Here is a 56570-nt window from a genome sequence, read left to right on the forward strand (position 1 = left end):
ACCGGCCCGGACGCAAGGCCGGCGCCCTCGTGGTGCTCGTCGACGGCGCCCTGGCGCTCTACGTCGAACGGGGAGGCAAGACCCTCCTCGCCTTCACCGACGACCAGCCCGCGCTCGATGCCGCCGCCGGGGCACTCGTCGGCGTGATCCGGCGCGGAGCCGCCGACAAGATGGCCCTCGAGAAGGTTAACGGAGGCGAGATCCTCGACACCGGGGTGGGGTCGGCACTGGCCGCCGCCGGCTTCTACACGACGCCGAAGGGGCTCAGGATCCGTGCGTAAGGGAGACTACGTGCCTGAGGAAATACCCGTGCCTGAAGGAGACATCAGTGCCTGAAGGAGATACCGTCTGGCGGGCAGCCCGCGAGCTCCACGGCGCGCTCGCCGGCAAGGAGCTCACCCGCTGCGACATCCGCGTGCCGCGCTTCGCCACGGTGGATTTCACCGGCGACACCGTTCAGGAGGTCGTCTCCCGTGGCAAGCACCTGCTGATCCGCGGCGGGGGTGACGACGGCTGGGACATCCACACCCACCTGAAGATGGAAGGACTTTGGCACGTCTACGCCCACGGCCAGAAGTGGCGGCGGCCGGGCTTCAAGGCCCGGTGCGTCCTTGAAACCCGGGACAGCGTCGTCGTCGGATTCGAACTGGGCTTCCTGCGCGTCCTGCCGCGTTCCGGGGAGGAGGAGGCCGTGGGTTACCTCGGACCGGACCTCCTGGGCCCGGACTGGGACCCCGCCGAAGCCCTGCGGCGGCTGGCGAGCCAGCCCGAACGTCCGCTTGGGCTTGCGCTGCTCGACCAGCGGAACCTCGCGGGAATCGGGAACGTCTACCGCTGCGAGCTCTGCTTCCTCGTCGGCGTCCACCCCCTGACGCCGGTCGGGGAAGTGACGAACCTGCCGCGCATCGTTGACCTCGCGAAAAAACTTCTCGAGGCCAACAAGCACCGAAGCACCCGCGCCACCACCGGGAACCTCCGGGGGAACAACCTCTGGGTGTACGGCCGCTCGAACCGCGGCTGCCTGCGCTGCGGCACCCCCGTGGTCCTGGAACAGGTCGGCGACAGCGAGCTTGAACTTCGGGACCTCTACTATTGCCCGCACTGCCAGCCCCAGAGACGCCCGGGTCTGGTTTGATGGGCGAATGACCACCATCCGCACCGTCAGCGCCCCAGACCTCGCACCGGCTGAGGTTCTCAGCCTTTACGCGTCGGTGGGCTGGTCGGCCTACACCGACAACCCTGAAACCCTCACCGCTGCACTCGCGGGTTCCTCCCTGGTTGTCGAAGCGCGCGTCGGCCCGCGCCTGATTGGCCTGGCCCGCGTCATCTCCGACAACGCGACGATCTGCTACCTCCAGGACATCCTGGTGCACCCGGATTACCAACGGGAGGGCGTCGGGAGGGCCCTCGTAACCGAGGCCCTCGAGCGGTATGCGGACGTGCGCCAAAAGGTGCTGCTGACCGACGACGGGCCGGGCCAAAAGGCGTTTTACGAATCCCTCGGTTATACGGAGACAGCGCAGTTCCGCGGCGGTGCGGTGCGCGCGTTCGTGCGGTTCGACTGAGCGCCCCAAGCGATGCGCGGCCGGTGGCCGCGGCAGCCGAGGAGAAGGATCGCCGCGCGGCACCGTAACCTTGAACGGTGATGAAATCCCCGCTCCCCGTGCGCAACGGCGTCAATGCCACCCGGCTGCGCCTGCCGGAGGAGGGTCCGTGGGCAACAGCGCTCGAGTACATCCTCGACCGTTTCGACCACGTCGATCCCGAGGGCATCGCCGAGCGGTTCGACCGCGGCGAGGTGATGGCTCTGGGTGGCGAGGTGCTCACGCGGACGACCCCGCTGACCGACCACACGTTCGTCTGGTACTACCGGGAACTTCCTGTTGAGGAACGGATCCCCGTCGACATCGGCATCCTCCACCAGGACGAAAACCTGCTGGTCATTGACAAGCCCCATTTCCTGCCCACAACCCCCGGCGGGCGGTACGTGGCCGAGTCCGCCCTGGTGCGCCTGCGCGTGCAGCTTGATCTGCCGGATCTGATCCCCATGCACCGGCTGGACCGGATGACCGCCGGGATCCTGATGTTTTCGGTCAACCCGGAAACCAGGGGAAAGTATCAGCTGCTCTTCGAGAACCGGCAGATCCGCAAGGAGTATGAGGCGCTCGCGCCGGTCCGACCCGGACTCGGGCTGGACCGGGTGCCTGTGACTGTGCGCAGCAGGATCGTGAAATCGCGGACGTACCTGCTGGCCCAGGAGGTCGAGGGCGAGCCGAACGCGCAGACGACCATCAGCCTCACCGAGGAAAAAGCCGGGGTGGGGCGGTACCGGCTCCAGCCGCACACGGGCAAGACGCACCAGCTCCGCCTGCACATGGCCGGGCTCGGCCTCGGGATCATCAATGACCCGTTCTACCCGGTGCTCCAGCCCCAGGGACCCGACGATTACTCGAAGCCGCTGCAGCTGCTGGCGAAAAGCATCCAGTTCACCGACCCCCTTACCGGCGCCGAAAGCTCCTTCACCTCAGCACTGAAGCTCTCGGAGTTCGCCCAACGTTAACGAATCTTCCCACCCCCGTCCAAGGGCATCCCAACCTCGGACCGGTAGGTTGGAGGGGTGGATATCCCGGGCCCGGATGTGACGATGCCCGTCTACTTCCTGATCATGTTCGGTGTGATCTTTGTGGACGTGGCGGTACCCGTGGTGCCCTCCGAGCTGATGGTCATCGGTGCCGGGACAATGGCATCGCACCGTGCCGCGATCCTGCCTCCCGCGGTTTTCGTCGCGGTGGCGGCCAGCTGGCTGGGCGACCTCGCCCTGTTCCTGCTGTTGAGGAACAAGCTCACCCACTGGCTTGACCGGTTCCGCTGGGGGAAGAAGGTCCACCGCGGTCTTCGGAACGCGGTGGCGAAGGCCGGGAAGTCACCGACCTACGCAGGCCTCGTCGCCGTGCGGTTCCTCCCCGGCGGCCGGACGGCGAGCATCGCTGCGGCGGGTATCGCGGAGGTACCCCTGCGGCCCTTCGTGCTCGCGACCGCCGTCGGCGCGGTCCTCTGGGCGGGGTGGCTTCTCGGATTGGGCTACGCCACCGGAGCGAACACCGGCCTTCCCCCGTGGGGCAGTGCCCTGCTCGGAATGATGGTCGGTACTCTTGTGGGAATTCTGACTGCGGCGTTCCTCGCGGTCAAACGACGTCGAAAGGCCGGACCAGCCGATGAACCCGACGAACGAACGGGCTCCGAGACTTCCTAAGGCCCCTTCCACCCCGCCCACCATCAGCGCCGCCGCGTCCGCTGCGGGAGGCGACGGCGCCACTGACGCCGTTGACCCTCAGGAGGGCGAGGGAGCGCGCGGCTCGGCCGCCCAGCGCCCCGCAGGCCATCGTTGGGAGGCATCCTTCAATCCCGACATCGTGCGCCCCATCGTGGTGACCCTCACCGCCGCCGCCTGCATCGCCGGCTCAGCCGCAGGCGTCGGTGCCTTCGGCGGTCCCTCGATCCGCGACGCTGCCGGCGGATTGTTCCAGCCGGATGCGACACTGCTTGCTCCGTCCACCAGGGCGTTTTCGATCTGGAGCCTGATCTACGCGGGGCTTGTCGCGTATACCCTCTATCAGTGGCTGCCGAGCCAGCGCAGAAGCCAACGCCAACGGCGCCTCGGCTGGAGCGTTGCGGCGTCCATGGTGCTCAACCTCGCCTGGATCCTCAGCGCCCGCGAATCGCTGCCCGTGCTGAGCGTGGTCGTCATCGTGCTCCTGCTCGCGGTGCTGCTTTCCGCGCTCGCCACCCTCAACCGGTTCCCTGCGGAAAGCCGGTGGAGCGGTGCCTTCGTCGACGCACCGCTGGGGCTGTATCTCGGGTGGGTCCTGGTTGCGACGGCGGCCAATATCGCCGCGGTCACGACCGCGGAAGGCATCGACGTGTTCGGCCTCGGCGGGCAGACCTGGGCATTGATTGGGATCGCAGTGGTCACGCTCGGTGCCGCAGTCATCTGCATGACCGACAGGGGCAGGATTGCCGTGGCACTCGCCGTGTGCTGGGGCTTGGCCTGGATCCTCGTCGAGCGGCTGCTCGGGGAGCCGTCGTCAATGCCCGTGGCGTTCTCGGCCGGGCTCGCCGCCTTTCTGCTGCTGATCTCGGCCGGATCCCGCAGGCACCAGGTGGACCACAACCGCAGGCGGCGCCTGCGGGCCCTGCAGGATGCGCAGCGGGAGCCGCTCATCCTTGACGAGGGCGGAAACTAGCCCGCGGACCGGGTGTTCATCCGGTCCCCTCGCGCGTGGAAAGGCCCTCGGACAGCCACCGGATCGCGTCGGTGCGGGAGGTGAAGAAGTTCGTCGGACAGGGCGGTGTGTGAAGGCCAAGGAAAAAGTTGGCAATCAGCCGGTCAACGGGCGACTTGCCGAGCAGCGCGATGCGCGATGCGGCACACGGGATCGAGAAGGTGCTGCGTGCGTCCCTGCTGACCGACCCAATGGCTTCCATATCGACAAGCATCGGATGAGAGACTTCCCCGCAGAGGTTATTCACCTCACGCATTGCCGCCCGGGCGTCGTCACCGGAGATTGCGGTACCGGGAGTCCACCGGAGGTGGAGGATGCCGTCCGGCCGCAGGCCGATCGATCCCTTGCCGCCTTCGATGGGAGTGGGGCGGGCGCTGCTCACGGCCCGTCCCATCCGCTGCCCGCGCGCGCTTCGAGGACTGCATAGTATCCGGGGATGCCGATGCTTCCCTCGGCGGTCATGGGCACCGCTTCGATGGTCGCGGCTCCGTCTTTGATGAGCCGCCAGGAGTGTTCCGGAAAGGCGGCCTTGCGTTCGGGCGCGCCGAAATGGCCCGGCATGGGCAGGTTGCCGATCGCTCGCTGCAGCGGGGCGGGTATTTTCCGGGGAGTTGCTCCGAGGCTCTCCACGTACTGGAGGGGGTTGCCCTGGAAGTTGGTTTCGGTGAGGAAGACCCGGCCGGAGCCGCCGGTGATCGACCGCAGGTTCTCGGCCATCAAGGTGCGCTGCGGCCGGCTCAGCACGTGAAGCACCCCGCGCACGAACACGTTGCACGGGCCAAGGCGGGAGAACAGCTCGGCCCCCGCACCCGGTGCCGTCGCATCGACGACGTCGAAGGAGATATTCGAGATTCCGGCGGCCTCGAGTTCCGCCCTGCGCACAGCGCTTTCGGAGACGTCGACCCCCAGCGCATGCGGGAAGATCCCGGCAAGCCAGCGCGTGTAGGTTCCGTTGCCGCACCCCACGTCAATGACCGGCAACGACACGTCGAAGTGTTCGTGGATGACGTCGAAGTACTGCCGGTGCTCATCCTCCGAGGTTGAATCCCACAACACGTCTCCCCCGGAGCCGGTGCTGCGGATGCCGTTCCAGTACCCCTCCCAGGCCACGTGCGGGTTGCGTGGCGCCTTGGAGGCTACCCAGGCAAGCCGGGGGATCATCTGCACCCTGTTCCAGAAAGTCGGCATTGACCCACTGTACTGATCCCCCACGGCCCCTCCCCGCATCAGCCCTGAGCGTCGCCGTTTCCGTCAACGAGCACAACTTCGGATGAGCCGCCCAGGTGGGCCCGGGAGTCCACCCGCGCCCCGGTATCGACGATCACCCGGCGCAGCTGGGCGTCCTGTCCAACCACCACGTTCTCCAACAGCACCGAGTCGACAACCAGCGCGCCGGGCTCGATGACCGTCCCGGGGCCGATGATGCTGCGCACCACCTGGCCGCGCACCGTCGATCCCGGCGCAAGCATGGAGTCCTCCACCTGAGCGCCCGCTGCGACAAACGCCGGAAGGCGGCGGGGCACATCGGTCTGAATGGGCCACTTCGGGTCATCGAACGCGAGCCCGCTGCCCTCGAGGAGTTCCATGTGCGCCTTGTGGTAGTTCTCCGGCGTCCCGAGGTCGCGCCAGTAACCCTCAAGCCGGTGCTCAACGACCAGCGCGTTCTTTACGAGGTAGGGCACCAGTTGATGGCCGTAGTCCTCGAGCTTGCCTTCCTCCTCCTGCAGCCTTTCGAGCGTTTCAAGCAGGTCGGAGGCGTTGTAGAGGAAAATTTCGGCAGCCACCAGATCGGTCTTGGGACTTTCGGGCTTGTACTCGAAGCCTGTGACGACGCCGTCCGAAACTTCGGCGACGCCGTGCTGGGAGGCGTCGCCGTCGAACCGGGTGGTCACCATCGTCAGGACGGCGCCGGCGTCGAGATGGGTCTGCACCACGTCGCGGTAGTCGAGGCGGTAGAGGTGGTCGGCGCTCAGGACCAGCACCAGGTCCGGGGCGAACTCCCGGATGAATTCAGCCTGGCGCGCGATGCCGTCCGCATTGCCCTCGGCGAACCCTTCGCCGTCCTTGCCTTGGAAGGGCGGGAGCACCCTGAGACCGCCCTGCGTCCGGTCGAGGTCCCAGGGCCTTCCGCTTGAAAGGTGGTCGTTGATCGACTTGGGCTGGTACTGCTCGACGATCCAGACATCCGAGTAGCCGCTGTGCTGCAGGTTCGACAGGGGGATGTCGATCAGCCGGTACGTTCCGCCGACCGGCAGCGCAGGCTTCGCGCGGGTGTCGGTGAGGACACCCATCCTCCCTCCGGTTCCGCCCGCAAGAATGAGGGCCAACACTCTGGGCCGTTCCATGGATCAACCCTAAAAGCGCGAAGCCGGGCCCGACAAGCCAAACGTCACAATGGGCAGCCGCCCTCGATGGTCTTCTCTCATGGCAACGGAGGACACCGTGCTCGAGCTCCTCGGCATCGACGCGGCGAGCGAGCGCATCTATCACCTGGCACTGCCGCAGGGCGCAGCGGGCGTCGCGGAACTGATCCGGGCGGCCGACTGACGGAACCCGCGGCGGCACCTTCCCCATTGAGGTGCCGCCGCGGGTTCATCCACTTGGGTCAGGGAATTGCCTACTGCTATACGATCGCCGAAATCCCGGTGATCGCCCGCCCCACGATCAGGCTGTTGATTTCGTATGACCCCTCGTAGGTGTAGACGGCTTCGGCATCGGCGAACACCTTCGCCATTCCGTAGTCGGTGACGATTCCGTTCCCGCCGAGGATGTTGCGGCCGAGGGCAACGGTTTCCCTCATGCGGGCGGTAGTGAAGGACTTCGCGAGGGCCGCCTGCGGCATTTCAGCACCCTCCTGGCCTGCCCGGCGCCCCTGCCGCGAGGCGCTGTGCTCGTCCTGGAGCTGGGCGATCCTCACCATCATGGCCATGCTGGCTGTGACGTTTCCGAGCATCGTCACGAGCTGGTCCTGAACCAGCTGGAACCCCGCAATCGGCCGGCCAAACTGATGGCGCTCGAGCGCATACTTGCGGGCGATGTCGAAGGCGGCCAGCTGCTGCCCCACCGCCTGCCAGCCGACGAGGATCCGCGACCCGCGCAGCAGGTGGCGGGTGTCGGAAAAGTTCTCGATGCCCGCGAACCGGTCGGCCTCGGAGACCCGAACATTGTCCAGGCCGATGTCGGCGTTCTGCACCGTCCGCAGGGCGATCTTGTTCTCGATGACTGTGCGGGTGACACCGGGCAGCGAAGCATCGAGGATGAATCCGCGCACCATTGAGGTCTCGGCCTCGCGCGCCCACAGGAGCATGTAGTCGCAGAACGTTCCATTGCCGATCCAGCGCTTCGCCCCGTTCAGGATCCAGGAGTCACCGTCGCGCGTGGCGGTCGTCGTCATTCCGCCCGCCACATCCGAACCGTGCTGCGGCTCGGTCAGGGCGAAAGCGCCGGTGATGCGCAGATCCATTGCGTCCTGGAGGAGCCGCTGCTTCTGCTCGGCGGAGCCGAACTGGTGCAGTGCCTCGACAAAGAGGTCGTGGTGGACCATGAAGAAGGTGGCGAGGGAGGTATCGGCACGGGTCATCTCGGCGATGACCATGCCGCCAAACAGGTGGCTGTAGCCCTGCTGGACCGGGGTGCTGAGGCCGAGCGCCGCGAGGCTGGGCAGGATCTCGTGCGGGAACTCCGCCCGGTTCCACCATTCCACGGCACTGGGCGCCACCTCCTTGGCGAGGAAGTCGCGCACGTCCTGGAGCTTGGCGCGCTCGTTCGCGCTGAGCTGGGATTCAAAACCGAGGAAGTCCGCGGCGGGGAGCTGGCTCACCGTTGAGCCGTCCTTTCGTTGGAGGAGCGGGGTGGTGCGGTGCTGCTATTTCGCGGCCATCCGGATGGCCCCGTCGAGCCTTATCGTTTCGCCGTTGAGCATCTGGTTCGCGATGATCGATGAAACGAGGGCGGCGTATTCGGAGGGCTTGCCGAGGCGTGACGGGTGCGGGACCTGGCGGCCCAGCGAATCCTGGGCCTCCTGGGGCAGCCCCGCCATCATCGGGGTTTCGAAAATGCCTGGCGCAATCGTGACAACCCGGATGAGGTGCCGGGCAAGTTCGCGGGCCAGCGGGAGAGTCATTGCTGCAACACCGCCCTTCGAGGCCGCGTAGGCGGGCTGGCCGATCTGCCCGTCGAACGCCGCCACGGAGGCGGTATTGACGATCACTCCGCGCTCCGGGGATTCCCCGGGCCCTGAGACGGGCTCCGAGGCCGCCATCGCCTCGGCCGCGAGCCTGACGACGTTGAAAGTGCCGATCAGGTTGACGCTGATGACGCGCGTGAACTGCTCAAGGGGAAGCACCCCGTCGCGGCCCAGCACCTTTCCCGGGGTTGCGACTCCCGCGCAGTTGACGACGACGCGCAGCGGCGCCAGCTCAGCGGCGGCAGTGACGGCGGCGAGCACCTGGTCCGGATCGACGACGTCGGCCGCCACGAAGCGGGCGCGGGATCCGAGGCGAGACGCGGCGTCGTCCCCGGCCGAGCCGGGGAGGTCGACAAGCACGACGTTCGCGCCGCCGGCGAGGAGCCGTTCAGCCGTCGCCAGGCCCAGCCCCGAGGCTCCGCCGGTGACCAGCGCTGTCGAGTTCGCGAGATTCATGAAGGGCCCCCTGGAGAATATGCAACCTGCCAACATCAGCGTACTGTGGCGCACCCCACACCGCACTCGCCGTACCCTCGACTGTGCACTCTGCTCAGTCGAACGGCTCGCGCCGTTGGTTAGGGTGGAATTATGCTCACCCCGCAGGAGACCTCCGGTCCGGATCCCCTCGCCGCACGCGCCCAGACCGCGGCCGACAGCGTCGAGGCACTCTTCGCCCGGCGGTTCTGGCTGCCCGGCTCGCGCCTGGGCCGGGTCGCCGCACCGGGAATCGGGGGCAGGTCGCCGTGGCACTACTGGTGGCAGGCGCACTATCTCGATCACCTGATCGATGTGCACCTGCGCCTGGTGAAGCAGGGAAGCCCGGAGGCCGCGGCGGTCCTGTCCAGGGCGGGCGCGCTCGCCCGCGGCATCTGGGCCCGCAACGGACTGCGGTGGACCAACTCCTACTTCGACGACATGGCCTGGCTCGCCCTGGCCCTCCAGCGCCTCGACGCTGCCGCCGCGGCAGCGGGCATGCGGCGCAGCCACCGGCGCGGGCTCACAGCGCTCGGTTCGGCGCTCCGCTCGGCAGCCACCGATGACTTCGGAGGGGGCGTGTTCTGGAATGTCAAGCGCGATTTCAAAAACACCCCGGCCACCGCGCCGGCAGCGCTCTACTTCGTCAGGGCCGGCGATCCCGCCCGGGCCGAGCAACTGCTCCAGTGGCTGCGTTCCCGCCTGTGGGACAGCGGCTCGGGCCTTTACCTCGACGGGCTTCGGAACGGCCCTGCCGGTGAAAAGGTGGTGAGGACGCTCTACACCTACAACCAGGGCCCAACGCTCGGAGCGCTTGTGGAGGTGGGCGGCGCCGCCCATCTGGAACAGGCCGCGTCGCTCATCGAGGCGGTTGCCAACGGGCTCACCACGCCGGAAGGGGCGCTGCGCGCGCACGGGTCCGGGGACGGAGGACTGTTCACCGGGATCCTTGCCCGCTACCTTGCCGATGCCGCACTGGCGCCCGGCCTGGCCCCCGGGGCGGCGCGTACAGCCCACCGGCTCATCACGGCGACTGCGGATTCCCTGTGGGAAGGACGCGCTGAGGCCCGGTACCAGGGCAACGGGGCTTCCGCGCTCATCTTTCCGGCGCACCCCAGGGAATCCGCGGAACTGCCGGTCGACCTCTCGACCCAGCTGCAGGCCGGCATGGTGTTCGAGGCGGCGGCAAGGCTGCCCGGAAGCCCCTGAAGCGGCGGCCCGCGGCAATTACGTCACAGCAATGTGACCAAAAGGCTGTGAAATGTGACACGTTACTCGCAGAATGGGAATAGGTTAGGACATGCTTACCTATGTGCACGGCGGGGTTCACCGCCGGCACGCGCACCCGTCCTGCCGGCCCAGCTCTGAGGCTGTTGACCGGCGTTCTTTTTGAAAGGCTCAAATGAATCTCCGTTTCCGGCAGGCCCAGCCAGCCGCCCTCACCGCCGCACTCCTCCTTGCGCTTACCGCCTGCGGTTCAAGCGGCTCGGCCGAGCCCGCCGCCCAGGGCTCCAGTGCTCCCGCCAGCCAGGCCGCAGAGGTTGAAGGCGAGATCACCGTCTACAACGCCCAGCACGAGACGATGACCCAGGCCTGGGTCGACGAGTTCACCGAAAAGACCGGCGTGAAGGTGACCCTGCGCCAGGGCAAAGACTCAGAGATGAGCAACCAGATTCTGCAGGAGGGCGAGAAGTCGCCCGCCGATGTCTTCATCACCGAGAACTCCCCCGCGATGACGCAGGTTGAGAACGCCGGACTGTTCGCCGACATCTCCGACGAGGTCAAGCAGAACGTGCCCGACGAGTACCGCCCGTCGACGGACAAGTGGACCGGCGTCGCTGCCCGTTCAACCCTGTTCGTCTACAACCCCGACAAGGTTTCGGAAGCCGAACTTCCCAAGTCGATCATGGACCTCTCCGATCCCGAGTGGGCCGGACGCTGGGGTGCCGCGGCCGGTGGCGCCGACTTCCAGGCCATCGTTTCGGCGATGCTTGAGCTCGAGGGCGAAGAGGCAACGGCGGACTGGCTCGCCGCAATGAAGGACGGCGCCAAGATCTACCCGAAGAACGGCGCCGCAATGAAGGCAGTCAATGCCGGTGAAGTCGATGCGGCAGTGATCTACCACTACTACTACACCGCCGACCAGGCCGACACCGGCGAAAACTCGAGCGACCTCGAGCCCTACTACTTCAAGGGCTCCGACCCGGGCGCCTTCGTCTCGGTGTCGGGTGCGGGAGTGCTTGAGTCCTCCGACAACAAGGCAGCAGCCGACGCCTTCCTCGAATTCATCACGAGCAAGGAAGGCCAGGAGACCCTCAGCACGGGCGAGGACTTCGAATACCCGGTCAGCGCCGATGTGACACCGCGCGAGGGCCTGGTTCCGCTCGAAGAGCTCGAAGCCCCGGTCGTCGATCCCGCCAAGCTGAACGGCGAGAAGGTTGCGGAACTGATGACCGCAGCCGGGCTTCTCTAAACAGCAGGAAGGCACGACCGGCCCTTCATGGCCAATAATTCCGGAATGCACCGAACGGCGGGCAGGAGCAGACGCTCCCGTCCGCCGTTCGGCGTGGCGGCGGCAGCCGTCTTCATCACCCTGGGCACGCTGATCCCCCTCGGATTCGTGCTCACCATCACCGTCGCAACCGGGTGGGACACCGCCGTCGGGCTGATCGTGCGCCCGCGGGTCGCCGAACTGCTGTTCAACACCATTGCCCTGGTCCTGCTCACCGTCCCGCTGTGCATCGTGCTGGGCGTCGCTGCGGCGTGGCTCGTTGAACGCACCGACCTGCCCGCCGCCCGCCCGCTCGCGCTCCTGCTTGCCGCGCCGCTTGCCGTGCCGGCTTTCGTGAACAGCTATGCCTGGGCGAGCACCATCCCCTCGCTGTCGGGCATCAGCGGTGGAGTCCTGATCTCGGTGCTCAGCTACTACCCGCTCGTCTACATTCCCGTAGCCGCGGTCCTGCGGCGGCTGGATCCCGGCCTGGAGCAGTCGGCCGCCTCACTGGGCATCGGCCCGAGGCGGGTGTTCCTGCGGGTGGTCCTCCCCCAGCTCCGCCTCGCCGTCGGAGGGGGTTCCCTGCTTGTGGGGCTCCACCTGCTCGCCGAATACGGCGCCTACTCGATGATCCGCTTCGACACTTTCACGACGGCGATCCTCCAGCAGTTCGAGTCGACCTTCAACAGCGCGGCCGCGAACATGCTCGCGAGCGTGCTTGTGGTTCTCTGCCTCCTGCTGCTGCTCGCCGAGACCCGTGCCCGGGGATCGGCCCGGTACGCGCGGATCGGCCCCGGGGTCGCTTCAGCGCCGGGGATCCGGACACTGGGCAGGTGGCGGAGCGGTTCGCTGGTGTTCGTGCTGGCGCTGACGCTGCTTGCCCTGGGCGTGCCCCTGTGGAACGTCACACGGTGGCTTGTCGCCGGCGGCAGCGAGGTATGGCAGGCGGCAGACCTCCTCACCGCCCTGCTGCAGACCCTCGCCTACGGGCTCACGGGGGCGGTCGTCACAGTTGCGGCGGCGTTCCCCATCGCCTGGCTCGCGGTGCGTCACCCGGGCAGGTTTACGCGTTTCCTTGAGAGCAGCAACTACATCGCCAGCGCCATGCCCGGCATCGTCGTCGCGCTCGCCTTCGTGACGGTGACAATCAACATCGCCTTCCCGTTCTACCAGACCACGCCCGTCGTCATTGCCGCCTACGTCCTGCTGTTCCTGCCCCGCGCCCTTGTCAGCCTTCGCGCGGGCCTGGCGCAGGCGCCGCGCGAGCTGGAGGAGGCGGCCCAGGCGCTGGGCACCGCGCCGCTGATGTCGTTCATCAAGGTCACGCTCCGGCTGGTCGCCCCCGCCGCGGCGGGAGGAGCGGCCCTTGTCTTCCTCGCCGCCTCAACCGAGCTGACCGCCACACTGGTTCTGGCGCCGTCGGGCGTCACAACCCTCGCCACCCGCTTCTGGGCGCTGAGTTCGGAAATCGACTATGCAGGAGCCGCGCCCTATGCCCTCCTGCTGATCCTGCTTTCCCTCCCCACGACGTATCTGCTGTACCGGCAGTCCCAGAAGGCGGCAGGCCAATGAGCGCAGAAGGACAAGCATGACCACGAACCCGCTGATCCCCGCAGTGAACCACCTTGAGCTGCTGAACGTTCGAAAGTCCTTCGGCGCCACCGAAGTGCTGCGCGGCCTCACCCTGTCGGTGCAGAAAGGCATCACGACGGCGATCGTTGGGCCCTCCGGCTCGGGGAAGACCACCCTCCTGCGCATCATCGCCGGGTTCGAGGCGCCCGACGCCGGCACCGTAAGTTTCGAGGGCTCGTTCGTCGCGGGCTCCGGGCGCCCGGTGCCCGCGCACAAGCGCAATATCGGCTACGTGGCCCAGGACGGCGCCTTGTTCCCGCACCTGTCCGTCGGTGAAAACGTTGCGTTCGGGCTTGAGCGGAAGGCACTGGGCCGTGCCGCGGCACGCAGCCGTGTGGGCGAACTCCTCGGGATGGTTTCCCTCGATGCCGGGTACGCGGACCGCCGCCCCGACGAGCTTTCCGGCGGGCAGCAGCAGCGGGTCGCCCTCGCGCGGGCGCTCGCCCGCGGGCCGTCGCTGATGCTGCTCGACGAACCGTTCTCGGCCCTCGACGCGGGGCTGCGGGTTGCGACGCGCAAGACCGTGGCGAAGACGCTTGCGGCAACCGGCGTCACAACGATCCTGGTCACCCACGACCAGTCCGAAGCGCTTTCCTTTGCCGACCAGGTGGCCGTGATGCGCAGCGGCGTCCTGGCCCAGGTCGGCAATCCGTTCGTCGTCTACACCCGCCCGGCGGACCGCGCGACGGCGGAGTTCCTCGGCGACGCAGTGCTCCTCGAGGCGCACCTCCAGGGTTCCCTGGCGATGTGCGCTCTCGGCGGGATCCCTGTGCGCCGGCCGACCTGCCAGGGCCGGGTGCAGCTGATGCTGCGGCCGGAGCAGATCCGCATCGCCGAAGACGGCAACATCCGCGGAACTGTCCTGGAGACGGATTTCTTCGGCCCGGAGGTCACCGTGCGGATTCGGCTCGAAGGAACGATCGACAGCCACGGGGCGGTTGTCGAAGGGCAGACAGTCACGATCCGCCACTGGAACGCGATGATGGCACGGGTCGGGACGGAGCTCCGGCTGCGGGTGGTGGGCGAGGGCGTCGCCTTCCCCCTCGACACGTAGCCGCGTCCAAATCGGGTCCTAGCCGCGGGGCCGGTCCTTTTGGGGATAGGGCGTCTCCCCGCGTTCAAGCATGGCAACGAAACGCTCGACGGCGCGGCTGCGCCCCGCCGGAGTCTTGAGCTGGGCCAGGCGAAAAATCAGGGCGTAGCGGTTCTGGGAGGACAACCCCTCGAAGGCCGCCTGCGCGAGCGGGTTCGCGGCAACGGCGGCGGCAAGGTCTTCGGGGACCTCCGCCGTTGCCGGTCCCGCATACGCGCGCTCCCACCGGCCGTCGGCCTGTGCCGCACGCACTGCGGCAAGCCCCGCCTCGTGCATCCGGCCCGCGGCGGTAAGGCGCTCGATGTAGGTGCGGTTCCGCACTGACCAGATGCTCCGCGGGGTGCGCGGGGTGAAGCGTTGAAGGTAGCTTTCGGCGTCCTTCGACTTCCGCTGCCCGTCGATCCAGCCGAAGCACAGCACCTCGTCGAGCGCCTGGGCGTAGGTCAGGGTGGTCACCGATCCGCCCTTGCGGTGCAGCACCAGCCACACGCCGGGCGAGGCGCTGTGGTTCGCCTCAAGCCAGGCGCGCCAGTGCGCCGCATCGGGAAGGATCAACTCCGGCAACTCGGGGACCATTGCCCCACTGTAGGCGTGCGTGGGGGCGCCCGCCAGAGGCGGAATGACGGGCCCGCAACACCGCTCCGGCCGGCCGGCCGCGGCGGGCAGGGGATTCAGCCGTTGGCCGAAGCACGCCTTCCGGCTGTCGCTGCACACCGTCTCTGCTATAAAACTTGTCTATGAATGTGCGCACTCCTGACCCCAATCCGGGCTGGCTCTCCGAGGACGATCTGTACGAGGCCCGCCGCCGTCTGCCAATGGTCTACGTGGAGGCGATCCCCGTCCGGTGCGACGCGCTCGGGTACGTCAACGAGGTTGGGCTCCTGCTCCAGGCCAACGAGCAGGGCGAGATGGTGCGCACCTTCGTATCCGGGCGGGTGATGTACCGCGAGACAATCCGCGCGGCACTGCTGCGCCACCTTGAGAAGGACCTCGGGCCCCTTGCACTGCCCCAGCTGCCGCCATCGGTCCTTCCGTTCACGATCGCCGAGTACTTCCCCTCCCCTTCGGAGACAGGGCTGACCGACGACCGCCAGCATGCCGTCGCCATGGCCTACCTGGTGCCGGTGACCGGCCGCTGCGACCCGCGCCAGGATGCGCTTGAGCTGTCCTGGCTGACTCCCGCGGAGGCGCTGAGCCCCTCGATCCAGGCCGAGCTCTCCGGTGGTCGCGCCGACCTCCTCCGCCAGGCCCTCGCCCATGCAGGGTGGGGCCGCTAGGCAAGTGAAGCACCGCCGTTACCGTATCTTTATGTAGGCGCAGGTTGAGAGGAATGACTTGTGCCTACGCGGGGGCAGCGGAGGCGAGGTACGTAAAAAGTGGAAGACGAAGGCAGGAAAATGGAGCTCCGGCCCGTGGCCGCCAATGCCGTCATTGCAGGTCAGAACATCGCACTGCCCGACGGCGCGTCGTCAGCCGTCGTTGAAGGCACCGAGATCGAGGCCGACGACTTCGGGGTTCCCGCCGTCGTCGTCGCCCGGCTCGCAGGGGGCGGAACGCTCAGGATGGCAAGCGGGTCGGTTGTCTACATCGAAGCGGATGGAGCCGCCCCCGCCTCCCCCGCCGTCGCGGCCGACGACGGCTCGCCGGAGGAGCTTGTGGCCGAGGTCGCCGCGCTTCACCCGGGTGATGAACGTGTTGCCGAGCTCGCCGAACGGCTCTCCCGCGGCATCAACTTCAAGGCCGGGAGCAACCTTCAGGACCTCCACGACCTCGCGCTTATCCTCTTCGTTGACCGCGGCGACCAGGAGAGCGCGCTTCGCACAGCCGACCTCCTCACCGTGCTGGAGTTCGATGGGAACTTCGGGCGGTGGAAGTGGGTTGAGAGCGCCCTTGCCATTGCGGCTTTCATCACGCGCGACGACGAAACCCGCTCCAGCCGGTACTCCGCCGCCCTGCGCGTTGCCGACGATGCCGAAACCGATCCGTTGCGGGTCAAGCTCGCGGCCAAGGTCCGGCAGCGGCGGCTGAACAACCCGGAACTCTACGATCCGGAGATCGTGCGCGCGGCCGCTGCGGGGAACCGCACCGCCGAGAAGGACTGGCGCGTGCTGCGCCTGGGCGTCCTGCTCTACCTGCGCGCACACGGGGGCTCCGAAACCCTCAGCCGCGAGGTCCTCGAGCGCCGGATCCTCAACGAGCTGAGCGCCGTCGCAGCACTCGCCGGCCGCTGAGCCCCACCCGGAGGCCCGGCGCGGCTGCTGCCGGGCCGTGGCTCCGGATGAGGCAGTGGCGGGAAGGACCTGCTGTTACTGGCAAAATGGACAGGTGCATCCACAGTCCCAGCAGTCGTCATTCTCGTTCACCGTCGGTACCCGGCTCGAGGAAACGGCTCCTCCGGGGCGCGGTGATCGGCCCCGGCACGGCCGCACCGGGGTCATCTCCACACCACACGGCGACATCCAGACGCCGGCGTTCATTCCCGTGGGAACCAAGGCGACGGTCAAGGCGGTGCTGCCGGAGTCGATGAAGGAGGCCGGCGCGCAGGCGCTGCTGGCCAATGCCTACCACCTCTACCTTCAGCCCGGTGCGGACATCCTCGATGAAGCCGGCGGACTTGGCCGGTTCATGAACTGGCCCGGGCCCACCTTCACCGACTCGGGGGGCTTCCAGGTGATGAGCCTTGGTTCCGGGTTCAAGAAGGTCATCAACATGGATGTACCGGTGGATTCCGAGGCCGCAGGCGCTGATGACCGGGTGGCCGCCGGAAAGGAGCGCCTCGCCGCAATCGACGACGACGGAGTCTGGTTCAAGTCCCACCTCAACGGCGACCGGCACCGGTTCACCCCCGAAATTTCGATGCAGGTGCAGCACCAGCTTGGAGCGGACGTCATGTTTGCCTTCGATGAGCTCACCACGCTGATGAATTCCCGCGGCTACCAGGAGGAATCCCTCGAACGGACGAGGCTGTGGGCTGAGCGCTGCGTCGCCGAGCACGAACGCCTCACCGTTGAACGCAGCCACCGCCCCTACCAGGCGCTGTTCGGAGTGATCCAGGGAGCGCAGTACGAAGACCTGCGCCGAAAGGCCTCACGTGACCTCGGCGGCATGAATTTCGACGGCTTCGGCATCGGCGGGGCGCTCGAGAAGGAAAACCTCGGCACGATCCTCGGCTGGTGCAGCGATGAGCTTCCCGAAGACAAGCCCCGCCACCTGCTTGGCATTTCGGAGCCCGATGACCTGTTCACGGCGATCGAGAACGGGGCTGACACCTTCGACTGCGTCTCCCCCACGCGCGTTGCCCGCAATTCGGCGTTCTACACCCCGGACGGCCGGTGGAACCTTTCAAACTCCCGCTTCAAGCGCGACTTCACCCCCCTCGTCGAGGGCTGCGACTGCTACACCTGCCTGAACTACACGCGCGCCTACATCCACCACCTGTTCAAGGCGAAGGAGATGGTTTCGGCAACCCTCATCTCAATCCACAACGAGCGCTTCGTCATCCGCATGGTCGACGACGCCCGGGCTGCTATTGCTGACGGAACGTTCTACGACCTGAAGGACGAGGTTCTCGGGCGCTACTACGCGTAATTCCCACAGCTGCACGGCCCGGCGCGGCAACTGTAGCCTTGATGAAAGACTTCGCGAGCGGGGGGCGTCAGTGTCGGTGCCGGACGAGGCGGGCCCCAATCACGGCCAGGTTGATCCTTCCACCCGCCCCGGGGGCAGACCGAACCCAAGGGTCACCTTCGGGCCTGGTGCCGTCCTCATAGGCTTTTGCGTCGCAATGGCAGTGCTGGCCGCCGGAATGGCCCTCAGCTGGGCGCTGGGCGGATCGAGGTTCATCAGCATTTTCGCCCTGTCCCTGATGTACGGTCTTCCCGTTGCCGCGGTAACGGGCCTGCCGGTCGCCATTCTGCTCGGCCTGGCGCTCCGTCGGGTCGCCAGCCAGTCGGCCCATGTCCTGGCATTCTTTCTCGTGTTCACAGTGCTTGTTTTTCTTGCCCTCACCCTGATCTATCCGCCGGTGACCGCCCAAACCCTTCCCTTCGCGATCTTTGTCGGGGCGGCAGCCGCCGTGGGAAGGACAAGCATCTGGAAGCTCGCGCGGGTCGGCTGAGGGTTCAAACCGGGTGTGTGGCGTCTCCGGTCAGGGGGCGTCAGGCGTTGCCCCGGGCGACGCCTCCTGCACCGCCTCCTGGGTCTGCGCCCCGAGGCAGGCGAGGCCCGCGGGCTTCTTGTCCACGGCATCTGCCGCGGCGACGGCCTTGAAAGCCTTCCCGAGCACGACGTCGACGGTCCTGTCGGCCCGATCATCGGAAACATAGAGGGACCCGGGAATTGTGCGCTGCACGGTGAAGGCGTTGGCCGCGCCGTCGGCGCCCGAGACGATGATCGCTGCTGCCTCGTTGCCGCTCACGCTGCGGTTCCCGATTTCCGCGACGACGAATGCGCGCTTGCGCAGCTGTTCCGCGGCCCCGCCTGCCAGCCCCTCGATGTCGGTGCTGTTGTAGACGTTCACTGTCACCGCGCTGGGGTCCTGGAACTCGAAGGGCCCCTGCGGGCAGGTCTCGGTTGGTTCAGGGCTCGACTCGAGTGCCGCGATCCGGATCTCCCCGCGGTTGATGCCCACCGCAACGATCACGGCGGAGGTGAGGAGCCCAACGAGCAGCAGCAGCACGACGCCGTGGATGATCCGCTTGGTATACAAGCGGGGGGCCGGGTCTTCCTCGTCGTCGCCTGAGAAGACCGCCCCGAGGTCCGTTTCAGTGACGATCCGCTGCCCGTGCCACTCAATGGGGTCCCGCTTCGCGAGCGCCCGGGCACGGCGGCTCGAGGGCTCATCAGCCATCGATCACCAAGACTCGGGCGTGGAGGATGGTGCGCTGGTGCAGGGCGGTCCGCACCGCACGGTGGAGCCCGTCCTCAAGGTAGAGGGTCTCCTGCCACTGGACGACATGCGGAAAAAGATCTCCGAAGAAGGTTGAGTCTTCAGCGAGGAGTGCTTCGAGGTCGAGGGTTGTCTTGGTGGTGACGAGTTCGTCGAGTCGGACCTGCCGCGGAGGCACTTCTGCCCAGTCTCTCGGGGTCACATGTCCATGGTCCGGATACGGGCGGCCATCACTTACAGCTTTAAAGATCACTGATACAGCCTAGGTAAAACAATCGCTCAAGGGAATATAAGCCCCGGCGAGCCCGTATCCGTGGCCAAAGAGTTACCCCCGGCCACGGATACGTACCCTAGAAATTGACGCCACTCTCGAGGATCACGTTGGCGTACGGTGTCGCCTCCCCAGTGCGGATCACCAGCCGGGCCGATGGAAGCAGGGCCTTGAGTTCCTCATGGGTGACGGCCCGGGGTGTGAGCCCCTCGCTGTTCACCCACGCCTCCACCTCGCTGTCCCGGGCTTCGGCGGCCATGATGCTGCCCTCGACGACGATCTCCGCCAGAACCTCCCTCAGCACGTCCGTGAACCGGGGAATCCCCCGGACCAGGGTGAGGTCGACGGTCCGTACCGTCTCGGGGATGGGCAGGCCGATGTCGGCGATGACCACGAGGTGCCCGTGGCCCAGACCCGCAATGGCGGAACTGAGTGAAGGGTTGAGGATGCCGCCGCGTTTCACTTGAGGTTCCCTTCGCCTTCGATGTTCCCTTCGCCGCCGGGGAGCACGTCACCGAGGGCCGGGTATGAGGGCTGGGCGCCCTCGGACCGGACAGCGTACGCGCCAACCCGCACGGCGAATTCGACGCCGGAGCTCAGGCTGTCGCCGGCAGCGAGCCTGGCAGCGAGCGCCCCAACAAAGGCGTCGCCGGCCCCGGTCGTGTCGACCGCCGAGACCTTCGGGGCCGGAAAGGCCTCCACGGCGCCGTCGGAGGCGACAAGGGCCCCCTCGGCACCGAGGGTGAGCACAACCGAGGCAAAGCCTGCCGCGGAAAGTCCTTCGATGATGCCGCGGTGGTCAGCGGCGGAAGGGAGGTCCCGGACACCAAGCCGTTCAAGCACCAGGACTCCCTCATGCTCATTGACCACCAGCGGATCGGCCGCCAGCAGCGCGGAGCGTTCGAGGTCGATCACCGGCGCGAGGTTGATCACCACGCGGCCCGTCGATTGCCGAACAGCTTCGGCGATCGAGCCGGCGGGAATTTCACCCTGGAGGACCACAACCGCAGCCTCGGAGATCAGGGCCTGATTGGAGCGCACGACGTCGCCTGTCACCTCGGCGTTTGCGCCGGGGATCACGACAATCGAGTTTTCGCCGCCCCCGGAAACCTGGACGACCGCCACGCCCGTGCCGGCTTCCGCCGTGTGGAGGGCGAGCTTGACCCCCGCGGAACGCAGCCCGGAAAGGGCTGCGTCCGCGTAGGCGTCCTTGCCGACGGCACCGACCAGAGTGACCGGCGCCCCCAGGCGGGCGGCCGCTACGGCCTGGTTGGCGCCCTTGCCACCGGGCAGGACGGTCATTGACCGTCCCAACACTGTTTCACCCGGTTGCGGATGGCGTTCCAGCGTCACGACGAGGTCCGCGTTGATCGACCCAACGACGACAATGCCCGGTGGTTTGGTGCTCATTCGGTGAATTCTCCTACGTTTTCCTCGTTGACGGTGGTCACGGGGACGGGAACCATTGATTCGACGGATTCGTCCTTGAGCAGCTGCGCGAGGACCTCGACCGAGCGCTTTCCGAGCTCGGAGGGCTGCTGGGCGATTGTGGCGGTCAGGGTGCCCGCCTCGATCGCAGCGAGCCCTTCCTCAGTGCCGTCGAAGCCGACGACGCTGACCTCGCTGCCGGCCCGCTCGCCGAGCGCCTGGATGGCTCCGAGCGCCATCTCATCGTTCTCGGCGAAGATCCCCGTGACACCCGGATTGGACTGCAGCAGGTTGGTTGCCACGTTGAGTGCCTCAGCGCGGTCGAAGTTGGCGGTCTGCCGGGCGACGACTTCGATGTCGGGGTAGGCCTCGAGCCCTTCGGTGAACCCTGCCCCGCGGTCGCGGCTGGCGGAGGTGCCGGCAACGCCCTGCAGCACGATCACCTTTCCCTTTTCGCCCATCGCCCGGGCTAGTTCGTCGGCGGCCTGCCTGCCACCGGCCACATTGTCGCTTGAAACAAGCGACTGGACCTCTGCGCCGTTGACGGTGCGGTCCACAGCAACGACAGGCGTGTCGTTCGAGACAAGCGGGGCCACCGACGCCGCAGCGGCGTCCGAGTCGACCGGATTGATGATGACGCCGTCAGTGCCGCTCGTGGACGCGGTGGCGAGCTGGTTGGTCTGGGTCGCTGAATCGTTCTGCGCGTCAACGACATCGAGGGTGATTCCGGCGTCGTCGGCCGCGGCCTGGGCACCGTCTCGCAGTTCGACGAAGAACGGGTTGTTCAGCGTCGAGATGGCCAGGGTTACGCTGTCGCCGCCGGCCGCCGTGTCGTCGCCGCCGCGGTTGCATGCGGCAACGCCGATCAGGAGTGCGGCCGACGCGGTCAGCGCCACTGTCTTGGTTGGGGAGAACTTCATTGTTTTTTCCTTTTTCTAAATGGGACTACTGAGAGGAAAGTTCTAGTGCCGCGCGGTCTTGCGGCGCAGTGAGTCAACACCGACGGCGAGCGCGATGACGACGCCGATCACCACCTGCTGCCAGAAGGATGAGACGTTGAGCAGGTTGAGTCCGTTGCGGATGACCACGAGCACGAGCGCACCGATCAGGGTGCCGCTGATCCGTCCGACACCGCCGGCGAGGGAGGCGCCTCCAATGACGACTGCGGCAATCGCGTCGAGTTCATAGCCCACTGCCGCCTGGGGCTGGGCCGAGTCGAGGCGGCCCGACAGCAGCAGGCCGGCGAGCCCCGCGAAGAGGCCGGAGAGCGCGAAGACGGTGACGAGGACCCGCCGAACCGGGATGCCGGAAAGCCGTGCCGCCTCAGTGTTGCCGCCCACCGCGTACATGTAGCGGCCCATGACGGTGAAGTTGAGGATCAGGGCGGCGACGGTTCCCGCGAGAACGAGCACCACGATGGGCATCGGCACCGGTCCGAGCATGCTGCCGAGGAAGGAAACCTCGGGAGCCGTGGGGATTGGCCGGCCGCCGGAGAGGACGAGGGTGAGGCCGCGTGCCACGCTGAGCATCGCCAGGGTGGCAATGAATGAGGGAAGCCTTCCGAAGCTCACTGCAAGCCCGCTCACCGCGCCGCTGAGGGTGCCGAAGAGCAGACCTCCTCCGAGTGCGAGCCAGCCGGGCAGGTCGGCCTGCGAAAAGAGCCAGGCCGAGCCCATCGCCGATAGTGCCGCAACCGATCCGACGGACAGGTCGATTCCGGCCGCCACGATCACGAAGGTGAGCCCGAAGGCGAGCACCGCGATCACCGAGGCCTGGATGCCGACGTTGAGGAGGTTTGGACCGGTGAGGAAGTCCGGGGTGGCAATAAAGAGCGCGAGGCTGAGGACCACCAGGCCCACGAGTGCTCCGTTGCCGGCGAGGAACGTCATGAACGTCTCCCGTCCGCGCCCCTGGGGGACAGCTACAGCTACCTTGTTCATGATTCGTCCTTCATCTGCTTGTCTTCGTTTTCACGCTGTACATCGCGGACGGCCAGTGACATCACTGAGTCCTGCGTTGCGGTTTCGGCTGGCAGTTGGCCCGAGACGTGGCCGCCGCTCATGACGACGATCCTGTCGGCCATGCCGAGCACTTCGGGAAGTTCACTTGAGACCATCACGACGGCACCGCCGGCCGCGGTGATGGCATTGATCAGTTCGTAGATTTCGACCTTCGCCCCGACGTCGACGCCGCGGGTCGGTTCATCGAGCAGCAGCACGGTCGAGCCGGCGACGATCCACCGGGCGAACACGGTCTTCTGCTGGTTGCCTCCGGAGAGGGACCCGACCGCCTGATCGAGGCTCGCCATGCGGATCCTCAACTTGTCCGCCACCTCCTGGGCCCGTTTCCGCTGCCCGGCGAAGTCGACGATTCCCGCCCGCGCCGTGGCCGCGAGCGTCGCATAGCCGATGTTCTCGTTGACGGCAGCACCGAGCACGAGGCCCTGGACCTTCCGGTCCTCGGGTACATGGCCAATGCCCGCGCGGATAGCCGCGCCGACATTGAGCGGCGGGAGGGTCTTGCCCCGGACCGAGATCGTTCCCGAGGTGTACGGGTCGATTCCGGCAATGGCCCGAATCACCTCGGTGCGGCCCGCTCCGACGAGCCCTGCGAGCGCGACGACTTCACCGGCCTGAACCGAGAAGGAGACATCGTTGACCATGCCCTTCGTGGAAAGGCCGCTGACCTCGAGGAGGGTTTCGGCAGGACCGTCGTACTCCCTGCGGCGCGGGAACTGCTGGTCGATGTCGCGCCCCACCATGAGGCGCACCAGCTCATCCTCGTCCGTTGTCGCCGGAACCTCGGCGATGAACTTGCCGTCGCGCAGGACTGACACTGAGTCGCCGATCGCGGCGATTTCGTCAAGGTGGTGGCTGATGAAGACCATTCCGACGCCGCGTGCCCGCAGGTCCTCCACAACCGAGAACAGCGAAGCGATCTCCCGCTTGGTCAAGGCCGCAGTGGGCTCGTCAAGGATGAGCATGCGGGCGTTGAGGCTAAGCGCCTTGGCAATCTCCACGAGCTGCTGGTGTGCGATACCCAGTTCCCCCACGTGCCGGTCGACGTCGAGGTCGAGCCCGATCAAGGCAAGCGCGGCCCGGGCGTCGTCCTTCATCTTGCGCTTGTCGACCAGGCCGAAGCGGCGGGGCATGCGTCCCAGCGAAATGTTCTCGGCGATGCTCATCGACCCCACCAGGTTGAGCTCCTGGTGGATGGTGGCGATTCCGTGGTTTTCAGAGGCCTTGGTGTCGGGAAGCTGGACCTCGGCGCCGTCGATGAGGATCCTGCCGCGGTCCGGCTGGTGCACTCCTGCCATCATCTTGATCAGCGTGGACTTGCCTGCGCCGTTTTCGCCGAGGAGGACCTGCACCTTGCCGGGCAGGACGTTGACACTGACGCCGTCGATCACCGTGACGGGGCCGAAGGCCTTGGACACGTTGTCCAGCGTGAGGATGGGACTGCCGTTCATGATTTCCGTACTTTCTCAAGTTCAGGGGTGGAGCCGCGGACGATCAGGCGGCCGGGAACGATGCGGGAGCCTGGGGTTTCGCCCCCAATGACGCCTGTCAGCATTTCGACAGCCAGCCGTCCCATCGCATCGACGTCGTGGGCGATGACGGTGAGCGCGGGATTGATGAGCGTGAACGCCTCGATATCGTCGTGGGCGACGAAAGCGAGGTCGGTGCCGATGACGGTGCCGCGTTCGTTGCACACCCCGATCGCCCCGATGCTCATCAGGCTGTCCGCGGCGAGCAGGGCCGTCGGCGGATCCGCGAGGTCGAGCAGGGTACGTGCCCCTTCGGCTCCACTGGCGGCCTGGAAGTCACCGAGGAAGATGAGTTCGGCGTCGTCGTCCGCCCCCGTGGCGGCCAGCGCTTCCTTGTAGGAGCGCAGGCGCTCGCGGCCGGTGGAGGTTGACTGCGGGCCGGCGATGTAGCCGATGCGGCGGTGTCCCCGGGCGGTGAGGTGCTTCACGGCTTCGTTGATGCCCGTCGAATTGTCGGGACTGACGCATGGGACGTCGAAGTCGTCGAGCACCCGGTCAACGAAGACAACGGGAACCCCACTGCGCAGCAGTTGGTCGAGGTTGCCGCCATCGCCCTGTGGCGCCGCGATGACGCCGTCGACCCGTTGGGACAGCATGACGTCGATGTACTGGTCCTGCTGCTCGACGCTCTCGTTGGCATTGCCGAACAGCGTCATGTACCCGAAGTCGCGCGCCCTCTGCTCCACGGCGTGGGCCAGGTCGGCGAAGAAGGGATTACGGACGTCCGGCAGGAGAAGGCCGATTGTCTGGGTGCGGGTCTTGCGGAGTGACCGCGCCTGCGCATTCGGACGGAAGCCGAGCCGTCCGGCCGCGGCCTCGACGGCCTCGCGTGCCTCGGGCGAAGTGGCCGGGTGGCCTGAGAGGACGCGCGACGCCGTGGCTTTTGAAACACCTGCGGCTTCCGCGACATCCTTGATTGTAACCTGCCTCACGGCTTCCTCTCCATTGTGGAATCGGTTCCATGGAATCGATTCCAAGAGTATGCACCTTAAGCTTTTCCGTGTCAAGTGGGTGCCGGGCCGCTGTCGGCCCATAATGGAACATGCCCTTTTCCAAAGCCCGCATGGGCCTGCTCCTCGACGTCGACGGCCCCATCGCGAGTCCCGTCACCCGCACCGTTCCGCCGGGAATCATCAGCGACCTCATCACCTTGGCCGACGCCGGCTGGCCAATCATCTTCAACACCGGCCGCTCCGACGACTTCATCCGCAAGCAGGTCATGGAACCGATGCTTGCCGCCGGGATCCCCGCTGGAGTCGAGTTTCACGCCGTCTGCGAAAAGGGTGCGGTGTGGTTCAGTTTCAGCGCCGCGGGTGCCGGCGAAGTGCAGATCGACGAGGAGCTTGCGCTCCCGTCGAGCTTCGCCGACGACGTCCGCGACCTCGTTCTCGAGAAGTATCCCCACCTGATGTTCTTCGATGAGACAAAGCGCGCAATGGTTTCGGTCGAGCAGTCCCTTGAGGTGGAGAGCAGCGATTACCTGGCGGGCCAGAAGGAGTTCGACGCAGACGCACTCGACATCCTTCACAGCCACGACATGGGAGCGCAGCGGCTGGGCTTCGAGGAGCCGGACAGCAGCGGGAGCATCGCCTACCGCGTCGATCCGACGATCATCTCAACCGACATCGAGTCAATCCGGGTCGGGAAGGATCTTGGTGCCGAACGGGCGCTGCAGCTGATCATTCCGCAGGAGGCAATCCCGTCGGTCTGGCGGACTGTGGGCGATTCGCGCACCGATTACGCGATGGCCGATTACCTCCACCAGGCCGGGTACGACGTCGCCCATGTTGATGTGCGTCCCGCAGACGGCATCCCCGAGAAGCCCTACCCGGTGCTGACGGAGTCCGGTCTTATCCATGAGGAGGCCGGGGCCGCATTCCTCGCGCGCTGCGTGGCTTCCCTGCAGGGATAGACCCTCAGGCCGCGGTGCGGCGCAGGACGGATTCGATTGCGGTGCGGACTTCGGCGGAATCGGGCTCAACCGTCGGAGCGAAACGGGCGACGACGGCTCCCTCGCCGCTGATCAGGAACTTCTCAAAGTTCCATTTCACCAGCCCGGGGAGCACCCCCCGGTTCCGGAACTCGGTCAGGCGGGCGTAGAGGGGATGCTGGTTCCTCCCCCGCACCCGCGCCTTCTTCGTCAGGGGGAACGTCACGCCGAAGTTCCTTGTGCAGAACGAGGAAATGTCTTCATCGGTGCCGGGCTCCTGGTTGAGGAACTGGTTGCATGGGACACCTAGCACCACCAGGCCCTGCCCCCGGTAGTCCTGGTAGAGCCGCTCGAGGCCGGCGTACTGAGGCGTGAACCCGCACTGCGATGCGACGTTGACCACGAGGACGGTTCTGCCCCTGAAATCACCGAACGACTTCTGCGTGCCGTCGTTCATTGTCAGGCTGATGTCGTAAAGGTCTTCGGCGTACGTAAGGTCTCCCTGAGGCATTGCTGCTCCTTCATTGCGGTCCCGATGGTGCTACTTCGTTGCCGGCGTCACCTCGGATGGGAAGGGAACTCACTCTCCTTCGTCTTCGTGGAGAGGGGGAATGGGGTTTGATCGTTTCCGCGGGAGGCCAACGTTGTGATGAGCCTGGTTTCAGCTTGGCGCACCCAGTTGCGCACAACCTTCACCGCCGGTGATCCGGCGATCCCGCAATGGCAGCTCGACCTCGAGGACGGCGAGGACGCCGGCTATTTCCTGCCGGACTCCGCGGTGTGGGCGGTCCATGGTTCGATGACGCCGCTGGTCGCAGGGATCCGCGCACTGCTCCTTCAGGCGCTGCACCCGGGTGCAATGGCCGGTGTGCACGACCACTCCTCCTTCCGGGAGGACCCGCTCGGCAGGCTCGCGAACACCATCCGGTGGATCTTCACGGTCACCTACGGCTCAACCGGAACGGCGCAGGAGGGCTCGGCGTTCGTACAACGCCTTCACCGGCGGGTGCGCGGCAGCTATGTGGACAGCCACGGGGCGGTCAGGGAGTATTCGGCCGCCGACCCCGACCTCGTGCGCTGGGTCCATCTGGCGTTCACCGACGCATTCCTCGCCGCACATAAGTCCTACGGCCCGCCCATCCCGGGCGGGGGCGACCGGTATGTCGCCGAGTGGGCGAAGGCCGGCGAACTGATGGGCGTGGAATCACCGCCCCGCTCGGAGCGCGAACTTGCCGAACAGCTGTCCGCCTTCGAAGCCGAATTGACCAACAGCAGTCAGGTGCAGGAAGCGTTGCGGTACATCAAGCGCCCTCCCCTGCCGGCCTCCCAGCGGTTGGGCTACCGGGTGCTGTTCGCGGCGGCTGTCGCAACCCTTGAACCGCGCCACCGGGAGTTGCTGGGGCTGCGGGTGCCGTCCCTCGGCCCAATACCGCTGCCCGTTGATGCGGCGACCAGGCTCGTGCTGAGGGTCGTGAGGCTGGGCCTGGGCTCGGAGGGGCCGAGTGAGGCTGCCGCGCGGCGTCGCATCGCCCGGGTTCATTCCACTAGGCCGCGGACGGCATGAAAAAGCCCCGGCTGTTCCCGGCCGGGGCTTTGTTCGTTGTGCGGAGGATGGGGGATTTGAACCCCCGAGGGCGTTAACCCAACACGCGTTCCAGGCGTGCGCCATAGGCCGCTAGGCGAATCCTCCTACTTTGGAGCAGATACCAGAATACCCAAACAACACTGAACTGCCGAATCGTCGCCGTCTGGGCCGCGCTGGCGGGCCAATTTTCGTCGGTCTCTAGGGCCCGTTCTGCCGGCTCCTGACGGGTTGCCATATACCCACACAACTCTGAATTGCCGAATCGCCGCCGTCTGGCCCGCTCTGGCAGGCCACCTTTAGTCGGTCTCTAAGGCCCGTCATGCCGGGCGTGTCCTGATGGATTGCGTTATCGGACCGGTGTTGCAGGGCCTGTCTTACCGGCCAGTCGTGCGGCCCTGACCAGCGGGCGTGCCGTGCGGCCCTGTCCTGCCGGGCCCGTCGTATGACCCCGTCCTGCGGCCCTGTCCTGCCGGGCCCGCCCCGTCGCCCTGTCCCGTCTGCCCCATCGTGTGACCCCGTCCTGCGGGCCTGTCCTGCCGGGCCCGCCCTATCGGCCTGTCCCGCCAGCCTGTTTTGTCGGGCCTATTTTGTCAGTGGCGGGTGGTGGACTGTACCTATGGTCAACCGATCAGCGGAAACCACGGCCCCGGAAGCTTTCGGAGCCGGGTACGGGGTGCCCACGGCGGCCTTCGGTACAGGAAACGGGTCATCAGCCGCTGCCCCGGGCGCCGGGTGCGGAGCATCCAATTCCGCTTCCATGCACAGACCACCCAACACGGCCTCCGATACCGAGCACGGTTCGACTCGTTCAGCCTCTAGCGCCGAACACGCGGTGCCCGAATCAGCCTCCGACTCCGGGTACCGGGTCCCGAACTCCATCCCTGATGGCGGGTACGAAACGCCAGATTCGATCTTCGAAAACGAACTGTGGGCGCTCCTCGGCCATGAACCGCTTTGGCTCGCACAGTCGCTCGTCGCCCTTGACGACGAGGCGATCGCCGGGCTCGGACCGGACGACGCCCTCAGCGCGCTCGACCAGGTTGCTCGGCTTGAGCGGTGGCTATCGGCGATGAAAGCCCGGATCGTGCACAGGGTCGGTGCCGCCATGTCGGAAGCCGCCTCATCACCCAACGAGCGCCTGACGGCGTCGATGAACGCCGTCAGCGAGACGGCGTGTGTCCTCAAGATTCCAGAGGGAACCTCGGGTTTCCTGCTCAATGAGTCAGCCGCGCTTGTCGAGGACTTCCCGGCCTCACTTGAGGCGCTTGCCTCCGGAAACATCCACTACCAGCATGCACAGGTGATCATTCGGGAGGGCACAGGAATTCCGGAGCAGGCCCGCAGCAGCTATGAGGCAGCTTTGCTCGAAGCTGCACCGGAGCTTACTCGCCCGCAGCTCGCGGTTCGGGCCCGGCGTCTCCGCGAGAAAACCCACCCCGACGCCCATGCCGAACGCCGGGCCAAGGCCGAAACAGAGCGGGCCGTCTGGTTGGAGCCTGCTGCCGACGGAATGGCCTACCTAGGCGCCAGGCTGAAGGCGGAGCACGCGGTAGCGATGTTCGACCGCCTCACGCGCATCGCCCGGGCGGCCCAGTTCCCGGCGGAGGGGCGCACCTTGGCTCAGCTGCGGGCCGATGCATTGGTCGCCCTGGTGATCGAGGACAGCGCTTCGGTGAACGGCCCCTGCTTCGACGACCGCGGGCGATTTCGGGGCATCCGGCCCCAGGTGCTTGTAACCGTTCCGGTCCTGTCCCTGCTCGGCTCCAGCGACCAGCCCGCGGAGCTTGAAGGCTACGGGCCGATCCCGGCAACCGCCGCGCGTGAACTCGCCGCCGGCGCCCCAAGCCTGATCCGCCTGCTCACCGATCCGATTGATTCGACGGTGCTCGACGTCGGCCGCCGCCGATATCGGGTGCCGCGAGACCTCCGGACCTACCTCCGGGTTAGGGACAAGACCTGCAGGTACCCGGGCTGTAACAGCGCTGCTGGAACCGCCGACGTCGACCACACCATCGCGTGGGAAGACGGAGGAAGTACCCACCCCGGGAACCTCGCGTGTCTGTGCCCCAAGCATCACCGTATGAAACACGAGGCAGGGTGGTCCGTCGAGCAGTTCCGCGGCGGCGTGCTCGCATGGCGATCACCGACCGGGAGGAAGTACGTGACCCGGTGCGAGCCACCGCCCTCGGCTGTACCAGTGCTGCCGAACGGACCTCCGGAGCGCAGAAGCGAGGCCGATCCTCCGCCATTTTGAGAGTGTGTCGTTCTGGGGTGTGGTGGTTCTGAGAGTGTGTCGTTCTGGGGTGTGGTGGTTCTGAGAGTGTGTCGTTCTGGGGTGTGGTGGTTCTGAGAGTGTGTCATTCTGGTGGGCCGTTCTGAGCGTGTGGTCATTCTGAGCGTGTGGTCATTCTGAGGACAGCGTTGTCCAAGCAGTTGTGTCGCTCTAAGCATTTGCGCCCGCCATTCCAAACCTCGCTCGGCATTGCTCCACCCATGGTCCTAGTGCGGCATTCCACGGCGGCGCACAGTTCGAGAGCATCGTTCTGGGACCGGGATCACGGGCCCACAGCGGTCGCCCGATGAGGGCGGAAAACCAACCTCGGAGTTCCTGTAGACTATTTCCCGGCCCCTCATGTGGTGTCATCCTGTGAACTCCCCCAGGACCGGAAGGTAGCAAGGGTAAGCGGGCTCTGGCAGGTGCATGGGGGGTCTTATCTTTAAGCGTCCCGCTTCCCGGGACCAGCGCCCCAGAGGATGCCGATTGCCATCTCTCTGCACGCGGTAAGGAGCGCACCGATGGATCAGCAGTCAGGAGCCGGGCGGTTCGCCCCAAGCCCATCCGGGGAACTGCACCTCGGAAACCTGCGGACGGCCATGTTAGCTTGGCTCTTCGCCCGGGCCAGCGGACGACGCATCCTGCTCCGCATTGAAGACCTCGATGCGCAGCGCGCCGGTGCCGAAGCTGCCCAGCTCCGTGAGCTTGCCGCCGTCGGGCTGACGTGGGATCCACCGGTGGTCCGACAGAGTGAGCGTGGAACCCTGTATGCAGACGCCCTGGCCCGCCTTGAGCAGGCGGACCTGGTGTATGAGTGCTTCTGCACCCGGCGCGACATCGCCGAGGCGCCCTCCGCGCCCCACATTCCTCCAGGCAGCTACCCGGGCACCTGCCGGAACCTGTCCCCGGCCGAGCGAGCACTGCGGAGGGCGGAAAGGCCACCGGCCCTCCGGCTGCGCGCGAACACTGCGGCGTTCACCATCACCGACCTGCTTCACGGCCAATTCACCGGCATGGTTGATGACTTCGTCGTGCGGCGGAACGACGGCGTCCCCGCCTACAACCTTGCGGTGGTGGTCGACGACGCGGCCCAGGGCATCGATCAGGTGGTGCGCGGGGATGATCTGCTCAGTTCGGCGCCACGCCAGTCCTACCTGGCCGGGCTGCTTGGGCTACCCGCCCCGGTCTACGCGCACGTCCCACTTGCCCTGAATACCGACGGACGCCGACTCGCAAAAAGGGACGGCGCCGTGACGCTCGAAGCGCTTGCCGAGGAAGGTGTGACCCCAGTCCAGGTCCGCTCCCTGATCCTCGAATCCCTGAACCTGCCCGGCACCTCGCTCGCCGACGCCCTGCGGTCCTTCGATCCCGCCTCCCTGCCCCGTGAACCGTGGACTGTAAGCCCGGCCACCTTCTCCTCCACCGGAATGCGTTCCGTCACCCCCAACCGATAAGGTTCATCTGTGAGTACAGCCCTATACCGTCGGTACCGCCCCGAGACCTTCGCGGACGTGATTGGCCAGGAGCACGTCACCGCTCCGCTGATGGCCGCCATCGAGAAGGGGCGCATCAACCACGCCTACCTGTTCTCAGGACCCCGTGGTTGCGGTAAAACGACATCTGCTCGCATCCTCGCCCGCTGCCTCAACTGCGCAAAAGGCCCAACGCCCACCCCGTGCGGCGTCTGCGACAGCTGTGTCGAACTCGCGCGGAACGGATCCGGCAGCCTCGACGTCATCGAGATTGACGCCGCAAGCCATGGTGGCGTCGACGATGCACGCGATCTACGGGAACGCGCAACGTTCGCGCCCGTGCGCGACCGCTACAAGATCTTCATCATCGACGAAGCCCACATGGTTACCTCGGCAGGCTTCAACGCCCTGCTGAAGATTGTTGAGGAACCACCGGAACACATCCTGTTCATCTTCGCCACCACGGAGCCCGACAAGGTAATCGGCACCATCCGGTCCCGGACCCACCATTACCCTTTCCGGCTTGTGCCGCCGGAACCGCTCATTGCCTACCTTGAGCTGCTGTGCCGGCAGGAAAACGTGAGCGTCGCCCCCGGCGTTCTGTCGCTCGTGATTCGGGCCGGCGGCGGATCGGTCCGCGACTCCCTGTCCGTGCTCGATCAGTTGATGGCGGGTGCGGGTGAATCGGGCCTCGACTACGAGCTTGCCGTGTCCCTGCTCGGTTACACCCACGCAACGCTGCTCGACGACGTCGTCGACGCTGTTGCTGCGGGGGACGCAGCGACGGTCTTCACCGCCGTCGACCGGGTGATCCAGACAGGGCACGATCCCCGGCGCTTCGTGGAGGACCTGCTCGAACGTTTCCGCGACCTGATCGTGGTTCGCGCAGTCCCCGAAGGCGCAGCATCGGTCCTGCGGGGCGTGCCCGAGGACCAGCTGAACCGGATGCGGACGCAGGCAAACCAGTTGGGCGCCGGTGAACTCTCACGTGCCGCCGACGTCACCAACACGGCACTCACCGAGATGACCGGAGCCACCTCCCCTCGGCTGCACCTTGAACTGCTGTGTGCCCGACTGCTGCTGCCCGCGGCCGATGAATCCGCCACCGGCACCCTCGCCCGTGTCGATCGGATCGAACGTCGCCTTGAGTACGCCGGAGGCGCAGCGCCACTGACCGCTCCGGCGCAGGGCGAGGCGCCGTCACGGTCCACCGCTCCTGCACAAACCGCTCCGGCTCAGACGAATGGTCTCGCACGGGAAGCGGCCGGAGATCGGGCATCAAGGTCCGCCGCAGCGCCTTCGGCGGCTCCGGCGCCCTCGGTTCCCGCAACCTCGAACCCCACTGCGGTTCCAGCTGCAGCGGCTTCCACAACCATCGCACCAGAAACAGCTGCTGCTGGTGCCACAACACGGGAAACCGCGGAGCCTGAAGCTCCAGCGGCACCGACGGCAGACAAGACACGGCCATCGACGGTTCCAAGCTCCGCGGAGCGCGGCGCGCAGGTGCCGGCGCCTTCTCCGGATTGGGGCGGCAGCTGGGGCGCTGACGCCTCGACGCCGGCACCCGACGTCCCTGCAGCTTCCCGGCCCGCTGCGTCCGTGCCGGAATCAGCCCGGACCGAGCCCGCCCGCGCTGAGTCTGCCGCGTCCGAGACTGTCCAGCCTGAAACCACGCAGCGCGAGCCTGCCCGGGCTGAATCGGGTACGCCCGAGCGTCCGCAGGGAGGCCAGTCTTCTGCTGCAGCGACAGCACCGGCCGAACAGGTGTCTGGTGGAGGGTCCGGCCAGGTCGAGATGATCCGCCGTGCTTGGCCGGAGATCATGGAAGAGCTCGCGAAGATCAAGCGCATTACGTGGCTAAACGTCAACGTTGACGCGAAACCGCGCTCCTTCGACGGAAACCAGCTCGTTCTTGCATTCGCCACACCTGGCAATGCGATTGCTTTCCAGCGCGGACCGCACATGGACAACGTCAAACAGGCGATCCACAAGGTCCTTGGACTGACCTGCAGCATTGAGGCCATTCTCGATGGGCAGGGTGAGTCGGGCCCAAAAGTACCGGCTAGCCGGCCAACGCCGGCTAGGGCGGCCTCCGATGAGGCATCCGGCCCGCACAGTGGTCCCGCTCAGGCCACGCCCCCCGGCACGCCGGGTTCGGGTCCAACACCTTCGGTCCAAGCGCAGGGTGGAAGTCAGTCCGGAGCGGCTGGTGCGCAGCCGCAGGCACAAGTACGGACCGGAGAACGGCCACAGGGCCAAGGACACAACCGACCGCAGTCCGGAACGCAGCCGAGTGCTCAGTCACAGGCAAGTGTGCAGCCGCATGCCGGAACTCAGACTCCGGACCGGACGCCTCCTGCTCACGCTCAGCCCCAAGTCGGAGCGCAGCCGCAGGCCGGCGCGCAGCCCAGTGCTCAGTCACAGGCTGATGCGCAGCCGCATGCCGGAACTCGGACTCCGGACCGGACGCCTCCGGCTCACGCTCAGTCCCAGGCCGGCGCGCAGCCGAGCGCTCAGTCACAGGCAAGTGTGCAGCCACATTCACGAGCGCAGGCTCCAGACCGAAGCGCTCCGGTTCACGCTCAGCCCCAGGCCGGAGCACAGCCGAGTGCTCAGTCACAAGCAGGTGCGCAGCCGCATGCCGGATCTCAGGTTCCGGACCGGACGCCTCCGGCCCAGGCTCAGCCCCAAGCCGGAGCGCACTCCCAGGGAAGTGCGCGGCCGCACGGCGGAGCGCAGTCGCATGGCGGAGCGCAGACTCCGAACCGGACACCTCCGGTTCGGCCCCAGACGGGGGCCCAGGCATCGCCCATGGCTGCTCCGGGTGGGGTGCCCGAACCGCAGCGACGGGCAACTGACCCAGGACCGTTGCAGGCCGGCCCAGGTGCGACGCCTGCCGCTCCGTCGGCTGGGCAGACAGGGCCCGGAGCAGCGGCTCCCCGGCGCTCGGCGGCGGCAGCAGTTCCGGAAAGGGACACCGCACCGGAGCCGATGCCGACACCTGGGTGGACGCCAGACGCACCTGACGATGACTCATGGACCATGGTCGAACCGCCCGAAGATGCGTACGACCCGGGCCCCGGATACAGCGCCGCACCCAGCGGTCCCCCGCATGTGGAAGCCGTGCAGGCTCAGCGAAACGGTTCGACGGCAGCGGCGACCGTTTCCTCGGCGCGGCCGGCGTCTCCGGCCGGACTCGCGGCGGAAACCGGGGCGGGCGGAAGCGGTTTGACGGCAGGCACCTCCTCCGTAGACTCCCGCTCCCTCCAGGCCCAAGCGCTGCAGGGCCGCACCACGCAGACTGATGCCCCACGGCCTGACGCGGGATCGGCGGCCCGGACGCCACAGCAGGCAACGGCACCGACATCGCCGGGGCAGCAGGCAGCAAGCCCGGCGGCGAGGCCGGCGGCTCCGGGGGCACAGCATGCAGCGGGGCAGACAGCACCGGCTCAGCAGGCAGCGGCCCAAACGTCGCCGGAGCGGACAACACCGGCGGTCCATCGGACAGCCGGCCAGGCGGCACCGAACCAGACAGCGCCGGACCAGGGATCTGCTCAGCAGTCAGCGGCTCAGCAGGCGCCGTCCCAGCCAGCAACCAGTGAGCCAGCGCCTCTTGGCAAACCCGTCAGCCGCTATCAGCGGCTGCTCGATGAGGCTGCCCGGAAACGGGCGGAAAGCGCCGCAGCGGGCGAGCGCGCCGTAGACTTCAAGTATGTCGAAGACGAGCCCAGCGCCGACGATGAAACCATCGAAGAGGCAGGGCTGGTGGGCCGCTCGGCCATCGAACGCATCCTCAACGGCAGGCTGATCGAAGAACGCGGAATCGAAACGCAGTAGCCCGGCGCACCGCAAGCAGCAGTGCCGGAATTCCTACCGGTCATGCCGCAAAACGCCGCGCGACCAGCGCGGCATCCTCTGAATAGTGTGAAGAAGGTCAAGTGTACGAAGGCGCGGTTCAGGAGCTTATCGACGAGCTGGGACGCCTGCCCGGTGTGGGTCCAAAGTCGGCCCAGCGGCTTGCCTTCCACATCCTCGAAGCGGACACCGAAGACATGCAGCGGCTCGTCACGGCGATCACCACTGTCAAGGAGCGGGTGAAGTTCTGCGCCATCTGCGGAAATGTCGCGGAACAGGAAACCTGCGCAATCTGCCGGGATCCACGAAGGGATCCCACGATGATCTGTGTGGTCGAGGAATCTAAGGACGTTATTGCGGTTGAGCGCACCCGCTCGTTCCGCGGCCGCTACCACGTGCTCGGCGGGGCGATTAACCCCATAGCGGGCGTGGGCCCGGACCAGCTGCGTATCCGGGAACTGCTCAACCGACTCTCGGACGAGCAAATCCAGGAAATCATCATCGCCACCGACCCGAACCTCGAAGGCGAGGCAACCGCGACCTACCTGGTGCGGATGCTCAAGACCATCGGCATCCCTGTCACCCGTCTTGCTTCCGGGCTGCCTGTAGGCGGAGACCTCGAGTACGCAGACGAGGTGACCCTCGGCCGCGCGTTCGAGGGCCGCCGTTCGATGTCCTAGCCCCGCCCGAGCCCTACGCAATGGCCCCTAGGCGATGCGGGTTCCCTGCGCCAGCCTGCGTGCCGGCATTGTCAGTTTCCTGCGGCCCACCGCCAGCAGGCCTCCGGCCAGGAGGGACTGCAATCCGATGCCCAGCGGCCAGATCGGGTAGCCGTCGTCGATCTCGCGTGGCATCCCCTGGCTTTCGTCGCAGGTGATCTCATAGTCGGGCCCGGCCTGGAATGTTCGGACCTGAACGCTGATGCCTTCCATGACGCCTTGGGGCTGATAACTGGAGGAAATGTACCCAAAGCTCTGCTGCACCGAACGCGTATACGGAACAGCGTCAGCCACAATCACGAAGGGGTTCGCCGCGAGCAGCCAGGCTATCCGCTCGGTGTGCACAACCTGCTGCGTATTCGTCTGGGTCCGGCACTCGAAGTCCTCATCAGTGGCCTGGCGCGCCGGCGCCTGTACCCCTCCGTCCATCGCAGGGCCCGTGTACTCCATGTAGGAGGTGGTCACCTCGGCCTCCTCGGTGACAAGTGCGGAACTCAAGCCAAACGCGATGAGCGTCCCGAGGCCGAGCAGCGCAACAAGCATGTAGCTCGTGACAATCGAGAAGAGCGGCCGGGGCGCGATGGAAGAGACTCCAACACCGATGGCGCACACAAGTGCCAGTTCCACGGCGAGCATCAGCAGGGAAAGGAAGGCCTCCAGTGCCGGTACCCCGCCCAGCGCCAACGCCCAGAAGATGAAGGGGGCACTGAGCAGCAGGAACGCAAGGGAGCCGACCCATGAGGCAAGCCACTTGCCCATCAGGAGCTGGCTTGGCCGCAGCAGGGTGACCTGCAGGACCGCAAGGGTACCTCCCGCCCGGTCGCCGTTGATTGCGTTTGCCGAGAGCCCGGGGGCAACCAGCAGCCCGAAGAACAGGACGAACCCGACCACCAGGTCGAACAATAGCGCCCCGGTCTGTTCGTAGGTGCCGGTTGTGAGGAATCCGAGAAGGAACACCACGCCGATCACCACAAACCAGACGACCAGCATGATGTACCAGCCCTTGCTCCGCAGCCGCTGGCGCATTTCCAGCCCGAACACGGTCAGGACAGCCGACCGGTAGGAAAGGGTCCTGCTCTCGGCAGCCTGCTGTGGCTGCTGGATCTCTACGCTCATCGTCTTTCGGTATCCAGGCTCATGTAGGTCTCTTCAAGGGCACCGCCGGCCGGGGCGAAGGCGGTCACAACGACGTCGCTCAGCACCAGGGTGCGCAGCAGCCACGCCGCCTGCTCGGTGCTGCCCAGCAGCACCTGGAATTCGAGCCGGCGCGTGTCGCCACGCTCCTGGAACTGCACCCCGTGGCTCTGGAGCGCCGCGGCAAGTGCGCCCATGGGCTTGGCCTGGATGTAGTAGCGCCGGGCCTGGCTTCCGGCTTCGTCGAGGGTCTGGTTCTTGACCGACTCGCCCCGGTTGACGAAGACGGCGCGGTCGGCGATCTCATCGAGCTCGGACAGCACATGGCTCGAAACCACAATCGTTTTGCCTTCCTCGGCGAGACGCCTCAGGAGGGTCCGCAGTTCGACCCGTGATCCGGGATCGAGCCCCGACGCCGGCTCATCAAGCAACAGCACCGAGGGGTCGTGGATGAGGGAGCGCGCCAGGCTGAGTCGCTGCTGCTGGCCGCGGGAGAGGACACGGGCCGGCTGGCGCGCGTATTCACCGAGGCCCACTGCCTCGAGCAGCTCGTGTGCCCGCGCTACCCGCTCTTCCTTGCGCATCCCGTAAAGGGCGCCCGTGGTCGCCAACACCTCCAGCGCTGAAAGCGTTTCCCACATGCCAAGGGTGTCGGGCATCCAGCCAACGAGCCGCCGCACCCCTTCGGGGTCGGTCGCTGGGTCGAGGCCGGCCACCCGCACGGTTCCGGCGTCGGGCGCGAGCAGCGACGCGAGGACCAGCAGCAGGGTTGTCTTGCCGGACCCGTTCGGTCCAATAAGGGCTGTCACTTCACCGGGGGGAGCCACGAAGTCGATATGGCGTATCGCCTGCACGGAGCCGAATCTCCGCGCGACAGCCTCGACAACGATTCCCCCAAATTCGTTGTTCATAGGCAGACCCTATGCCATGAAGTGCGGATTTCTGCCCTCTTCCCGGCAGTAAATTGCAGCCGCGGACGTTTGTCCATATTGCGACGCACAATTGGAGATGGCGCTCCGCCCGCCGATACACTGACACGACGTGGCCCGGCCCGGTGGATTACCGCGGCGGTGCCTGAACAATTCCTGATGTCAGTGAGCGAGTGAATGAGCCTTCTAGTCCAGAAGTTTGGTGGGTCATCGGTCGCGGACGCCGAAGGGATCAAGCGCGTTGCGCGGCGTGTCGTGAAGGCCCAGGCCGCAGGCAACCAGGTGGTGGTCGTTGTTTCGGCGATGGGCGACAGCACCGATGAGCTCCTCGACCTTGCCGCCCAGGTGTCCGGAACCTCCGATCCGCGTGAAATGGACATGCTGCTCAGTGCCGGGGAACGGATCTCCATGGCGCTCCTGGCCATGGCGATCCATGGGCTCGGGGCTTCGGCTCAGTCGTTCACCGGCAGCCAGGCCGGCATGATCACCGACGCCATCCACGGCAAGGCCCGCATCATCGACGTTTCCCCACACCGCATCCGCACGGCCATCGAAAAGGGCGACGTCGCCATCGTCGCCGGTTTCCAGGGCATGAGCCGGGACAGCAACGACATCACGACGCTCGGCCGCGGAGGGTCCGACACGACCGCCGTCGCCCTTGCTGCGGCGCTCCGGGCCGACGTGTGCGAGATCTACACCGACGTCGACGGCGTGTACACCGCGGACCCGCGCGTCGTTCCCTCGGCCCAGAAAATCGAAACCATTTCAAGCGAGGAGATGCTCGAGCTGGCCGCATCGGGGGCCAAAATACTTCATCTGCGAAGTGTCGAGTACGCGCGGAGATTCGGAGTTCCGCTTCACGTGCGGTCATCATTCAGCGACCATGAAGGGACATGGGTATTGCCCAGCCCCGACGACCAGATCAAGATTCAAGAGGGAGAACCCTTGGAACAGCCAATCATCTCCGGCGTCGCACACGACCGCTCGGAAGCGAAGGTCACAGTGGTCGGGGTTCCCGATATCCCCGGCAAGGCTGCCGAGATCTTTGGCATCGTCGCCGGCGCCCACACGAACATCGACATGATCGTGCAGAACGTTTCGACCCACGGATCAGGGCGCACCGATATTTCCTTCACCCTGCCCATCGTTGACGGCGCTCCGGCGCTTGCGGCGCTCGAAGCCGCCCGGGAACGGGTGGGTTACGAGTCAGTCGAGTACAACGAGAAGATCGGGAAGCTCTCACTCATCGGCGCGGGCATGCGCTCCAACCCCGGGGTGTCGTACAAGTTCTTCCGTGCGCTTTCGGACGCAGGGGTCAACATCGATATGATTTCGACCTCCGAAATCCGCATCTCCGTGGTCACGAGCGCCGAACTGCTCGACACAGCGGTGCGCGCGGTCCACGCCGCGTTCGAACTGGACGGCGAGGCGACAGCCACCGTCTATGCAGGAACCGGGCGCTAGGACTGCTGCTGCGGGTGCGGTTTGCGCACCGCGTAGTGATGGCCCTCCGAGTCTTCCTCGATCTCGAACCCGTCGAGTTGATTGTCGTTCTTGCCCTCAGCGGGGGGGTCCATGCTGCTGCGCTCGGCGGGGCCGAGGAAAATCCTGCAAAATGAATCGAGCCGGTTGTAGAACGGCTCGCGTGGCTTGCGCTCCCGTGGGGCGGCGGGGGTGTGTCTCATGCTGACCAGCTTCCTTGAACTGTGCACCCAACTGCTATACCGCAAGTTTACGCCCGTAGACGGCGAAAGGACCGGGGGTGTGGGCCCCCGGTCCTTCCTGTTCAGGCAGCTTCTACACCGCCCGCATGTGGTTCCCTAGCGCAGCAGCGAACCTCCGCCGCCGGCCTGGGAGCCGTCGATCACAACAGGCGCCTTGGCCGGTGCGGCTGCACTCCCGCCCACCTCAAGGCTGATGGCAGTCGAGGCCGCATCTCCGAGGAAGATGCGTCCGACGTAGCTGCCGGGCTCGAGATCCTTCCACGCCAGGTTGATCGTCGATTCCTTGCCGTTCTTGAGCTTCAGCGGGTCGGGGCTGACCGAGAGGTTGCCTTCATCCCCACCGAGCACCACGGCCTCGACGGTCGCAGCGGTTGCGGCTCCGTTGGGGCTGGCATAGAGGTTCGCGATGACCGTGTACGTTCCCGGTGCCGGGTCGTTCAGCAGGAGCGCCTCGCTCGCCGAAGCCGTTGCCGCCGAAAGGAGTTCACCGTTCGGGGCAATGACGTAGAGGTCGAAATCGGCTGCAGAGTCCGCCGAGTTCACGGCGAACCGTGCAAGCGACGTTCCTTCAGGAACCACGACCTCCTTGCGGGCGTTGCTGGCATCGTTCGCGTTGCGCAGCGGGCCGGGCACCAAGCTGGTCGGCGTCCGGTCGGCCTTTGCCAGGCCCTTGACCGAGAGGTCGACGGTGCCGGTGACGCCGGCGGTTACCTTGAAGGAACCCGTTCCGGTTCCGGTCTCCGAATACAGGGACACGACGTTGGGAACCACTGCGGTCACCGGGCGGACGACGACGGGAGAGACAACCTTTGTTCCCTGCGTTCCCGTCCAGGTCAGGTCGCCCATGGCGAACTGGTCCAGAGCTGCCGATGCGTTCTCGAAGGTCACCTTGAAGGTCTTGCGCTCGCCTGCGGCTGTGAAGTCCAGCCGGGCGGGAGCGACCTTCGCGGCGATGCCGGGAACGTTGATGTTTGCCGTGTAGCTGCCCGGAGCGGTTGCCGTGACCGTGCGGGTCACCGTCACCTGACCGGTGAGCTGGCCAACGGCGATTGAGGGTACGTTGACGTCCTTGGCCGTGACAACCTTGTTCTTCTTTACGCCCAGTTCAGCGCCGAGGCCCTGCAGGAAGGCGTTCCAGTGGCTCGCATCAGCGTCGTAGACGAGGCCGGGGTTGAGCATGGACCGCGGTGCGACGTGTCCGGCGCCCGTGGCGAACAGATCGGTGTTGATGCTTCCGTCCTCGTTCACCAGCTCGCCAGCGGTTGTCATCAGCGCCGACTTCACGGCCGCAGGCGACCAGGTCGGGTTCTTCGCCAGGATCAGCGCACCCAGTCCGGCCACCTGCGGGGCTGCCATCGAGGTTCCGGAAAGGAATCCGAAGTTCTCGCCCGTGCCTACCGGGGATACCCCAGCCAGCACGTTCACGCCGGGAGCCGTGATATCGGGCTTCAGCAGGTCGGAGTTCACCGCGAGCGACGGCCCGCGCGAGGAGAAGGCCGCGATCTGCGGGTCCGGTGACTCCGGAAGACCCGTTGTGTCCTTGCTGACAAGAGCGGCGGTCAGTGAGGGGTTGGCGGTGAGCTTTTCCTTGATTTCCGCGCCTTGGATGTGGACGGTGGGTACAGCGTGGAGGTCGAGGTCGAGGGAACCGGGGTTCACGTTGACGAGGACCATGCCCACACCGCCGGCCTTCTCGACGGTGGCGCTCTTGGCGACGCGGTCGACGACGCCGCGGTCGCAGACAACGATCTTGCCCTCAACCTTCACCGGGTCGAGTGAGTCCGGCTTGCACAGGGCGGCATCCGCCGGAGCGATTCCGGCGGCGGCCGCATTCGTGGCCAGGACGAGCGCGGTCTGGGGTACTTCACGGTTCATGACCGAGGTGCCTCGGTACTTGGTTCCGTCGGACAGCTCAACCGTGCCCTGGAGTTCGTGCGAGAAGGTGCTGGCAGCGACGGTGGTCAGCCAGGGTGAGCTGTGGTTGACCGTGCTGGCCGTGGGGCCGGAGTTGCCGGCGGAGGTCGACACGAAGATACCGGCCGAGGCGGCACCCAGGAACGCGAGCGCGACCGGGTCGGTGGTCGAGTTGTTGTTGCCCGAGATCGAGTAGTTCAGGACGTCAACGCCGTCCCGAACCGACTGCTCGATTGCGGAGACCGAGGCGGAGGAGTAGCAGTCGCCGGTGTTCGGGTCTGCATCGTCCCAGCACACCTTGTAGACGGATACGGCGGCCGCGGGAGCGACACCGGAACCCTTGCCGAAGTTCCGGCCGTCCACCGCGACGTCGACGCCGGCGTTGCCTGCCGCCGTCGAAGCGGTGTGCGTGCCGTGGGAATCGACGTCGATGGGCGAGATGCGCTCTTCCGGTGCGCGGCCCGAGCCGAAAGCGAGGAAGTCTTCCGCGAAGTAGCGGGCGCTGAGGACCTTGGAGTTGCAGGCGCTGCCGTCGAAGTCTTCTCCGACCTGGCATTCTCCGAGGAAGGTGCTGCCGTCCGCCTTGAGCATCGCGATCTTGCCCTCTGGCGTGAGGTACGGCTCGCCGACCGCCGGCTGCCCGGTCAGCGGCTTGACGGGCTCGCCCGTCAGGAACGCGTTCTCGGGGCGGTAGCCGGTGTCAATGACGCCAACGACCGTGCCCTTGCCTGCGTTCTCAACGCCGCCGAGCTGTGTTTCCCAGACTCCGCTCTCGCCGGTCAGGCCGAGGAATTCGGTGCTTGAGTAGTCAGGGCTCCTCCGCTCGTCGGGGGCCACAGCGTAAACGCCGGGGGCCTTGGCCAGCTGTGCGGCCTGCTCCGCGGTGAGCACGGCGGTGAAGCCGTTCAGTGCGGTGGTGAAGGAGGCGCGTACTTCGGCCTTCACGCTTGCAGCGACCGACTTCTGCTTCTGCTTCAGCCGCGCCTCGTACGCACGGGCGTTGGAGTTGATCGCGATCTTCTGGCCCTTGACGGGCTTGGTCGGCGCGAATCCCTCGGTGCCGCCCTCGTAGGAGGCCAGGGGGTGCTCCTGAAGCATGACGATGTAGCGCCCGTCCTGGAAGCTGGCGGGACCGTTCTGCAGTTGCGCGGGTGCCCGGGTGGGGGCCTGCGCCGCGGCAGGGGCCACAGTGGTGGATGTCACCAGTAGTGGCAGCCCCAACGCGATTGCCGTTGCTGCACGGAACGAACGGCTCCGCAGCCCGGCTTGTCCTCGTTGTGTCATTGGAAGATGTGCCTTTCATCAAGATCCGGGCAGGGCGGGAGCTGCCGTTTGCCCTCACGCTGTGGAACTCCAACAAGGACCCCGTTTGTGACTACTGTCACAACCGCCACAACAGACGCAAATTTACCGGAGTTGACGCTGATCCGGAAGCGGTTCCCTCGACTAACTTAAGGTTGACACCCGTGAATTGGTAAGGGCCTGAAGGTAGATAATTGGATAATGCCATCGGTATCGCACGTCCTTGAGGAGCACGAGGCGAAGCTCCTTGAACAGCAGCACCACGATCGCGTCCGCCGCTTCACCGAGCCCTACCTGCAGCGCAGGTCAACCGGCGCGAAGCACCCCGTTGAGGACTTCCTGTTCACCTACTACAACCAGAAGCCGGGTCAGCTTCTGCGGTGGCACCCCGGCGCCGGAATTGCGCTCACCGGGGCTCCCGCCGCCGAGCGGCGCTCCTGGAAGTACTACGGCTCCGTTGCCTCCCCGCAGGGCGCGGTGGCCGTCGACCTCGACTCCTTCCGGAGGGAGCGGGGCGAGACCCTGGAATTCACGCGGACAATCCTCGCCGGCACCGCGGCGCGGCCGGCACAGTTCGGGTGCTTCGGCCTCCACGAATGGGCGATGGCCTACAAGTCGCAGCTCAACGGGGTGCGCCACGAGTACCTGAACCTGCGGCTTGGCGCTGAGGGAACCGACGACGTCGTTGAGAAATCCAACATCCGCTGCACGCACTTCGACGCGTTCCGCTTCTACGCCCCCCAGGCCGTGCCCCTGAATGCCCTCACCCCCACGCGCCAGAACCAGCGCCACCTTGAGCAGCCCGGCTGCCTCCACGCCAACATGGATCTCTACAAGTGGGCCTATAAACTCAGCCCGGTTCTGCCCAGCGAGCTCGTTGTTGACTGCTTCGAACTCTCGTGGCGTATCCGGGTCATGGACATGCGCGCGTCCCCCTACGATCTAAGCGACTGGGGCTACACTCCGATCCGCATCGAGACCTCCACCGGCAAGGCCGAGTACACGAAGCTGCAGCGGGAATTCTCCCGCGAGGCCCAGCAGTTGCGTGAACGCTTGCTGCAGCACCTGGAGCAGGTCGGCGCCTGGGACACCGGTCCGCTGGGCCCGGGGCTCCCGCTGGATTCCGCACGGATGGGAACCGCACAGAAGTGAACACTGACGTGAAACGGTCAGCACGCGCCCGCCGCGGACTTGCTGCCGCGGGGCTCATCACCGCCGTCCTCGCCGGGTGCGCCTCACCCGGCGGACCGGCAACGCCTGCCGTTCCAACCAATGAGGAGACAACACCCATGGCCCCTGCAGATCCGCCGACCCGCCTCACGATCGTCGTGAAAGAGTCGGCCGAGGCCGAGCCCACCGAGTACATCCTCGAATGCGACGGCGCCACCCCCGGGAAGGCGAGCACCCTGCCGGATCCCGGGCCCGCGTGCGCCACCGTTGCCCGCCTTGGTGTTAGGTTCTTCACAGCGTTGCCGAGCAAGAACATGCTCTGCACCGAGCAATACGGCGGGCCGCAGACCGCCCGTGTCAGCGGAACCATCGATGGAGAGCCCGTCAACGCGGCATTCGCGCGCACCAACGGCTGCGAAATCTCGCGGTGGGACGCCGCAAAGGGCATCGTCGGGCCCGGCGGCAACTTCTAGGCGGCCCGGTGGCCTCTCCCCCACGTGCGGGGGCGGTGTGCGGGCCCGGTAGACTGGAAGGGCAAGCTCGCGGAGCGCCGGACATTTCAACCGACCCCAGGTCCACCCGGCGTGAGACGGCACTTCCGGGCCCCTGCATTTAATGCTGGCACCCCCAGCACTTGCCGCTTCACTCACAGGAGTTGCCGGATGCCCCGGATCGTTGTTGACGTCATGCCCAAGCCCGAAATCCTTGACCCGCAGGGCAAAGCCATTGCTGGCGCGCTCCCCCGCCTCGGACTCACCGGTTTTGCCGGGGTCCGCCAGGGCAAGCGCTTCGAACTCACCGTTGACGGCGAGGTGACCGAAGAAGTGCTCGAACAGGCCCGGAACGCCGCCTCAACCCTTCTTTCCAACCCGGTGATCGAAGACGTGACCCGCGTGGAGGTCATCGACGAGGACGCGAAGTGACGGCCGAGACCCCCTTGATCGGCGACTTCCAGCCGTTCCCCTCGTCCTCGAACGAGGGCGCGCTCGCCGGCGTGCGCGTCGGCGTCGTCACGTTCCCCGGCACGCTCGATGACCGGGACGCAATGCGCGCCGTGCGGCTTGCCGGCGGCTCAGCCGTGTCGCTCTGGCACGGAGACCACGACCTGCGCGGCGTCGACGCGGTCATCATCCCCGGCGGGTTCTCCTACGGCGACTACCTGCGCGCCGGAGCGATTTCCCGCTTCGCCCCGCTGATGGAGCAAATCACCGCGGCAGCCACCGGCGGCCCCGGCGCGCTGCCCGTCCTCGGGATCTGCAACGGATTCCAGGTCCTCACCGAAGCCCACCTGCTGCCGGGCTCGATGATCAAGAACAACTCCCTCCACTTCCTGTGCCGTGACCAGCGGCTGCTGGTCGAAAACAACGACACCCTGTGGACCTCGGACTATAGCGCCGGCGACGAGATCGTTGTGCCGCTGAAGAATCAGGACGGTCAGTTCGTCGCGGACGAGAAGACACTCGACGAGCTCGAGGGCGAAGGCCGCGTCGTGTTCCGCTATGTCGGAGGCAATCCCAACGGATCCCGCCGCGACATCGCCGGCATCTCAAACGCCGCCGGCAACGTCGTCGGGCTCATGCCGCACCCCGAACACGCAGTCGAGGCCGGCTTCGGCCCCGACTCCTCGGCCCGCGGCGACGTCGACCTGCGCGGCGGCACCGACGGGCTCGGCATCTTCACCTCGGTACTCAAGAAGTTGGTAAGCAAGTGAGCGAAAAGCTGATCGCCAAGACCTCCCCGGCCGACAAAAGTTTCAATATCGAAAAAAGATTCAATATCGACACGGTCGCCAACGCCGAAGCAACCCCCGGCCAGGCCCTGCCCTGGGCCGAACTCGGCCTCAAGGAGAACGAGTACGCCCGCGTCGAGGAGATCCTCGGCCGCCGCCCCACCGGCGCCGAGCTGGCGATGTACTCGGTGATGTGGAGCGAGCACTGCTCCTACAAGTCCTCCAAGGTGCACCTGCGCCAGTTCGGCGAGAAGGTCACCGACGCCATGAAGGAGCACCTCCTCGTGGGCATAGGCGAGAACGCCGGCGTCGTCGACATCGGCGACGGCTGGGCGGTGACCTTCAAGGTCGAATCCCACAACCACCCCTCCTTCGTTGAGCCCTACCAGGGCGCAGCGACAGGCGTGGGCGGAATCGTCCGCGACATCATCTCGATGGGCGCCCGTCCGGTCGCCGTCATGGACCCGCTGCGCTTCGGCGCCATCGACCACCCCGACACCGCGCGCCTCGTCCACGGCATCGTTGCGGGGATCGGCGGCTACGGCAACTCCCTTGGCCTGCCCAACATCGGCGGCGAGGTGGTCTTCGACTCCTCCTACCAGGGCAACCCCCTCGTCAACGCCCTCGCTGTCGGCGTCCTGCGCCACGAGGACATCCGCCTTGCCAACGCCACGGGCGCCGGCAACAAGGTTGTGCTCTTCGGCGCGCGCACCGGCGGCGACGGCATCGGCGGAGCATCCGTGCTCGCCTCGGAATCCTTCGACGACGCCAAGCCCTCGAAGCGTCCCGCCGTGCAGGTAGGTGACCCGTTCGCCGAAAAGGTGCTCATCGAGTGCTGCCTCGAGCTGTTCAAGGCCTCGGTCGTCGAGGGCATCCAGGACCTCGGCGCGGCAGGCATCTCCTGCGCGACGTCCGAGCTTGCATCGAACGGCGACGGCGGCATGCACGTCGAGCTGACGAAGGTCCTCCTGCGCGACCCGACCCTGACCCCCGGCGAGATCCTCATGTCGGAGTCGCAGGAACGCATGATGGCCGTCGTGACCCCGGAGAACGCCGAGGCGTTCGAGGCGATTCTGGACAAATGGGACGTCGAGTACTCCTGGCTGGGCGAGGTCACCGACACCGGCCGGCTCATCATCGACTGGGACGGCGAGACGATTGTCGACGTCGATCCGCGCACCGTTGCCCATGACGGCCCCGTCTACGAGCGGCCCTACCACCGGCCCGAGTGGCTCGACGGCGTGCAGGGAAACTCCTTCGTAGGAGAGCCCGAGGACCTGCGTGCCGCCGTGCTCGAACTGATGTCCTCCCCGAACATGTGCTCCAAGGACTGGGTGACCAACCAGTTCGACCGTTACGTCCAGGGCAACACGGCCCTTGCAATGCCCGACGACGCCGGCGTGATCCGCGTCGACGAAGAGACGGGCCTGGGCGTCGCGATCTCCACCGACGCCAACGACCGCTACTCGTACCTGAACCCTTACGAGGGTGCGCGGCTTGCCCTCGCTGAGGCGTACCGCAACGTCGCCACCTCGGGCGCCAAGCCCCTGGCCGTCACCGACTGCCTCAACTTCGGCTCCCCCGAGGACCCCGAGGTGATGTGGCAGTTCGCAGAATCGGTCCGCGGGCTCGCCGACGCGTGCCAGGAACTCGGCGTTCCGGTCACCGGCGGCAACGTCTCGCTCTACAACCAGACAGGCGGCGTGGCCATCCACCCCACCCCGGTCGTGGGCGTGCTCGGCGTTTTCGACGACGTCGCCCGGCGGACCCCCTCGGGCTGGCGTGAGGACGGGCAGGCCATCTACCTGCTCGGCACCACGCGGAACGAACTCGACGGTTCGGAGTGGGCGAACCTCCGCGGCCACCTCGGCGGCACGCCGCCGGTGGTGGACCTGACGGCGGAGAAGACCCTCGCCGCCGTGCTTGTGAACTCCTCGCGCGACGGCATGATCGACGCCGCCCACGACCTCTCCGAAGGCGGGCTCGCCGCCGCCCTGTCCGAGGCGGCGCTGCGCTTCGGCGTCGGGGCCCGCATCGGCATCGACGAGCTCTGCGAGCGCGACGGCATCGATCCGTTCACGGCACTGTTCAGCGAGAGCCAGGGCCGGGCCATCGTGAGCGTTCCCCGCTCTGAGGAGGTGCGCTTCAACGACATGTGCACCGCCCGGAACTATCCGGCGCTGCGCATCGGCGTCGTCGACACCGAAAACTCCGCGCTCGACGTCCAGGGGCACTTCACCCTGCCGCTGGCCGAACTGAAGGAAGCCCACGAGGCAACCCTGCCGAAGCACTTCGGCTAGGCGGATTCGCCCGGAACGGCAGGCCATCCCACGGCGGGATGGCCTGCCGTTTCTTCGTTGCCCGGCCCGCAATTCGGCCGTATTCTGGGTGTCCGGGAGGCCTTGGCGGGGAATCCCGGTGGGGCAAGAGCCAACTGAAGAGGGGGAGCTGTGACTCAGAAGAAGTCGTGGAGTGAACTCAAGCCGCGGGAGCGGAAAGCAATTGCCGTTACCGGGGTGCTTCAGCTCGCGCTGCTCGCCGCAGCGTTGACCGACCTCGCCCGCCGGCCCCAGAGCGGAATACGCGGCAAAAAGCCCGCCTGGGTTGCCGTCTCGTTCATCAACTTCGCCGGACCCCTCGCCTATTTCCTTTTCGGCCGCCGGTAGGGCCAAACGCCCGCTGCGGCCCCACACTTCTATTCGCATGCATGTCGTTTCGATGGCAAAGGAGCCCTCATGACAACGAATGTTTTCATCAACCTGCCGGTCACCGACCTTGAGCGGTCGAAAAAGTTCTACACCGATCTCGGCTGGACGCTGAACCCGGCCTTCACCGACGACAACGGCGGCGCCCTGATGGTCAGCGACACCATCTACGTGATGATCCTGACGCATGAGAACTACAGCCGCTTCACGGACAAGGAGATCGCCGACAGCTCACGGACCTCCGCTGTGATCAACGCGCTCAGCGTCGATACCCCTGAGGAAATCGACACCTTCGTGGATACCGCAGTGCAGGCGGGAGCCGTGGAGGGCAAGGCCCAGGACTACGGCTTCATGCGCTCCCGTGCGTTCAGCGATCCCGATGGGCATCAGTGGGAGGTCCTGTGGATGGACCCGATTGCCTCCTCCGGCGACTGGGAGGCGGTATCTCAGAAGTATCCCCAGGCGGGGTCCGCGCAGATGTAGCGTGAGCGCCCGACCCCGGCCCCGTCCAATCTGATCCCGTCCCCTGAACGGGCAATCAGTGGCAGGATGGAGCCACACACAGGAGGCACCATGAGCGAGGCCAAACGGCAGGTATCCAAAGCGGCAGACGCCGCCGAAGAAGCCACCGATTCCAAAGGATTCATTCTCGCCGCGAGGGCAGGGTATGCCGCGGCGGGCCTCCTGCACCTGCTGATCGGCGTGATCGCGCTGCGCATCGCCACGGGGGGTTCGGGAAGCGCCGATTCAAGCGGCGCACTGCAGCAGCTCGCCTCGGGACCGGGCGGTAAGTTCCTCCTCTGGGCCTGTTTCCTCGGCTGCATTGCCCTCGCCCTGTTCATGGCCAGCGACGCCATCCTCGGGTCCCGCCGCCTGCCCAGCGCTGATCGGGCAAAGCACGCGGCAAAGGCCGGCGCCCAGGCCGTTGCCTATGCCGCCATCGGGGCCGGTTTCGGCGTCTACGCGTTGGGCGGATCAAGTGACAGCAGTTCATCAACGCAGTCGGCGAGCGCGTCCCTCATGGCGAGCCCGGCCGGAGTGGCACTCCTTTTCGCCATCAGCGCCGCCCTCGTGGCAACCGGCGGCTATTTCATCTACAGCGGGGCCACCAAGAGGTTCCAGCGGAACCTCACCCGCCTCCCACCGGGTTCCGCGGGATCCGCAGTAAGCACCCTGGGCACCGTCGGCTACATCGCCAAGGGAATTGCGCTCGTCGTCCTCGGCGTCCTGCTTGTCATTGCCACATTGAGGCACAATCCAGAGGAGTCGACGGGGCTCGACGGCGCCCTCAAGTCCCTTCAGGAGCAGCCGTTCGGCGTCTACATCCTCGGGGCCGTCGCCATCGGGCTCATCTGCTACGGAGTTTTCGGAATCGTGAGGTCGAAGTACCAGCGCATGTGAGGTTCCGGCCCTAGCCGCCCCTTCTCGGGCGGCCGGAGCCGCTTCCCCGGTCGGGCAACCCCTGTCCGCCTTGACACCCTTCACCCTCGATGTAATCTGTATCACAGCAGAAAACCGGTTTTTTAGCTCACAGGGCAGGGGGCGCGCTCCGCGCCGCCGGAACACTACTGAGGAGAAATACACATGGGATCACTTGAGGGCAAGGTCGCACTCATCACTGGCGCTGCTTCCGGAATGGGCAAGGCGATGGCGATCGGCTACGCCGGAGAAGGTGCGCATGTCGTTATCGCGGACCTGAACCTTGACGGGGCGAAGGAAACCGCCGAGGCCATCCGGGCCACGGGAGGAGCGGCCTCCGCCGTCTCCCTCAACGTCGCGGATCCACAGCAGTCAAAGGCCGTCACCGAAGACATCGTCAACGAGCACGGCCGGATCGACATCCTGGTGAACAATGCGGGCATCGGCCTGATCAAGCCCCTATGGGAAACCACTCCCGAGGAGTGGGACCGCATCATGAGCGTCAACGTCAAGGGCCTGTTCTTCCTGACCCAGGCGGTCTGCGAACCCATGCGGAAACAACGCAGCGGCAAGATCATCAACATGGCCTCCATCGCCGGCCGCCGCGGAGAAGCCCTTGTTGCCGCCTACTGCGCCTCCAAGGCCACGGTCATCTCGATTACGCAGTCAACCGCAATGGCAATGGCCGAGTACGGGGTCAACGTGAACGCCATGGCACCGGGCATCGTCGACACCCCCTACTGGAAGGAAGTCGACAAGCAGTTCGGTGAGATCACAGGCAAGGCCGAAGGCGAGACGTTCAAGAGCGCCGCGGACGCCATTCCGCTGGGCCGGACCTCCGTGCCCGAAGACGTCGTGCCCCTGGCGATCTTCCTCGCCGGCCCGGGCTCGGACTACATCACCGCCCAGACCTACAACGTCGAGGGCGGAATGGTCATGAGCTGAGGCCCCGGCCTCCCCTCGCCCAGCACCCTCCCGATTTCGAAAGGACCGTTGTGAGCGTTTCCATCCTCACCGAAAATTCCCTGCTTGGACCATCCCCCGCCATGCTCGTTGGAGGACAATGGATCTCCACCGAAAAGAGCCGCGCCGTTGAAAACCCGGCCACCGGTGAAGTGATCACCGCGGTTCCCGAAGCCGGCCAGGAGCACCTCGAGGAGACCCTCGCGGTGGCCTACAAGGCGCAGAAGCAGTGGGCGCGGCGCACCTACGCCGAGCGGGCCGAGGTTCTTGGCTCGATCATCCGCACCGTCGACGAACATGCCGAGGAACTGGCGCAGATCGTCGTCGCCGAACAGGGCAAGACGATCACCGAGGCCCGCGGGGAAATCGGTGGCGTCAAGGCCTTCTTCGACTTCGCGCAAAGCCAGAAATACCGAAACGTCGGCGAGGTTGTCGCGTCGTCGGCGGCCAGCCGCCAGCTCATGGTGCGGGAGGAACCGATCGGGATCGTTGCAGCGATCATCCCGTGGAACTTCCCCGCGGCGATTTTCGCCCGCAAGGTGGCGCCCGCGCTGATGGCCGGCAACGCCATCGTGCTCAAGCCCAGCGAAATGACTCCTCTTTCAGCCCTCGCCATGGCCAAGGTCTGCGAGAAGGCCGGCGTCCCGGCCGGACTCGTGAGCGTACTGACCGGCGCCGGCAGGGAAATCGGCAAGGCCCTCGTTGAACACCCCCTGGTCGGCATGGTCACAGTGACCGGCTCCACCCGCGCCGGCCGCGAGATCCTGGCCCAGGCCGCGGAGAAGGTCATCCCGGTGTCCCTTGAACTGGGCGGCAAGGCCCCGGTGATCGTCTTCGACGACGCCGACCTGGACCTTGCAGTGCAGGAGGCGTTCGAGTCGCGGTTCTGGAACTGCGGGCAGGTGTGCACATGCAACGAGCGCACCTACGTCCAGCGCGGGGTGCACGACGAGTTCGTGCGGCGCCTCGTGGAGAAGATCCGTGGGTTCGTCGTCGGCGATCCCCTCGATGACGGCAGCCAGATGGGCCCGAAGGTCTCCCAGGCCGAATGGGACAAGGTCAAGGCCTTTGTCGACGGCGCCGTCGACGCCGGTGCCCGGCTCGAGATCGGCGGCGGCCGACCGGAGGACCGCGCGGACGACAAGGGGTTCTGGTTCGCTCCGACCGTCCTGACCGGAGTCACCAACGACATGGACATCGTTCAGCAGGAGGTGTTTGGGCCGGTGCTGCCCATCATTCCCTTCGACACGTACGACGAAGTGGTCGAGTACGCGAACTCGACCGACTACGGCCTGACGGCGTACGTCTACACCGAGAACGTGCGGACGGCCCTTTCCCTGACCGAAGACCTCGAATTCGGTGAGGTGTACATCAACCAGACCGGCCCGGAGCAGGTGCAGGGATTCCACACCGGGTGGAAGATGTCGGGCCTCGGCGGGGACGACGGCCAGCACGGCTTCGAACGCTACACCCGCAAGAAAACCGTCTACCTGGATTACCGCCGCGGCAGTTAGCGCGCACACGTTCAACGCCCCGGCCGAAGCGGCCGGGGCCGCGGTCAGCACGTCACTCAACAAGGAAGTTGGAACAATGAAATCGCACTCCACCCCAATCCTTAAGTCCCTTGCCTGTGTAGCCGTCCTGGGGTTCACCCTGACCGGCTGCACAAACACGGGAACCAACGCCGGCGGCTCCGGAAGCGGGACCTCAGAGGCACCCCAGGGCTCCGAGCAGTCCGTCGCCTCCTCCGAGGGGCCGACGTGCTCCATTGAGGACTACGGAGCCGAGAAGATCGACCTGAAGAACGCCGTCGTCGGGTTCTCGCAGTCCGAAAAGGAAGACAACCCGTTCCGGATCGCCGAAACCCAGTCGATCAAGGACGAAGCGGAGAAGATCGGGGTGAAGAAGCTGATCACCACCAACGCCCAGTCCACCCTGTCCAAGCAGATTTCCGACATCCAGGACATGATTTCCCAGGGCGCCCAGGTGCTCATCGTCGCTCCCCTGAATTCCGATGGGCTTGAGCCTGCCCTCAAGGCGGCCCGGGACAAGAACATTCCCGTCATCACCATCGACCGGAAGGTCAACGCGACCCCCTGCGAGGACTACGTATCCTTCCTGGGATCGAACTTCGTCGAGCAGGGCAAGCGGGCCGCCGATCAGCTGATCGAGGGCACCGATGGGAAAGCGAAGGTCGCGATCCTGCTCGGATCCTCCGGCAACGGCGTGACAATCGACCGCACCAAGGGGTTCAAGGACCAGGTCGCGGCTGAAGCGCCGGACGTCGAGATCGTGGCGGAGCAAACCGGCGACTTCGCCCGCGACAAGGGCCAGTCAGTTACCGAGCAGCTCCTGCAGGCGAACCCCGACATCACCGCGATCTACGCTGAAAACGACGAAATGGGACTGGGTGCCCAGGCGGCAATCATCGCCGCAGGGAAAACCCCGGGCACCGACATCCAGATCTACTCCATCGACGGCACCAGGAATGCCGTGGAGCAGATCACCGCAGGCTCCTACAACGGAGTGATCGAGTCCAACCCCCGCTTCGGTCCGCTGGCGTTCAAGACGATCACCGAGTTCATGGAAGGCACGCCGGTGGGACAGGACATCATCATCTCGGATTCCGAATACGATCCTTCGAATGCTGCCGAGCGCGTGAGCTCCGCCTATTAAGCGCACTGACGGCGGGGCCGGCACTAAAGCCGGCCCCGCCTCCAACACCGTTCCAGAAAGGCAGCAAGCGTGACACAGCAGCTCAGCACCGCCCCATCGGCGTCAGTGCTCGAAGCCCGCGGGGTGGGTAAGAACTTCGCCGGCGTCGCGGCCCTGCAGGACGTTGACTTCGTTCTGCGGGCCGGTGAAAGCCTGGCCCTCATGGGAGAGAACGGCGCCGGAAAATCGACGCTGATCAAGGTGCTCACCGGGGTGTACCAGCCGGACGAGGGAGAACTGTTCCTCCACGGCAAACCGGCCAGCTTCGCCCGGCCCGTCGACGCCCAGAAATCCGGAATCAGCACCATCTACCAGGAGGTCAACCTCGTCCCCCTGATGACGGTCGCCCAGAACATCTTCCTTGGCCGTGAGCCCCGGAACCGTTTCGGCCTCATTGACTTCAAGCGGATGCAGGACGAGGCACGCAACCTCCTGGCGACGTACGACATCCATATCGATGTGCGCCGGCCCCTGCGCAGCCTCGCACTGGGGCTGCAGCAGATGGTCGCACTCGCCCGGGCGGTTTCGATCGACGCCCGCGTGGTCATCATGGACGAGCCCACATCGTCCCTGGAAGCCCGCGAGGTGGAAACCCTCTTCCGGGTCATCGGCATGCTCCGCGAGCAGGGAATCGCGATCGTCTACGTCAGCCACCGGATGGACGAGATCTTCCGGATCTGCGAAACCGTCACCGTCCTGCGGGACGGCAAGGTGGTCCACAACGGCCAACTGGCAGACCTCTCCCGGGTTGAACTGGTGGCGCTGATGCTCGGCCGCTCAGTGGAGAAGGTCAAGCGCGGCGGAGTGACCGCCTTCGGGGAGGCCAAGGAAGGCGAGGGCGAGCCCGTCCTCGTGGCCAAGGACCTGAGCCGCAAACACCAGATCAGCGGCATCGGCCTTGACATCCGGCCCGGCGAAGTTGTGGGCCTCGGAGGCCTTCTCGGATCCGGACGCTCGGAAACGCTCAAGGCGATGGCGGGCGTCATGCAGCTGGACGAAGGCAGCCTGACCGTCGACGGGAAGCGGGTCCGGAGCGGATCGGTCGCGACGGCAATCCGGGCAGGGGTGGTCATGCTCCCCGAGGACCGGAAGGCCGAAGGCATCGTGCCCAACCTTTCGATCCGGGACAACATCGTCCTGGCTGCCCTCCCCCGCCTGTCCCGGGCCGGATTCACCTCCCGGGCGAAGCAGGACGCAATCGTCGACGTGTTCATGAAACGCCTGCGGATCAAGGCCTCCAGCCCGAACCAGGTGGTGTCCGAACTGTCCGGCGGCAACCAGCAGAAGGTCATGATCGCCCGCTGGCTGGCCATGAGCCCCAAGGTCCTCCTGCTCGACGAACCCACCCGCGGGATCGACGTCGGCGCCAAGGCCGAAGTCCAGGCGCTCATCAACGAGCTCGCCGATGAAGGCCTCGCCATCGTCCTCGTGTCCTCCGAACTCGAAGAGGTTGTCGAAGGATCCGCCCGCGTCGTCGTCCTTCGGGACGGCTCGGTGGAGCGGGAACTGCGTGGAAGCGAAGTGACCGAGGAACACCTCATGGCCGCTCTGGTCGGAGAAGAACACTCATCGACGGATGAGGATGAAGCTGAGATTAAGGAAAGCCTGTGAGTACGGTAACCGCTGCTGTCCGCCTACCCGGGAAGGGGTCGACCCTTGTCTTCCTCCAGCGGTACGGGGTCTATCTGGCCATTGCGCTGCTGCTCCTGTTCAACCTGTTCTTCACGCCGAACTTCATGACGCTGGATAACTTCCGCGTCCAGTTCATCCAGGTTGTTCCGGTGCTCATCGTGGCCCTCGGCATGGCCCTGGTCATCGGCACGGAGGGCATCGACCTCAGCGTGGGTGCGGTCATGGCACTGTCGGCGGCGGTGATTCCGCTGTACATCGGGTACGGGCCCCTGCCAGCGGCGCTCATCGCCATCGCGGCAGGATGCCTGATCGGCCTGGCCAACGGCACGATGATCGCGCTCATCGGCGTCCAGCCGATCGTGGCGACCCTCTCCCTTATGGTCGCCGGCCGCGGCATCGCGCTCCTTGTGGCCGATGAGCAGCTCAAATCCGTCGTTCATCCGGGCTTCCTCGCCCTGGGCCGCGGAACCGTGGCCGGGGTTCCGTACAGCGTCCTGCTCGCCCTGATCCTCGTGCTTGCGGTGGCGGTGCTGGTGAACCGGACGACCTTCGGCAAGCAGCTCGTCTCGATCGGTGGAAGCCGGCGGGCGGCAGAGCTCTCCGGGCTTCCCGTGAAGCGGATCCTGATCACCGTCTACATCCTTGTCGCTGCGCTCGCTTCAATCGCCGGGATCATCCAGACCGCACGGCTCAGCGCTTCGGTGCCCTCCACCGTCGGCAACCTGATTGAGCTTTCCGCAATCACCGCAGTCGTCATCGGCGGCACTCCCCTCAGCGGCGGCCAGGTGAAAGTCCTCGGAACCGTTGCAGGCGCACTGCTCCTGCAGCTCATCGCGGCGTCGCTGATCAAGCACAACGTGCCCGACGCGTACTCCCAGATCACCCAGGCCGTGATTATTCTCCTCGCGGTCTACCTTCAGCGTGGAAAGGCGTCCATCAAATGAGTCTGGCCTTGGAACCCAGCGTGGGTCCGGTAACGAACCAGCAGGTGACGCGGGAGCGGATCGCGGGGAACGTTCAGCGGTACGGTGCGGCGATCGTACTGGGGCTGCTCCTCGTGATCGGCAGCTTTGCCTTCCCGACCTTCCCCACCCTGAGCAAC

At 66.3% G+C, this 56570-nt stretch carries 55 protein-coding genes, 1 tRNA gene and 1 other RNA gene (2 of these 57 running past the window's edge); 37 read left to right on the plus strand and 20 right to left on the minus strand.

Translation table 11 applies throughout. From position 1 onward, the window contains the following. The 6 genes from AC4D2R_RS10520 to AC4D2R_RS10545 all read left to right on the plus strand — a co-directional run. A protein-coding gene (locus tag AC4D2R_RS10520; RefSeq protein WP_490940144.1) for an ATP-dependent helicase crosses the window boundary here: on the plus strand, positions 1-281 show its 3' end. The gene continues 4669 nt to the left of window position 1, outside the view; 281 of the gene's 4950 nt are visible here — the last part of the coding sequence; the start codon falls outside the window, past its left edge; it ends in the stop codon at positions 279-281. Positions 282-328: 47 nt separating this feature from the next. Then, positions 329-1135: a DNA-formamidopyrimidine glycosylase family protein gene (locus AC4D2R_RS10525; RefSeq protein ID WP_490939938.1), complete on the plus strand. Its 807-nt coding sequence runs from the start codon at positions 329-331 to the stop codon at positions 1133-1135. A gap of 7 nt (positions 1136-1142) precedes the next feature. Next, a complete protein-coding gene (locus tag AC4D2R_RS10530; RefSeq protein ID WP_490939939.1) occupies positions 1143-1565 on the plus strand; it encodes a GNAT family N-acetyltransferase in 423 nt (140 codons plus the stop codon). Between the two features lie 80 nt (positions 1566-1645). Continuing rightward, positions 1646-2560 carry an RluA family pseudouridine synthase gene (locus tag AC4D2R_RS10535; RefSeq protein WP_490940145.1) on the plus strand — a complete coding sequence of 305 codons (915 nt, stop codon included), beginning with the start codon at positions 1646-1648 and terminating at the stop codon, positions 2558-2560. Positions 2561-2617: 57 nt separating this feature from the next. After that, entirely contained in the window at positions 2618-3253 is a 636-nt protein-coding gene (locus AC4D2R_RS10540; RefSeq protein WP_490939940.1) for a DedA family protein, read from the plus strand. After that, complete coding sequence (locus AC4D2R_RS10545) at positions 3216-4244, plus strand: TspO-related membrane protein (RefSeq protein ID WP_490939941.1); 1029 nt, start codon at positions 3216-3218, stop codon at positions 4242-4244. Before AC4D2R_RS10540 ends, AC4D2R_RS10545 begins: the two co-directional genes overlap by 38 nt. Before the next feature lie 16 nt (positions 4245-4260). On the opposite strand, the gene AC4D2R_RS10550 is transcribed toward AC4D2R_RS10545, so the two are convergent. Genes AC4D2R_RS10550 through AC4D2R_RS10560 form a run of 3 tightly spaced genes read right to left on the minus strand, consistent with a single transcriptional unit; the run spans position 4261 to position 6628 of the window. Further along, the gene (locus AC4D2R_RS10550; RefSeq protein WP_490939942.1) at positions 4261-4665 is read right to left on the minus strand and encodes a DUF7793 family protein; all 405 of its coding nucleotides are present in this window, start codon (positions 4663-4665) and stop codon (positions 4261-4263) included. Then, entirely contained in the window at positions 4662-5471 is an 810-nt protein-coding gene (locus AC4D2R_RS10555; protein ID WP_490939943.1) for a class I SAM-dependent methyltransferase, read from the minus strand. The genes AC4D2R_RS10550 and AC4D2R_RS10555 overlap by 4 nt, the downstream gene beginning before the upstream one ends. A gap of 38 nt (positions 5472-5509) precedes the next feature. Next, positions 5510-6628, minus strand: a complete 1119-nt coding sequence (locus AC4D2R_RS10560) for a glucose-1-phosphate adenylyltransferase family protein (protein WP_490939944.1) — start codon at positions 6626-6628, stop codon at positions 5510-5512. A gap of 79 nt (positions 6629-6707) precedes the next feature. Here AC4D2R_RS10560 and AC4D2R_RS10565 point away from each other — a divergent pair, with 79 nt between their 5' ends. After that, positions 6708-6830 carry a hypothetical protein gene (locus AC4D2R_RS10565; protein WP_490939945.1) on the plus strand — a complete coding sequence of 41 codons (123 nt, stop codon included), beginning with the start codon at positions 6708-6710 and terminating at the stop codon, positions 6828-6830. Positions 6831-6906: 76 nt separating this feature from the next. On the opposite strand, the gene AC4D2R_RS10570 is transcribed toward AC4D2R_RS10565, so the two are convergent. Together AC4D2R_RS10570 and AC4D2R_RS10575 are read right to left on the minus strand one after the other, a co-directional pair. Beyond that, on the minus strand, positions 6907-8103 hold the full coding sequence (locus AC4D2R_RS10570) for an acyl-CoA dehydrogenase family protein (protein ID WP_490939946.1): 1197 nt from the start codon (positions 8101-8103) through the stop codon (positions 6907-6909). Positions 8104-8148: 45 nt separating this feature from the next. Next, the gene (locus tag AC4D2R_RS10575) at positions 8149-8925 is read right to left on the minus strand and encodes an SDR family NAD(P)-dependent oxidoreductase (protein WP_490939947.1); all 777 of its coding nucleotides are present in this window, start codon (positions 8923-8925) and stop codon (positions 8149-8151) included. A gap of 132 nt (positions 8926-9057) precedes the next feature. Between AC4D2R_RS10575 and AC4D2R_RS10580 the strand changes: the two genes are divergently transcribed. From AC4D2R_RS10580 to AC4D2R_RS10595, 4 genes are all read left to right on the plus strand, one after another. After that, positions 9058-10152: a glycoside hydrolase family 76 protein gene (locus tag AC4D2R_RS10580; protein ID WP_490939948.1), complete on the plus strand. Its 1095-nt coding sequence runs from the start codon at positions 9058-9060 to the stop codon at positions 10150-10152. 193 nt (positions 10153-10345) lie between these two features. Further along, positions 10346-11416 (plus strand): iron ABC transporter substrate-binding protein, encoded by a 1071-nt coding sequence (locus AC4D2R_RS10585; RefSeq protein ID WP_490939949.1) that lies wholly within the window; start codon positions 10346-10348, stop codon positions 11414-11416. Between the two features lie 45 nt (positions 11417-11461). After that, positions 11462-13009 carry an ABC transporter permease gene (locus AC4D2R_RS10590; RefSeq protein ID WP_490939950.1) on the plus strand — a complete coding sequence of 516 codons (1548 nt, stop codon included), beginning with the start codon at positions 11462-11464 and terminating at the stop codon, positions 13007-13009. A 16-nt stretch (positions 13010-13025) separates the two neighbouring features. Then, positions 13026-14123, plus strand: coding sequence for an ABC transporter ATP-binding protein (locus AC4D2R_RS10595; RefSeq protein WP_490939951.1), 1098 nt, complete (start codon positions 13026-13028; stop codon positions 14121-14123). A gap of 18 nt (positions 14124-14141) precedes the next feature. Here the strand turns inward: AC4D2R_RS10595 and AC4D2R_RS10600 are convergent, their stop codons facing one another. Further along, the gene (locus AC4D2R_RS10600) at positions 14142-14738 is read right to left on the minus strand and encodes a YdeI/OmpD-associated family protein (protein ID WP_490939952.1); all 597 of its coding nucleotides are present in this window, start codon (positions 14736-14738) and stop codon (positions 14142-14144) included. Positions 14739-14899: 161 nt separating this feature from the next. On the opposite strand from AC4D2R_RS10600, the gene AC4D2R_RS10605 reads away from it, so the two are divergent. The 4 genes from AC4D2R_RS10605 (at position 14900) to AC4D2R_RS10620 (ending at position 18279) form a co-directional block, all read left to right on the plus strand. After that, on the plus strand, positions 14900-15439 hold the full coding sequence (locus tag AC4D2R_RS10605) for an NUDIX hydrolase family protein (RefSeq protein ID WP_490902555.1): 540 nt from the start codon (positions 14900-14902) through the stop codon (positions 15437-15439). Positions 15440-15559: 120 nt separating this feature from the next. Continuing rightward, complete coding sequence (locus AC4D2R_RS10610) at positions 15560-16393, plus strand: DUF6707 family protein (RefSeq protein WP_490939953.1); 834 nt, start codon at positions 15560-15562, stop codon at positions 16391-16393. Positions 16394-16487: 94 nt separating this feature from the next. Beyond that, entirely contained in the window at positions 16488-17750 is a 1263-nt protein-coding gene (tgt, locus tag AC4D2R_RS10615) for a tRNA guanosine(34) transglycosylase Tgt (RefSeq protein ID WP_490939954.1), read from the plus strand. Positions 17751-17946: 196 nt separating this feature from the next. Further along, positions 17947-18279, plus strand: a complete 333-nt coding sequence (locus AC4D2R_RS10620; RefSeq protein WP_490939955.1) for a hypothetical protein — start codon at positions 17947-17949, stop codon at positions 18277-18279. 30 nt (positions 18280-18309) lie between these two features. On the opposite strand, the gene AC4D2R_RS10625 is transcribed toward AC4D2R_RS10620, so the two are convergent. From AC4D2R_RS10625 to AC4D2R_RS10660, 8 genes are all read right to left on the minus strand, one after another. Then, positions 18310-19011, minus strand: coding sequence for a LytR C-terminal domain-containing protein (locus AC4D2R_RS10625; RefSeq protein WP_490939956.1), 702 nt, complete (start codon positions 19009-19011; stop codon positions 18310-18312). Continuing rightward, positions 19004-19303: a type II toxin-antitoxin system VapB family antitoxin gene (locus AC4D2R_RS10630; RefSeq protein WP_490902569.1), complete on the minus strand. Its 300-nt coding sequence runs from the start codon at positions 19301-19303 to the stop codon at positions 19004-19006. Before AC4D2R_RS10630 ends, AC4D2R_RS10625 begins: the two co-directional genes overlap by 8 nt. A 97-nt stretch (positions 19304-19400) precedes the next feature. After that, a complete protein-coding gene (rbsD, locus tag AC4D2R_RS10635; RefSeq protein ID WP_490939957.1) occupies positions 19401-19784 on the minus strand; it encodes a D-ribose pyranase in 384 nt (127 codons plus the stop codon). Then, complete coding sequence (locus AC4D2R_RS10640) at positions 19781-20731, minus strand: ribokinase (protein WP_490939958.1); 951 nt, start codon at positions 20729-20731, stop codon at positions 19781-19783. The genes rbsD and AC4D2R_RS10640 overlap by 4 nt, the downstream gene beginning before the upstream one ends. Then, positions 20728-21669, minus strand: a complete 942-nt coding sequence (locus AC4D2R_RS10645; RefSeq protein WP_490902576.1) for a substrate-binding domain-containing protein — start codon at positions 21667-21669, stop codon at positions 20728-20730. The genes AC4D2R_RS10640 and AC4D2R_RS10645 overlap by 4 nt, the downstream gene beginning before the upstream one ends. A 42-nt stretch (positions 21670-21711) precedes the next feature. Next, positions 21712-22689 carry an ABC transporter permease gene (locus tag AC4D2R_RS10650; protein WP_490939959.1) on the minus strand — a complete coding sequence of 326 codons (978 nt, stop codon included), beginning with the start codon at positions 22687-22689 and terminating at the stop codon, positions 21712-21714. Next, a complete protein-coding gene (locus AC4D2R_RS10655; RefSeq protein WP_490939960.1) occupies positions 22686-24218 on the minus strand; it encodes a sugar ABC transporter ATP-binding protein in 1533 nt (510 codons plus the stop codon). Before AC4D2R_RS10655 ends, AC4D2R_RS10650 begins: the two co-directional genes overlap by 4 nt. Continuing rightward, positions 24215-25228, minus strand: a complete 1014-nt coding sequence (locus tag AC4D2R_RS10660; RefSeq protein ID WP_490939961.1) for a LacI family DNA-binding transcriptional regulator — start codon at positions 25226-25228, stop codon at positions 24215-24217. The genes AC4D2R_RS10655 and AC4D2R_RS10660 overlap by 4 nt, the downstream gene beginning before the upstream one ends. Positions 25229-25338: 110 nt before the next feature. On the opposite strand from AC4D2R_RS10660, the gene AC4D2R_RS10665 reads away from it, so the two are divergent. After that, on the plus strand, positions 25339-26208 hold the full coding sequence (locus AC4D2R_RS10665) for a Cof-type HAD-IIB family hydrolase (protein WP_490939962.1): 870 nt from the start codon (positions 25339-25341) through the stop codon (positions 26206-26208). A gap of 4 nt (positions 26209-26212) precedes the next feature. Here the strand turns inward: AC4D2R_RS10665 and AC4D2R_RS10670 are convergent, their stop codons facing one another. Beyond that, positions 26213-26737 carry a glutathione peroxidase gene (locus AC4D2R_RS10670; RefSeq protein WP_490939963.1) on the minus strand — a complete coding sequence of 175 codons (525 nt, stop codon included), beginning with the start codon at positions 26735-26737 and terminating at the stop codon, positions 26213-26215. A 138-nt stretch (positions 26738-26875) separates the two neighbouring features. Here AC4D2R_RS10670 and AC4D2R_RS10675 point away from each other — a divergent pair, with 138 nt between their 5' ends. Next, a complete protein-coding gene (locus AC4D2R_RS10675) occupies positions 26876-27790 on the plus strand; it encodes an oxygenase MpaB family protein (RefSeq protein WP_490939964.1) in 915 nt (304 codons plus the stop codon). A gap of 41 nt (positions 27791-27831) precedes the next feature. Here AC4D2R_RS10675 and AC4D2R_RS10680 read toward each other — a convergent pair. Then, positions 27832-27916: transfer RNA gene (locus AC4D2R_RS10680), tRNA-Ser, on the minus strand. Positions 27917-28643: 727 nt separating this feature from the next. On the opposite strand from AC4D2R_RS10680, the gene AC4D2R_RS10685 reads away from it, so the two are divergent. From AC4D2R_RS10685 to recR, 5 genes are all read left to right on the plus strand, one after another. Continuing rightward, complete coding sequence (locus AC4D2R_RS10685) at positions 28644-30065, plus strand: HNH endonuclease signature motif containing protein (protein WP_490939965.1); 1422 nt, start codon at positions 28644-28646, stop codon at positions 30063-30065. A 367-nt stretch (positions 30066-30432) separates the two neighbouring features. Next, an RNA gene (gene ffs, locus AC4D2R_RS10690) (signal recognition particle sRNA small type) lies at positions 30433-30528 on the plus strand. Positions 30529-30607: 79 nt separating this feature from the next. Then, a complete protein-coding gene (gluQRS, locus tag AC4D2R_RS10695; RefSeq protein WP_490939966.1) occupies positions 30608-31540 on the plus strand; it encodes a tRNA glutamyl-Q(34) synthetase GluQRS in 933 nt (310 codons plus the stop codon). 9 nt (positions 31541-31549) lie between these two features. After that, positions 31550-35395 carry a DNA polymerase III subunit gamma and tau gene (locus tag AC4D2R_RS10700; protein WP_490939967.1) on the plus strand — a complete coding sequence of 1282 codons (3846 nt, stop codon included), beginning with the start codon at positions 31550-31552 and terminating at the stop codon, positions 35393-35395. A 101-nt stretch (positions 35396-35496) separates the two neighbouring features. Continuing rightward, positions 35497-36093, plus strand: coding sequence for a recombination mediator RecR (gene recR / locus AC4D2R_RS10705; RefSeq protein ID WP_490939968.1), 597 nt, complete (start codon positions 35497-35499; stop codon positions 36091-36093). 27 nt (positions 36094-36120) lie between these two features. Here the strand turns inward: recR and AC4D2R_RS10710 are convergent, their stop codons facing one another. Next, positions 36121-37248 carry an ABC transporter permease gene (locus AC4D2R_RS10710; RefSeq protein ID WP_490939969.1) on the minus strand — a complete coding sequence of 376 codons (1128 nt, stop codon included), beginning with the start codon at positions 37246-37248 and terminating at the stop codon, positions 36121-36123. Beyond that, positions 37245-38177 (minus strand): ABC transporter ATP-binding protein, encoded by a 933-nt coding sequence (locus AC4D2R_RS10715; protein ID WP_490939970.1) that lies wholly within the window; start codon positions 38175-38177, stop codon positions 37245-37247. The genes AC4D2R_RS10710 and AC4D2R_RS10715 overlap by 4 nt, the downstream gene beginning before the upstream one ends. Positions 38178-38372: 195 nt before the next feature. On the opposite strand from AC4D2R_RS10715, the gene AC4D2R_RS10720 reads away from it, so the two are divergent. After that, positions 38373-39659: an aspartate kinase gene (locus AC4D2R_RS10720; RefSeq protein WP_490939971.1), complete on the plus strand. Its 1287-nt coding sequence runs from the start codon at positions 38373-38375 to the stop codon at positions 39657-39659. On the opposite strand, the gene AC4D2R_RS10725 is transcribed toward AC4D2R_RS10720, so the two are convergent. Together AC4D2R_RS10725 and AC4D2R_RS10730 are read right to left on the minus strand one after the other, a co-directional pair. Beyond that, entirely contained in the window at positions 39656-39880 is a 225-nt protein-coding gene (locus AC4D2R_RS10725; protein ID WP_490939972.1) for a hypothetical protein, read from the minus strand. The genes AC4D2R_RS10720 and AC4D2R_RS10725 overlap by 4 nt on opposite strands. A gap of 135 nt (positions 39881-40015) precedes the next feature. Beyond that, positions 40016-43117 (minus strand): S8 family peptidase, encoded by a 3102-nt coding sequence (locus AC4D2R_RS10730; protein ID WP_490939973.1) that lies wholly within the window; start codon positions 43115-43117, stop codon positions 40016-40018. Between the two features lie 219 nt (positions 43118-43336). Here AC4D2R_RS10730 and AC4D2R_RS10735 point away from each other — a divergent pair, with 219 nt between their 5' ends. The 14 genes from AC4D2R_RS10735 to AC4D2R_RS10800 all read left to right on the plus strand — a co-directional run. Next, positions 43337-44287, plus strand: coding sequence for a 3-methyladenine DNA glycosylase (locus tag AC4D2R_RS10735; protein ID WP_490939974.1), 951 nt, complete (start codon positions 43337-43339; stop codon positions 44285-44287). Positions 44288-44295: 8 nt separating this feature from the next. Further along, complete coding sequence (locus AC4D2R_RS10740) at positions 44296-44778, plus strand: serine protease inhibitor (protein ID WP_490902604.1); 483 nt, start codon at positions 44296-44298, stop codon at positions 44776-44778. A gap of 189 nt (positions 44779-44967) precedes the next feature. Further along, entirely contained in the window at positions 44968-45228 is a 261-nt protein-coding gene (gene purS / locus AC4D2R_RS10745; protein ID WP_490902605.1) for a phosphoribosylformylglycinamidine synthase subunit PurS, read from the plus strand. Continuing rightward, positions 45225-46016, plus strand: coding sequence for a phosphoribosylformylglycinamidine synthase subunit PurQ (gene purQ / locus AC4D2R_RS10750; protein ID WP_490939975.1), 792 nt, complete (start codon positions 45225-45227; stop codon positions 46014-46016). The genes purS and purQ overlap by 4 nt, the downstream gene beginning before the upstream one ends. Further along, the gene (gene purL / locus AC4D2R_RS10755) at positions 46013-48334 is read left to right on the plus strand and encodes a phosphoribosylformylglycinamidine synthase subunit PurL (protein ID WP_490939976.1); all 2322 of its coding nucleotides are present in this window, start codon (positions 46013-46015) and stop codon (positions 48332-48334) included. The genes purQ and purL overlap by 4 nt, the downstream gene beginning before the upstream one ends. 150 nt (positions 48335-48484) lie before the next feature. Beyond that, complete coding sequence (locus tag AC4D2R_RS10760) at positions 48485-48700, plus strand: PLD nuclease N-terminal domain-containing protein (RefSeq protein WP_490939977.1); 216 nt, start codon at positions 48485-48487, stop codon at positions 48698-48700. 69 nt (positions 48701-48769) lie between these two features. Then, complete coding sequence (locus AC4D2R_RS10765; RefSeq protein ID WP_490939978.1) at positions 48770-49222, plus strand: VOC family protein; 453 nt, start codon at positions 48770-48772, stop codon at positions 49220-49222. Positions 49223-49312: 90 nt separating this feature from the next. Continuing rightward, the gene (locus AC4D2R_RS10770) at positions 49313-50140 is read left to right on the plus strand and encodes a DUF1206 domain-containing protein (RefSeq protein ID WP_490939979.1); all 828 of its coding nucleotides are present in this window, start codon (positions 49313-49315) and stop codon (positions 50138-50140) included. Positions 50141-50323: 183 nt separating this feature from the next. Continuing rightward, positions 50324-51103 (plus strand): glucose 1-dehydrogenase, encoded by a 780-nt coding sequence (locus AC4D2R_RS10775; protein WP_490939980.1) that lies wholly within the window; start codon positions 50324-50326, stop codon positions 51101-51103. Positions 51104-51153: 50 nt separating this feature from the next. Then, the gene (locus tag AC4D2R_RS10780; RefSeq protein WP_490939981.1) at positions 51154-52635 is read left to right on the plus strand and encodes an aldehyde dehydrogenase; all 1482 of its coding nucleotides are present in this window, start codon (positions 51154-51156) and stop codon (positions 52633-52635) included. A gap of 76 nt (positions 52636-52711) precedes the next feature. Then, positions 52712-53797, plus strand: coding sequence for an ABC transporter substrate-binding protein (locus tag AC4D2R_RS10785; RefSeq protein ID WP_490939982.1), 1086 nt, complete (start codon positions 52712-52714; stop codon positions 53795-53797). A 69-nt stretch (positions 53798-53866) separates the two neighbouring features. Continuing rightward, entirely contained in the window at positions 53867-55447 is a 1581-nt protein-coding gene (locus AC4D2R_RS10790; RefSeq protein WP_490939983.1) for a sugar ABC transporter ATP-binding protein, read from the plus strand. Further along, complete coding sequence (locus AC4D2R_RS10795) at positions 55444-56412, plus strand: ABC transporter permease (RefSeq protein WP_490939984.1); 969 nt, start codon at positions 55444-55446, stop codon at positions 56410-56412. Before AC4D2R_RS10790 ends, AC4D2R_RS10795 begins: the two co-directional genes overlap by 4 nt. Then, a protein-coding gene (locus AC4D2R_RS10800; protein ID WP_490939985.1) for an ABC transporter permease crosses the window boundary here: on the plus strand, positions 56409-56570 show its 5' portion. 837 nt of this gene lie beyond the right edge of the window; the window shows 162 of its 999 coding nt (coding positions 1-162); it begins with the start codon at positions 56409-56411; the stop codon falls past the right edge of the window. The genes AC4D2R_RS10795 and AC4D2R_RS10800 overlap by 4 nt, the downstream gene beginning before the upstream one ends.

The sequence above is a fragment of the Arthrobacter sp. TJ-217 genome, assembly GCF_058269255.1.

Bases quoted from the DNA above. Each gene is read 5' to 3' on its own strand.
- AC4D2R_RS10530 (WP_490939939.1), top strand. From the start codon at position 1,143: ATGACCACCATCCGCACCGTCAGCGCCCCAGACCTCGCACCGGCTGAG.
- AC4D2R_RS10535 (WP_490940145.1), top strand. From the start codon at position 1,646: ATGAAATCCCCGCTCCCCGTGCGCAACGGCGTCAATGCCACCCGGCTG.
- AC4D2R_RS10545 (WP_490939941.1), top strand. From the start codon at position 3,216: ATGAACCCGACGAACGAACGGGCTCCGAGACTTCCTAAGGCCCCTTCC.
- AC4D2R_RS10555 (WP_490939943.1), bottom strand. From the start codon at position 5,471: ATGCCGACTTTCTGGAACAGGGTGCAGATGATCCCCCGGCTTGCCTGG.
- AC4D2R_RS10560 (WP_490939944.1), bottom strand. From the start codon at position 6,628: ATGGAACGGCCCAGAGTGTTGGCCCTCATTCTTGCGGGCGGAACCGGA.
- AC4D2R_RS10565 (WP_490939945.1), top strand. From the start codon at position 6,708: ATGGCAACGGAGGACACCGTGCTCGAGCTCCTCGGCATCGACGCGGCG.
- AC4D2R_RS10575 (WP_490939947.1), bottom strand. From the start codon at position 8,925: ATGAATCTCGCGAACTCGACAGCGCTGGTCACCGGCGGAGCCTCGGGG.
- AC4D2R_RS10580 (WP_490939948.1), top strand. From the start codon at position 9,058: ATGCTCACCCCGCAGGAGACCTCCGGTCCGGATCCCCTCGCCGCACGC.
- AC4D2R_RS10585 (WP_490939949.1), top strand. From the start codon at position 10,346: ATGAATCTCCGTTTCCGGCAGGCCCAGCCAGCCGCCCTCACCGCCGCA.
- AC4D2R_RS10590 (WP_490939950.1), top strand. From the start codon at position 11,462: ATGCACCGAACGGCGGGCAGGAGCAGACGCTCCCGTCCGCCGTTCGGC.
- AC4D2R_RS10595 (WP_490939951.1), top strand. From the start codon at position 13,026: ATGACCACGAACCCGCTGATCCCCGCAGTGAACCACCTTGAGCTGCTG.
- AC4D2R_RS10600 (WP_490939952.1), bottom strand. From the start codon at position 14,738: ATGGTCCCCGAGTTGCCGGAGTTGATCCTTCCCGATGCGGCGCACTGG.
- AC4D2R_RS10605 (WP_490902555.1), top strand. From the start codon at position 14,900: ATGAATGTGCGCACTCCTGACCCCAATCCGGGCTGGCTCTCCGAGGAC.
- AC4D2R_RS10610 (WP_490939953.1), top strand. From the start codon at position 15,560: ATGGAGCTCCGGCCCGTGGCCGCCAATGCCGTCATTGCAGGTCAGAAC.
- AC4D2R_RS10620 (WP_490939955.1), top strand. From the start codon at position 17,947: ATGGCAGTGCTGGCCGCCGGAATGGCCCTCAGCTGGGCGCTGGGCGGA.
- AC4D2R_RS10625 (WP_490939956.1), bottom strand. From the start codon at position 19,011: ATGGCTGATGAGCCCTCGAGCCGCCGTGCCCGGGCGCTCGCGAAGCGG.
- AC4D2R_RS10640 (WP_490939958.1), bottom strand. From the start codon at position 20,731: ATGAGCACCAAACCACCGGGCATTGTCGTCGTTGGGTCGATCAACGCG.
- AC4D2R_RS10645 (WP_490902576.1), bottom strand. From the start codon at position 21,669: ATGAAGTTCTCCCCAACCAAGACAGTGGCGCTGACCGCGTCGGCCGCA.
- AC4D2R_RS10650 (WP_490939959.1), bottom strand. From the start codon at position 22,689: ATGAACAAGGTAGCTGTAGCTGTCCCCCAGGGGCGCGGACGGGAGACG.
- AC4D2R_RS10655 (WP_490939960.1), bottom strand. From the start codon at position 24,218: ATGAACGGCAGTCCCATCCTCACGCTGGACAACGTGTCCAAGGCCTTC.
- AC4D2R_RS10665 (WP_490939962.1), top strand. From the start codon at position 25,339: ATGCCCTTTTCCAAAGCCCGCATGGGCCTGCTCCTCGACGTCGACGGC.
- AC4D2R_RS10670 (WP_490939963.1), bottom strand. From the start codon at position 26,737: ATGCCTCAGGGAGACCTTACGTACGCCGAAGACCTTTACGACATCAGC.
- AC4D2R_RS10675 (WP_490939964.1), top strand. From the start codon at position 26,876: ATGAGCCTGGTTTCAGCTTGGCGCACCCAGTTGCGCACAACCTTCACC.
- gluQRS (WP_490939966.1), top strand. From the start codon at position 30,608: ATGGATCAGCAGTCAGGAGCCGGGCGGTTCGCCCCAAGCCCATCCGGG.
- AC4D2R_RS10710 (WP_490939969.1), bottom strand. From the start codon at position 37,248: ATGAGCGTAGAGATCCAGCAGCCACAGCAGGCTGCCGAGAGCAGGACC.
- AC4D2R_RS10715 (WP_490939970.1), bottom strand. From the start codon at position 38,177: ATGAACAACGAATTTGGGGGAATCGTTGTCGAGGCTGTCGCGCGGAGA.
- AC4D2R_RS10720 (WP_490939971.1), top strand. From the start codon at position 38,373: ATGAGCCTTCTAGTCCAGAAGTTTGGTGGGTCATCGGTCGCGGACGCC.
- AC4D2R_RS10725 (WP_490939972.1), bottom strand. From the start codon at position 39,880: ATGAGACACACCCCCGCCGCCCCACGGGAGCGCAAGCCACGCGAGCCG.
- AC4D2R_RS10730 (WP_490939973.1), bottom strand. From the start codon at position 43,117: ATGACACAACGAGGACAAGCCGGGCTGCGGAGCCGTTCGTTCCGTGCA.
- AC4D2R_RS10735 (WP_490939974.1), top strand. From the start codon at position 43,337: ATGCCATCGGTATCGCACGTCCTTGAGGAGCACGAGGCGAAGCTCCTT.
- purS (WP_490902605.1), top strand. From the start codon at position 44,968: ATGCCCCGGATCGTTGTTGACGTCATGCCCAAGCCCGAAATCCTTGAC.
- AC4D2R_RS10765 (WP_490939978.1), top strand. From the start codon at position 48,770: ATGACAACGAATGTTTTCATCAACCTGCCGGTCACCGACCTTGAGCGG.
- AC4D2R_RS10770 (WP_490939979.1), top strand. From the start codon at position 49,313: ATGAGCGAGGCCAAACGGCAGGTATCCAAAGCGGCAGACGCCGCCGAA.
- AC4D2R_RS10775 (WP_490939980.1), top strand. From the start codon at position 50,324: ATGGGATCACTTGAGGGCAAGGTCGCACTCATCACTGGCGCTGCTTCC.
- AC4D2R_RS10785 (WP_490939982.1), top strand. From the start codon at position 52,712: ATGAAATCGCACTCCACCCCAATCCTTAAGTCCCTTGCCTGTGTAGCC.